The organism is Paenibacillus sp. 23TSA30-6, from assembly GCF_014858585.1.
Taxonomy (GTDB): domain Bacteria; phylum Bacillota; class Bacilli; order Paenibacillales; family Paenibacillaceae; genus Paenibacillus.
The window spans coordinates 173014-230521 of the sequence record NZ_SLTL01000004.1; the positions used below are offsets into that span (position 1 = coordinate 173014).

General features: G+C 47.4%; 61 protein-coding genes and 2 pseudogenes (2 of these 63 running past the window's edge). 7 read left to right on the top strand and 56 right to left on the bottom strand.

Features of this window, described 5'->3' with window-relative positions; genetic code table 11:
- The 13 genes and pseudogenes from E0698_RS05370 to E0698_RS05430 form a co-directional block, all read right to left on the bottom strand.
- Positions 1–573, bottom strand: partial view of a thiamine pyrophosphate-dependent enzyme gene (locus tag E0698_RS05370; protein ID WP_192510848.1) — the 5' end (the start) only. It extends 1716 nt beyond the left edge of the window; 573 of the gene's 2289 nt are visible here — the first part of the coding sequence; it begins with the start codon at positions 571–573; its stop codon lies beyond the left edge, outside the window.
- Positions 573–1586 carry a 2-oxoacid:acceptor oxidoreductase family protein gene (locus E0698_RS05375; protein ID WP_134913793.1) on the bottom strand — a complete coding sequence of 338 codons (1014 nt, stop codon included), beginning with the start codon at positions 1584–1586 and terminating at the stop codon, positions 573–575. Before E0698_RS05375 ends, E0698_RS05370 begins: the two co-directional genes overlap by 1 nt.
- 248 nt (positions 1587–1834) lie before the next feature.
- Positions 1835–2269: a peptidylprolyl isomerase gene (locus E0698_RS05380; protein ID WP_014282150.1), complete on the bottom strand. Its 435-nt coding sequence runs from the start codon at positions 2267–2269 to the stop codon at positions 1835–1837.
- Positions 2270–2430: 161 nt separating this feature from the next.
- Positions 2431–3798 carry a diaminopimelate decarboxylase gene (lysA, locus tag E0698_RS05385; protein ID WP_134913791.1) on the bottom strand — a complete coding sequence of 456 codons (1368 nt, stop codon included), beginning with the start codon at positions 3796–3798 and terminating at the stop codon, positions 2431–2433.
- A 110-nt stretch (positions 3799–3908) separates the two neighbouring features.
- Positions 3909–5594 carry a spore germination protein gene (locus E0698_RS05390; protein ID WP_192510849.1) on the bottom strand — a complete coding sequence of 562 codons (1686 nt, stop codon included), beginning with the start codon at positions 5592–5594 and terminating at the stop codon, positions 3909–3911.
- A gap of 26 nt (positions 5595–5620) precedes the next feature.
- Positions 5621–6043: a stage V sporulation protein AB gene (locus E0698_RS05395; protein WP_134914619.1), complete on the bottom strand. Its 423-nt coding sequence runs from the start codon at positions 6041–6043 to the stop codon at positions 5621–5623.
- Entirely contained in the window at positions 6043–6696 is a 654-nt protein-coding gene (locus tag E0698_RS05400; RefSeq protein WP_134913787.1) for a stage V sporulation protein AA, read from the bottom strand. The genes E0698_RS05395 and E0698_RS05400 overlap by 1 nt, the downstream gene beginning before the upstream one ends.
- 171 nt (positions 6697–6867) lie before the next feature.
- A complete protein-coding gene (sigF, locus tag E0698_RS05405; protein ID WP_014282155.1) occupies positions 6868–7623 on the bottom strand; it encodes an RNA polymerase sporulation sigma factor SigF in 756 nt (251 codons plus the stop codon).
- A gap of 11 nt (positions 7624–7634) precedes the next feature.
- A complete protein-coding gene (gene spoIIAB, locus E0698_RS05410) occupies positions 7635–8090 on the bottom strand; it encodes an anti-sigma F factor (protein WP_134913783.1) in 456 nt (151 codons plus the stop codon).
- On the bottom strand, positions 8087–8440 hold the full coding sequence (spoIIAA, locus tag E0698_RS05415; protein ID WP_192510850.1) for an anti-sigma F factor antagonist: 354 nt from the start codon (positions 8438–8440) through the stop codon (positions 8087–8089). The genes spoIIAB and spoIIAA overlap by 4 nt, the downstream gene beginning before the upstream one ends.
- Positions 8441–8536: 96 nt before the next feature.
- Complete coding sequence (locus E0698_RS05420; protein WP_192510851.1) at positions 8537–9730, bottom strand: serine hydrolase; 1194 nt, start codon at positions 9728–9730, stop codon at positions 8537–8539.
- Between the two features lie 256 nt (positions 9731–9986).
- A pseudogene (locus tag E0698_RS27600) lies at positions 9987–10259 on the bottom strand (SDR family oxidoreductase); the annotation flags it as partial.
- A gap of 294 nt (positions 10260–10553) precedes the next feature.
- Positions 10554–11939, bottom strand: coding sequence for an MFS transporter (locus E0698_RS05430; protein WP_192510853.1), 1386 nt, complete (start codon positions 11937–11939; stop codon positions 10554–10556).
- Between the two features lie 111 nt (positions 11940–12050).
- On the opposite strand from E0698_RS05430, the gene E0698_RS05435 reads away from it, so the two are divergent.
- Positions 12051–12941, top strand: a complete 891-nt coding sequence (locus E0698_RS05435; protein ID WP_192510854.1) for a LysR family transcriptional regulator — start codon at positions 12051–12053, stop codon at positions 12939–12941.
- Between the two features lie 69 nt (positions 12942–13010).
- On the opposite strand, the pseudogene E0698_RS26625 reads toward E0698_RS05435, so the two are convergent.
- Both E0698_RS26625 and E0698_RS05440 read right to left on the bottom strand, forming a co-directional pair.
- A pseudogene (locus tag E0698_RS26625) lies at positions 13011–13233 on the bottom strand (DUF1801 domain-containing protein); the annotation flags it as partial.
- A 128-nt stretch (positions 13234–13361) separates the two neighbouring features.
- Positions 13362–15023, bottom strand: coding sequence for a glycosyl hydrolase family 28-related protein (locus E0698_RS05440; RefSeq protein WP_192510855.1), 1662 nt, complete (start codon positions 15021–15023; stop codon positions 13362–13364).
- A 168-nt stretch (positions 15024–15191) separates the two neighbouring features.
- Between E0698_RS05440 and E0698_RS05445 the strand changes: the two genes are divergently transcribed.
- A complete protein-coding gene (locus E0698_RS05445) occupies positions 15192–16403 on the top strand; it encodes an O-antigen ligase family protein (RefSeq protein WP_192510856.1) in 1212 nt (403 codons plus the stop codon).
- Positions 16404–16496: 93 nt separating this feature from the next.
- On the opposite strand, the gene E0698_RS05450 is transcribed toward E0698_RS05445, so the two are convergent.
- From E0698_RS05450 to E0698_RS05480, 7 genes are all read right to left on the bottom strand, one after another.
- The gene (locus E0698_RS05450; RefSeq protein WP_192510857.1) at positions 16497–17321 is read right to left on the bottom strand and encodes a purine-nucleoside phosphorylase; all 825 of its coding nucleotides are present in this window, start codon (positions 17319–17321) and stop codon (positions 16497–16499) included.
- 109 nt (positions 17322–17430) lie between these two features.
- The gene (xerD, locus tag E0698_RS05455) at positions 17431–18366 is read right to left on the bottom strand and encodes a site-specific tyrosine recombinase XerD (protein WP_192510858.1); all 936 of its coding nucleotides are present in this window, start codon (positions 18364–18366) and stop codon (positions 17431–17433) included.
- Positions 18367–18433: 67 nt separating this feature from the next.
- A complete protein-coding gene (locus tag E0698_RS05460) occupies positions 18434–18676 on the bottom strand; it encodes a YqzK family protein (RefSeq protein WP_192510859.1) in 243 nt (80 codons plus the stop codon).
- A gap of 165 nt (positions 18677–18841) precedes the next feature.
- A complete protein-coding gene (gene fur, locus E0698_RS05465; RefSeq protein WP_134913775.1) occupies positions 18842–19342 on the bottom strand; it encodes a ferric iron uptake transcriptional regulator in 501 nt (166 codons plus the stop codon).
- Between the two features lie 102 nt (positions 19343–19444).
- Entirely contained in the window at positions 19445–20098 is a 654-nt protein-coding gene (gene spoIIM, locus E0698_RS05470) for a stage II sporulation protein M (RefSeq protein WP_134913773.1), read from the bottom strand.
- Between the two features lie 187 nt (positions 20099–20285).
- Positions 20286–21482 (bottom strand): endonuclease Q family protein, encoded by a 1197-nt coding sequence (locus E0698_RS05475; RefSeq protein ID WP_192510860.1) that lies wholly within the window; start codon positions 21480–21482, stop codon positions 20286–20288.
- 5 nt (positions 21483–21487) lie between these two features.
- Entirely contained in the window at positions 21488–22099 is a 612-nt protein-coding gene (locus E0698_RS05480) for an NUDIX domain-containing protein (RefSeq protein WP_238353866.1), read from the bottom strand.
- Positions 22100–22221: 122 nt separating this feature from the next.
- On the opposite strand from E0698_RS05480, the gene mciZ reads away from it, so the two are divergent.
- Positions 22222–22365, top strand: coding sequence for a Z-ring formation inhibitor MciZ (mciZ, locus tag E0698_RS05485; RefSeq protein WP_014282169.1), 144 nt, complete (start codon positions 22222–22224; stop codon positions 22363–22365).
- Positions 22366–22422: 57 nt separating this feature from the next.
- Here mciZ and E0698_RS05490 read toward each other — a convergent pair whose 3' ends face one another.
- Positions 22423–23556 (bottom strand): tripeptidase T, encoded by a 1134-nt coding sequence (locus E0698_RS05490; RefSeq protein ID WP_192510861.1) that lies wholly within the window; start codon positions 23554–23556, stop codon positions 22423–22425.
- 85 nt (positions 23557–23641) lie between these two features.
- Between E0698_RS05490 and prli42 the strand changes: the two genes are divergently transcribed.
- Complete coding sequence (gene prli42 / locus E0698_RS05495) at positions 23642–23746, top strand: stressosome-associated protein Prli42 (RefSeq protein WP_014282171.1); 105 nt, start codon at positions 23642–23644, stop codon at positions 23744–23746.
- 122 nt (positions 23747–23868) lie between these two features.
- Here the strand turns inward: prli42 and lipB are convergent, their stop codons facing one another.
- The 6 genes from lipB to E0698_RS05525 form a co-directional block, all read right to left on the bottom strand.
- Complete coding sequence (lipB, locus tag E0698_RS05500) at positions 23869–24567, bottom strand: lipoyl(octanoyl) transferase LipB (RefSeq protein ID WP_134913765.1); 699 nt, start codon at positions 24565–24567, stop codon at positions 23869–23871.
- A gap of 45 nt (positions 24568–24612) precedes the next feature.
- Positions 24613–26007: a dihydrolipoamide acetyltransferase family protein gene (locus tag E0698_RS05505; RefSeq protein ID WP_192510862.1), complete on the bottom strand. Its 1395-nt coding sequence runs from the start codon at positions 26005–26007 to the stop codon at positions 24613–24615.
- Positions 26008–26095: 88 nt separating this feature from the next.
- Entirely contained in the window at positions 26096–27082 is a 987-nt protein-coding gene (locus E0698_RS05510; RefSeq protein ID WP_192510863.1) for an alpha-ketoacid dehydrogenase subunit beta, read from the bottom strand.
- Between the two features lie 2 nt (positions 27083–27084).
- Entirely contained in the window at positions 27085–28113 is a 1029-nt protein-coding gene (locus E0698_RS05515) for a thiamine pyrophosphate-dependent dehydrogenase E1 component subunit alpha (protein ID WP_192510864.1), read from the bottom strand.
- A gap of 140 nt (positions 28114–28253) precedes the next feature.
- Entirely contained in the window at positions 28254–29675 is a 1422-nt protein-coding gene (gene lpdA, locus E0698_RS05520; protein ID WP_192510865.1) for a dihydrolipoyl dehydrogenase, read from the bottom strand.
- Positions 29676–29802: 127 nt separating this feature from the next.
- Complete coding sequence (locus E0698_RS05525; RefSeq protein WP_192510866.1) at positions 29803–30015, bottom strand: hypothetical protein; 213 nt, start codon at positions 30013–30015, stop codon at positions 29803–29805.
- A gap of 231 nt (positions 30016–30246) precedes the next feature.
- Here E0698_RS05525 and E0698_RS05530 point away from each other — a divergent pair, with 231 nt between their 5' ends.
- Together E0698_RS05530 and E0698_RS05535 are read left to right on the top strand one after the other, a co-directional pair.
- Complete coding sequence (locus tag E0698_RS05530) at positions 30247–30843, top strand: thymidine kinase (RefSeq protein WP_152643829.1); 597 nt, start codon at positions 30247–30249, stop codon at positions 30841–30843.
- A gap of 170 nt (positions 30844–31013) precedes the next feature.
- Positions 31014–31790, top strand: a complete 777-nt coding sequence (locus E0698_RS05535; protein WP_149093545.1) for a sporulation protein — start codon at positions 31014–31016, stop codon at positions 31788–31790.
- A 100-nt stretch (positions 31791–31890) separates the two neighbouring features.
- On the opposite strand, the gene E0698_RS05540 is transcribed toward E0698_RS05535, so the two are convergent.
- The 3 genes from E0698_RS05540 to E0698_RS26630 form a co-directional block, all read right to left on the bottom strand.
- Positions 31891–32295 (bottom strand): hypothetical protein, encoded by a 405-nt coding sequence (locus E0698_RS05540; protein ID WP_149093544.1) that lies wholly within the window; start codon positions 32293–32295, stop codon positions 31891–31893.
- Between the two features lie 75 nt (positions 32296–32370).
- Positions 32371–32853, bottom strand: a complete 483-nt coding sequence (lepB, locus tag E0698_RS05545; RefSeq protein WP_192510867.1) for a signal peptidase I — start codon at positions 32851–32853, stop codon at positions 32371–32373.
- A gap of 368 nt (positions 32854–33221) precedes the next feature.
- Positions 33222–33431: an XRE family transcriptional regulator gene (locus E0698_RS26630; RefSeq protein ID WP_149093542.1), complete on the bottom strand. Its 210-nt coding sequence runs from the start codon at positions 33429–33431 to the stop codon at positions 33222–33224.
- A 240-nt stretch (positions 33432–33671) separates the two neighbouring features.
- Between E0698_RS26630 and E0698_RS05550 the strand changes: the two genes are divergently transcribed.
- Positions 33672–35147: a helix-turn-helix domain-containing protein gene (locus E0698_RS05550; RefSeq protein ID WP_192510868.1), complete on the top strand. Its 1476-nt coding sequence runs from the start codon at positions 33672–33674 to the stop codon at positions 35145–35147.
- A 499-nt stretch (positions 35148–35646) separates the two neighbouring features.
- On the opposite strand, the gene E0698_RS05555 is transcribed toward E0698_RS05550, so the two are convergent.
- From E0698_RS05555 to spoIIIAC, 24 genes are all read right to left on the bottom strand, one after another.
- Complete coding sequence (locus E0698_RS05555) at positions 35647–37347, bottom strand: methyl-accepting chemotaxis protein (protein ID WP_192510869.1); 1701 nt, start codon at positions 37345–37347, stop codon at positions 35647–35649.
- A gap of 598 nt (positions 37348–37945) precedes the next feature.
- Entirely contained in the window at positions 37946–38749 is an 804-nt protein-coding gene (gene spo0A, locus E0698_RS05560) for a sporulation transcription factor Spo0A (RefSeq protein WP_134913747.1), read from the bottom strand.
- 216 nt (positions 38750–38965) lie between these two features.
- Positions 38966–40126 carry a SpoIVB peptidase gene (gene spoIVB, locus E0698_RS05565; protein ID WP_192510870.1) on the bottom strand — a complete coding sequence of 387 codons (1161 nt, stop codon included), beginning with the start codon at positions 40124–40126 and terminating at the stop codon, positions 38966–38968.
- A 123-nt stretch (positions 40127–40249) separates the two neighbouring features.
- Positions 40250–41968 carry a DNA repair protein RecN gene (gene recN / locus E0698_RS05570; protein WP_192510871.1) on the bottom strand — a complete coding sequence of 573 codons (1719 nt, stop codon included), beginning with the start codon at positions 41966–41968 and terminating at the stop codon, positions 40250–40252.
- Between the two features lie 59 nt (positions 41969–42027).
- On the bottom strand, positions 42028–42477 hold the full coding sequence (ahrC, locus tag E0698_RS05575) for a transcriptional regulator AhrC/ArgR (protein WP_014282217.1): 450 nt from the start codon (positions 42475–42477) through the stop codon (positions 42028–42030).
- 16 nt (positions 42478–42493) lie between these two features.
- Positions 42494–42970 (bottom strand): hypothetical protein, encoded by a 477-nt coding sequence (locus E0698_RS05580; protein ID WP_134913741.1) that lies wholly within the window; start codon positions 42968–42970, stop codon positions 42494–42496.
- Positions 42971–43124: 154 nt separating this feature from the next.
- Complete coding sequence (locus tag E0698_RS05585; protein WP_134913739.1) at positions 43125–43976, bottom strand: TlyA family RNA methyltransferase; 852 nt, start codon at positions 43974–43976, stop codon at positions 43125–43127.
- Between the two features lie 77 nt (positions 43977–44053).
- The gene (dxs, locus tag E0698_RS05590; protein ID WP_149093535.1) at positions 44054–45952 is read right to left on the bottom strand and encodes a 1-deoxy-D-xylulose-5-phosphate synthase; all 1899 of its coding nucleotides are present in this window, start codon (positions 45950–45952) and stop codon (positions 44054–44056) included.
- A 107-nt stretch (positions 45953–46059) separates the two neighbouring features.
- The gene (locus E0698_RS05595; protein ID WP_192510872.1) at positions 46060–46983 is read right to left on the bottom strand and encodes a polyprenyl synthetase family protein; all 924 of its coding nucleotides are present in this window, start codon (positions 46981–46983) and stop codon (positions 46060–46062) included.
- Complete coding sequence (xseB, locus tag E0698_RS05600) at positions 46955–47215, bottom strand: exodeoxyribonuclease VII small subunit (protein WP_007430920.1); 261 nt, start codon at positions 47213–47215, stop codon at positions 46955–46957. Before xseB ends, E0698_RS05595 begins: the two co-directional genes overlap by 29 nt.
- Positions 47205–48569, bottom strand: a complete 1365-nt coding sequence (xseA, locus tag E0698_RS05605; RefSeq protein ID WP_192510873.1) for an exodeoxyribonuclease VII large subunit — start codon at positions 48567–48569, stop codon at positions 47205–47207. The genes xseB and xseA overlap by 11 nt, the downstream gene beginning before the upstream one ends.
- Positions 48570–48581: 12 nt before the next feature.
- The gene (folD, locus tag E0698_RS05610) at positions 48582–49439 is read right to left on the bottom strand and encodes a bifunctional methylenetetrahydrofolate dehydrogenase/methenyltetrahydrofolate cyclohydrolase FolD (protein ID WP_192510874.1); all 858 of its coding nucleotides are present in this window, start codon (positions 49437–49439) and stop codon (positions 48582–48584) included.
- 38 nt (positions 49440–49477) lie between these two features.
- On the bottom strand, positions 49478–49927 hold the full coding sequence (gene nusB, locus E0698_RS05615) for a transcription antitermination factor NusB (RefSeq protein WP_025683328.1): 450 nt from the start codon (positions 49925–49927) through the stop codon (positions 49478–49480).
- Between the two features lie 135 nt (positions 49928–50062).
- Positions 50063–50296: a DUF2273 domain-containing protein gene (locus tag E0698_RS05620; RefSeq protein ID WP_192510875.1), complete on the bottom strand. Its 234-nt coding sequence runs from the start codon at positions 50294–50296 to the stop codon at positions 50063–50065.
- A gap of 15 nt (positions 50297–50311) precedes the next feature.
- Entirely contained in the window at positions 50312–50851 is a 540-nt protein-coding gene (gene amaP, locus E0698_RS05625) for an alkaline shock response membrane anchor protein AmaP (protein ID WP_134913731.1), read from the bottom strand.
- A 73-nt stretch (positions 50852–50924) separates the two neighbouring features.
- Positions 50925–51338, bottom strand: a complete 414-nt coding sequence (locus E0698_RS05630) for an Asp23/Gls24 family envelope stress response protein (RefSeq protein ID WP_134913729.1) — start codon at positions 51336–51338, stop codon at positions 50925–50927.
- A gap of 124 nt (positions 51339–51462) precedes the next feature.
- Positions 51463–52806: an acetyl-CoA carboxylase biotin carboxylase subunit gene (gene accC, locus E0698_RS05635; RefSeq protein ID WP_134913727.1), complete on the bottom strand. Its 1344-nt coding sequence runs from the start codon at positions 52804–52806 to the stop codon at positions 51463–51465.
- A 61-nt stretch (positions 52807–52867) separates the two neighbouring features.
- Positions 52868–53359, bottom strand: coding sequence for an acetyl-CoA carboxylase biotin carboxyl carrier protein (accB, locus tag E0698_RS05640; RefSeq protein WP_134913725.1), 492 nt, complete (start codon positions 53357–53359; stop codon positions 52868–52870).
- 138 nt (positions 53360–53497) lie between these two features.
- Entirely contained in the window at positions 53498–54325 is an 828-nt protein-coding gene (locus E0698_RS05645; protein WP_192510876.1) for a SpoIIIAH-like family protein, read from the bottom strand.
- A gap of 59 nt (positions 54326–54384) precedes the next feature.
- Positions 54385–55026 carry a stage III sporulation protein AG gene (gene spoIIIAG, locus E0698_RS05650; RefSeq protein WP_192510877.1) on the bottom strand — a complete coding sequence of 214 codons (642 nt, stop codon included), beginning with the start codon at positions 55024–55026 and terminating at the stop codon, positions 54385–54387.
- 16 nt (positions 55027–55042) lie between these two features.
- Positions 55043–55807: a stage III sporulation protein AF gene (gene spoIIIAF, locus E0698_RS05655; RefSeq protein ID WP_192510878.1), complete on the bottom strand. Its 765-nt coding sequence runs from the start codon at positions 55805–55807 to the stop codon at positions 55043–55045.
- A gap of 34 nt (positions 55808–55841) precedes the next feature.
- Complete coding sequence (gene spoIIIAE / locus E0698_RS05660) at positions 55842–57032, bottom strand: stage III sporulation protein AE (RefSeq protein ID WP_149093528.1); 1191 nt, start codon at positions 57030–57032, stop codon at positions 55842–55844.
- 12 nt (positions 57033–57044) lie between these two features.
- Complete coding sequence (gene spoIIIAD, locus E0698_RS05665; protein WP_025683336.1) at positions 57045–57434, bottom strand: stage III sporulation protein AD; 390 nt, start codon at positions 57432–57434, stop codon at positions 57045–57047.
- An 8-nt stretch (positions 57435–57442) separates the two neighbouring features.
- Positions 57443–57508 carry the 3' end of a stage III sporulation protein AC gene (gene spoIIIAC / locus E0698_RS05670; RefSeq protein WP_010345636.1) on the bottom strand. Its footprint extends 138 nt past the window's final position, so the window shows 66 of its 204 coding nt (coding positions 139–204); its start codon lies beyond the right edge, outside the window — the gene reads right to left on this strand; its stop codon occupies positions 57443–57445.

Consider the following 57508-nt stretch of genomic DNA (forward strand, 5'->3'; position numbering starts at 1 on the left):
TTTACGTTTTTGATGGGACGTATAAAAACCGTCATATGCAACCATTACAGGCAGCCGTACATCGCTATGCTCTGCGATTTTTAGTGCCATGATGTTCATATCATACACAGCCTGTGGTGTACTTGCCGTCAAAATGACCCAGCCTGTATTCAAACCATAGTACAGGTCCGAATGATCCCCGCGAATATCCAGGGGACCACTGACAGCTCGTGTCACCAGATTCATAACCATTGGAAAACGAGTACCTGACTGAACAGGTAACTGCTCCAGCATGTACAGGAAACCTTGCGAACTAGTGGCGTTCACAACCCTCGCTCCCGCTGCGGCAGCTCCATAACAAATCCCTGCCGATCCGTGTTCTCCGTCTGCTGCAACCAGCTTAATATTATGCTGACCTCTCGTTCTCATCTGATCCAGATACTGCGCTACCTCGGTAGATGGAGTAATCGGGAAATATCCCATCATATGATAATTGATCTGCGCAGCCGCCGTAGCTGCCATTTCATTACCGGATTCGAACGTTGTCACTTGCGCGGCGCCTGTCTGTTTGAGTTCTTCCTCCAGTTTTGCCATTACGCACGCCCTCCTTCATATACCGGAAATTGGTGGGCAACTCGATTCTGTTCCGCCCATCCCCATTGCTCGCGACGCGAGCTTAATGCCCCCGATGGGCAAATATCTACACATTTCAGACATCCTTTGCAATACTGGTAATCAATCCCTTGCAAAAATGGAATCATTCTTCCGCGTTTGTCTGCTTGCTCTTCCCATACAAAACAGTAATCCGGGCAAATCGAATCACACTTGGCACAATGGGTACATTTATCAGCTTCATATTCAGGCACATACCCCTGACGTGAACCACTAACATCTCTCGTCATGCTGTTCCCCTGAGTCGCAATAACGCCCCCCAATGGCTGCGTTTCGTACCCCAGTAAAGGCTGCGGACGTTCAAAAACCCGATCCTGCGCGTCATCTGTAACCGGATATACGTGCAGTTCCATTTCTTCAAAACCACGGTTAAACGTACGCAAATTAGGCTCCACCAACTGTGGATTTTTCTTTTCAAAAGTACTGCGAATAACCGATCTCATCGCCTCCGGATCTAAAAAATCACAGACGCGGAACAGCGCACCCAGCATGGACGTATTCAGCTTGGTCCGCTCCTCCAGGGCGATGCCCATCGCATCCACCACCGCTAATGTACCGGATACCAGTCCCAAATCAGCCCGTATTTCTTCTGCTGGACGTGTAGAATTAACCACTACAATCCCATCCGCTGGCAGTCCGCTGATGACATTTACCGTTTTGTATAACGTTTCATGGAAAATGCCTACCACATGCGGTTGCTCAATCGGACTGTGATCGCGGATATCCACCCCGGGATCACAAAAACGGACAAAGCTTTTGACCGGGGTTCCCTTCTTTTCCGAACCATATGATGAAAAATTTGAAGCATTCAGCCCCAGACCAAGCACCCCGGTTTCAGCCAGCATTTTACCAGCCAGATTAGCGCCGAGTCCACCAATGGACTCCAGCCGGATTTCAAAAAATCCGAGTCGATTTGTGCTCGTTAAAATAGACAATGTGATAAACCCCCTTCTTTTGCAACCCTTACTAAGCTTGAATACTCATATAAAAAAATGGAAAATGCATTCTTATGAAAAGGCTATCACAACACTTACTTTTCGAATGTGATCTTCTTCACTTTAAGACCTGCGTGAATGCGAAAATCAGCAAACTGTCAAACAAAAGACAACAAAAAGCCGCCCTGTCCAAAGACAGAACGGCTTAGGTGTAACGTTAAGAAAAAGATCATGCATTTAACGGTATATTACGCGTCAAATACTTTAACCTCTTTCATTTTGTCGCCTTGTTTTACAGCATCAATGAATTCCATACCTTTGGTCACTTGACCAAATACAGTATGTACTCCATCCAAATGCGGCTGTGGAGCGTAGCAGATGAAGAATTGGCTTCCGCCTGTGTTACGGCCTGCATGCGCCATGGACAGAACGCCTTTGGCATGCTTCGTTGTGTTCGTAGCTGTTTCGCAGTCGATCGTGTAGCCAGGGCCGCCTGTGCCTGTTCCATTAGGACAACCACCTTGGGCAACAAAGCCTGGAATAACGCGGTGGAAGCTCAAGCCGTTGTAGTAACCGCTGTTTGCCAGCTTTTCAAAGTTAGCAACCGTGTTTGGCGCTTCTTCTGGAAAAAAATCAATTTCGACGATACCGCCGTTTTCAAGATCTATTCTACCTTTTTTCATTGTTTGTAGCTCCTTTTCAACCTGTTTTGAAAGCTAAATAGCATCAAGTTCCAGTTTACTATGAATTGCCGCGCTTAGCAAAGCCTTGTCCAAAAAAAGAGACCATTGTCCCCGGTATATCACTCCGGATGAATGGCCTGTTTCGTCACACGTATTCAAAATCAGGAAGAAACCGTAATCTTGGCGTTGGGATGAACCGATGAACTGGCTTGGTCACGAACCAAACGCTGTGGCACGACATCATTCCGAACGATATCTTCATAGCTTTCCCGGCGTACCACCAGTTCGGCCTCACCATTGTTTACAAATACAACCGCTGGTCGACGTATCCGGTTATAATTACTCGCCATGGAATAATTGTAGGCTCCGGTTGAAGCAACAGCGAGCAAATCCCCGCTGGTCGGACGCGGCAGCTCCACATCCCAAATGAGCATATCGCCGCTTTCACAGCATTTGCCCGCAATGGATACCGTCTCCTCGTTCGCATCGTGCGCCCGGTTAGCCAGCATGGCTTCATACTTCGCCTGATATAGCGCTGGACGCGGATTATCCGTCATTCCGCCGTCAACCGAGACATACTTGCGCACCTGTGGGATATCCTTGAGGCTGCCCACGGTATACAAGGTGGTGCCGGAGTCGCCTACAATGCTCCGTCCCGGTTCAATCCAGATTTCAGGAAGCTCGTCATACAGCCCGGAAAAATGAGTTTTTACCGCTTCGCCGATAGCCTGTACATAGGTGGAAATTTTCAGTGGTGTGTCCTCTTCTGTGTAACGAATGCCAAATCCCCCACCCAGATTAATAACCTTGAAAGAAAACTGAAGCTGTTCCTTGATTTCTCTGGAAAAAGCGGCAACCCGTTCGGCAGCCATTTGGAAGCCGTTCACTTCAAAAATTTGCGATCCGATATGGGAATGTACCCCCAGCAGGTTCAGATGATCTAGCCTGATAGCCTGCTCCACCGCATGGCTTGCTGTACCGTTCGCAATGTCAAAACCGAACTTTGAATCCTCTTGGCCTGTGGCCATATATTCGTGCGTATGTGCTTCAACCCCCGGTGTAACCCGCAATAAAATATTTACCTGCTGTTTCCGCTCGGAGGCAAGGGCCTGAAGCAAATGCAGCTCCATCTCGCTGTCGACCACGAAGCAACCAATTTGCGCATCTAACGCCATTTCAATTTCTTCCGGTGTTTTGTTGTTGCCGTGAAAATGGATTCGCTCTGCCGGAAATCCAGCTTGCAGTGCGGTGAACAGCTCTCCACTGGAAACGACGTCGAGCGACATCCCTTCTTCTGCAGCCAAAGCACACATCGCCATTACGCAAAATGCTTTGCTTGCATAAGCGACTTGAAACTTCAACCCGGTTTCATGAAAAGCTTCTATAAACTCCCGGCAACGCTGGCGTACTAACTGTTCATCTACAATATATAGCGGTGTTCCAAAACGCTCCTTCAGAAGGGTCGTGTCGCATCCGCCAATCTCCAAATGTCCAGTGCTGTTAATTTTACTGCTTCCATGCAAATACATGTTCTGGCGCCTCTCTTTCTGGAACAAGCAAGTCATATTCCATCGAATGTTAACACCAGTATAGCAAAAAAAGCATTAAGAAGAATGGATTTTTATACAGATCATTTATATTAATGTTCCTGCCCGTTGCCAGAGTTCGAATCCGTGTTTGCATCCGTACCCGGCATGCGTGTATTGTCCCGCGTTTTGTTAGATGACGGACGGTTAGTCGAACTCAGTACAGGCATACGGAACAAGATGGAAGCCATCGCCTTGGCATTAAAAGGAATGAACGGCCACAGGTAGGAAGAATTGTATGACCGGTGCAGCGTCAGCATCAAAATGATCAGTGTCGTGCCTACGATAAAACCCGGAACGTGGAAGATAGCCACAGCGATCAGCAAAACCAGCCGGATTAGCCGATTCGCCAATCCCAATTCATAGCTCGGCGTTGCGAACATCCCGATAGCAGCCACAGCCATATACAGCACAACTTCGTTGACGAACAGTCCCGTTTTGACCGCAATATCCCCGACCAAAATGGCGGCGATCAAGCCCATCGCGGAAGCCAGCGGTGTCGGTGTATGGACAGCCGCCATGCGCATGAGATCGACCCCTAGCTCCACAATGATAAACTGGGCGATCAGCGGCAGATGGGCTTCCTTTTGAGGACCGATAAAATCGAGAAACGCCGGTTTTAGTTCGGGATTGATGACCATAAGCAGCCACATCGGAAGCAGGAACATCGAGGCGAAAATACCCAAAAATCGTACCCAACGCAGGTAGCTCCCCATAAAAGCCGTTTGCCGATTCTCTTCCGCATGCTGACACAGGTCAAAAAAGGTGGTGGGTAAGATCATCACGCTGGGTGAGGTATCGACGAAAATAACGAGTCGCCCTTCCATAATATGCGAAGCCACAACATCTGGTCGCTCCGAATACCGCACTAATGGATATGGATTCCAGCCTTTATTAATAATCGTCTCCTCTAATTGCTTATCCGCCAGCGGGATGCCGTCCAGATTAACGTTTTTAATTTTATCGCGTACGGTGTCCACCATGACTTTATCCACGATATCATCAATATAGCCCAAGCATACGTCGGTTCGGGTGCGACGACCGACCTGCATCGCCTCAAATTTAAGCCCGGGGTCCCGCAAGCGGCGGCGAACCAGACCCACATTTGTCAGCATCGTCTCTGTAAAGCCGTCACGGGCACCACGTACGACGCGCTCCAGTGACGGTTCCTCGGGATTGCGTACCGGATAATTACGGGTGTCCAAAATGACCGAAAAGCGCTCACCTTCCATAAAGAAGGCGCTATAGCCTGTCAGCACTTTGTTGATAACAACTGACATTTTATCCGACTTTTCCACCTGAATATGCGGAATATAATTCTCAAAATATGCTTGCAATCCGTCCGTAGATAGCTCATCCGGTGTTAGATAGGTGAGCCGCTTCAGCACTTCAAGCATAATCTGGTCTTTGGCGAAGGTATTCAGAAACAAATATCCGGTATGGCGCCCGCCTAACGTCATTTCCCTGAATACGACATCAAAGGTCTCCCCCAGACCAATCACTGTTTTGAGCGTATCCCGATTATCCTTCATTCTCGGCGAAATATCATCCTCACCCTGCCAATAGCGGACGGATTCCTCTACGTTATCAGAACGCTCACTCTCTTTTTTGTGCTTAAAACGTTCTGACTCCTGTGCCTGCCTTTTTTTCCACGGACTCATTTCTTCCTCCCCAGCAGTGTAACCTTCCCTTCCGATGGCTCCTTCATCCTGATGCTCTTGATCCGGTCTATGCTCCATATCTCTTGCCCCCTTCACTTTCCTTGTTATCGGTTGTATACGAACCAGTCAAAAAACGAACCAGTCATCTTACCCAGCACCATCGCCATCAGCAGGCCAAACATATACACGGTCATATGGAGCCGCTTGGCGAGTATAGGCAAGAGATTCAGCACCTCCGTCAGTGCTGCGGCGAGTAAACCGATAAACACTCCGCAAAACAACCCCGGTATCCACGTAAGTACGCCCGGCAACGGCAAGCATATATTCCAAAAATCGGATACCGTTCCCACCACTGAACCTAAAATCATAGATTTTTCGTATGCTCGTGATTTGTTATAGGTACGGGTAAGCTGTGCAAGCCGAGGAATCATATCCAGCACAATAAAAAGTGCGATCACGCCACCACCCACCGCAACGCCTCCGGCGATGCCTAAAATGATCTGAAGTGCACCCTGTACATACATCATCATCGGCGCTTATCCTTCGTATGCATGCGGGCCATCTTTTCATATTCCTCCGCCACTACGTACTGATCCACATTTTCCTGATACAGATACATTTCCACTTCCAGCGGCGTCGGCTCCTCGTTCCATTTTTTTTTGAATAAATGATTAAAGAACACAATCATGCCGAAGCCAATACCGATCGAATACGCAATCTGGAACAGATATGGATGCTCATCCTTGTGTCCGGTAATCATCTCAACAATCCGAACCTGCACCTCCATCATGCTGACGTCAGCGTGAAAATTCATAATCGTGAGCGCAGAGCCAAAGAACAGAAGCACCCACACCAGAACAAACAATATTCTGGATGGCTTACGCGGTTTCTCCACGATTTCCACAAGCACATGCGGCTTGCCGAGAGATTCCACGACAACACCCGGAATGCGTTCTCTAATTTTCGATATGATTTGCAGCATGTCCACCAGTATCAGATTGCCGTCCTGTTGCTGAGGCCGCTTGAGAACAAGCTCCAGCAGCTCGTTTTCCCATTCGGGATCTGCCAGCAGATGGGCTACATCCCCCAAATGCAAGTCATGCCCCTTTAACATGCGTACACGACTGCGGAGACGTAAATAGACTATGGGAGCCACTGTAGGAGCCGGATTATGAGTCATCCGATCCCCTCCTTATCCTCGTAATTACTGGTTAGTATGAGGCGAAGCCAAGAAACATATTCTGTGCACTTTCTTTTTCTCCACGCAAAAAAGGGTACCCCTGACCATGAACATGGCTTGGGAATACCCTTTTGAATTACGTAGCATAAGGATTTAGCAATCCTCACCGTATTATTGAGCAATCTGATCACGAATCGACTGCAAAATCTTTTTTTCCAGCCGCGATACCTGCACCTGGGAAATACCAAGTCGGCTTGCGACCTCCGATTGAGTCTGATCGCGATAATAACGCAGATATACAATGAGCCTTTCCCGCTCAGTCAGCCCCCCGATAGCCTCATTCAACGCCAGCTTGTCGAACCACCGCTCCTGCGATTCATCTGCAATCTGATCCATAAGCGTAATCGGATCGCCGTCATTTTCGAACACCGTTTCGTGAATCGAGGTTGGCGGCTTGTTAGCCTCTTGGGCAAAAACAACATCTTCTGGTGTAACTCCCAGTTCATCTGCGACTTCCTTGATCGTAGGTAAACGGTTCAGCCGTTTGGACAGCTCGTCCTTCATTTTGCGGACCTTATTGGCCGTCTCCTTGAGGGAGCGGCTAACCTTAAGCGTGCCGTCATCGCGCAGAAAACGTTGAATTTCCCCAATAATCATCGGGACCGCATACGTTGAAAATTTGACTTCATAGCTTAGATCGAATTTGTCCACCGATTTTAACAAACCGATGCAGCCGATCTGAAAAAGATCGTCAGGTTCATATCCCCGGTTCATAAAGCGCTGCACGACAGACCATACGAGCCGGATATTACTATTGACCAGCGTCTCACGGGCATCATTATCACCGGATTGACTCAGTGCAATGAGCCGTTTGACTTCCGCATCCTCCAAATAGCTGTTCGAAGTTTTTTTTCCTCCTGCTTCCATAGGATCAACCCCTAATTATATAAAGCTTTCTTGGATTCAATCCTTTTCTTCATCCGGACCGACGTGCCTCCGCCCGGCTCACTGACTGCTTCAAACTCATCCATGAAATTTTCCATAATGGTAAAACCCATGCCCGAGCGTTCCAGTTCAGGCTTGGAGGTATACAGAGGCTGCTTCGCCAGCTCCAGATCCTCGATCCCTCTTCCTGCATCTTCAATCACCAGTGTAACCACGTCCATTTCAATCCCTACCTTGATCGTCACGACTCCGGACGGATCGCTGTCATAGCCGTGAATAATGCTGTTCGTTACCGCCTCGGACACCACGGTTTTCAGATCACTCAGCTCGTCCATGGTCGGATCAAGCCGGGAAATAAAGGCAGCGACAGCGACGCGGGCAAACGCTTCATTCTCGGATTTGGCGGCAAATTGCAAGCTCATGAAATTGTTTCCCGTACTTTCTCTCATGACACCACCTCCAGTTCCGTGAGCGCATTTCCCTCGTTTTCATATACAGGTATGATTTTAAACAAGCCTGACATATCCAGCAGTCGGTGTACCGGCGGATTGACATCGCAGACAGCCATCTTGCCGCCCTTTTGTTTAATCAGCTTGTAACGTCCCAAGATAACGCCAAGGCCGGAGCTGTCCATAAACTGGAGATTTTTCAGGCTGAGCACGATATGCTCGCATTGGCGACGCTGAATCGCTTCATCCATTTGCATACGGACCATATCCGACGTATGGTGATCAAGCTCACCGGACAGTCTTACAATCAACACCCCCCGGTGATGCTCCATTTCAATTTGCAGGTTCATGCTTACTCACTCTCCTCCCGGTCTTGGACAAGGATTTCTACGCACCCGCAGACGATTCCTGCCCTCCGACAAAACTAGAAGAAAACCCCTTAAAATCTACAAAGAAAACAGGTTCGACATGGTACGTTTAAACAATTTCCACCATCCAGCCTTCTCCACCGCCACGGGTGAGGTTATGTTAAACTCCTTGAGCCGTTTACCATCCTGATAGACAACCAGCTTGCCAACTGGATCACCTGCACGGACAGGAGCTTTCAGACTTGGAGCGAGTTGCAGCTCATGACGTAGCGTATCTTTCGTTCCACCCTTTTTCACCAGCACACTGTAGGAACGATCTGCCTGAATTTTCAGCTCCGGCAGTACTCCCTTCTCGACTTTTACGCTTCCCAGCAGGTCACCCGGCTTGTACACTGATTTCATCGTGTATTGGGAAAATGCATAATCGAACATGGAGGATACTTCATTGTTACGTGTTTTGGTATTCGGTTCGCCAAGTACGACAGCGACTACACGCATACCATCACGCTTGGCCGTAGCGGAAAGGCAAAATTTCGCTTCCCCTGTGTAGCCAGTTTTCAGCCCGTCCGCTCCTGTATAAAAGCGAACCAGCTTATTCGTATTCACCAACCAAAACGGCTTGGCCGAGGATTTGCGTAAATAGTCCTGATACGCTCCTGTATATTTCGTAATTTGGGAATATTTCAACAGTTCACGGCTCATGACCGCAATATCATGCGCAGAAGAATAGTGATTTTTTACTGGCAAACCGTTGCAATTGGCAAAATGGGTATCCTTTAAACCAAGCTGCTGCGCCTTGGCATTCATCAATTCGACAAAAGCCTGCTCAGAGCCCGCAATTTTCTCAGCCATCGCCACGGAAGCATCATTACCGGAAGCCATTGCGACTCCTTTAAGCATCTCATCGACCGTCATTTCTTCTCCCGGCTCCAGAAAAATTTGCGATCCGCCCATCGAAGCCGCATATTCGCTGGCCCGTACTTTGTCGGTCAGCTTGAGTTTGCCATCTTGAATAGCCTCCATCGTCAGCAGCATGGTCATAATTTTAGTAATACTCGCCGGAGGAAGCTTTTCACGGCTATTTTTTTCATAGATGACTGTACCCGTATCCGCATCCATCAGGATCGCCGAGAGAGCCTCGGGAGCAAGCTCAGCCGCAGAACCCTCCTTGGGCTTGCTTTCAGGTTTGCTTTCCTCGGCCCAACCGCCGACGGGGACAGCAGTCAAGGCCACCAGACAAGCCAGGATGAACGCTACCACTTTTTTCTTCACAATCGGTTCCCTCCTCAACATATTGGCGTAAAGCACCGGAGCCCGTTATGTAGTCCTCCAGCCTATTCGCGTGCTGCTAACCATTGTCGTCAGAATGGAAGAAAAATATTCCATACGCCTGAAAACATCAAATAGCACCAAGCTGAGTCAGCATGGTGCGGATTTTCCAAAATTAAACTGTACCCTTTTATTTCAAAAAGATTTTTTATCCGTTTATACAAATTCTCATCTCTAAGCAGACAATATTCTTTTTAGATTACCGCTCTTGACTTGTAGGGCAAATGATCATTTCATTAATAGCTACATCCGAGGGTTGTTCAATCGCAAATGCAATGGAACGAGCAATATTTTCTGCATCAATTGCGCCTTCCTACATTTTTTCAACGACAGGTTTGAAATTCACATCTGTGATTGATTCTGTTAATTCAGTCGTAACCATTCCTGGCGATATAATTGTTGTACGAATATTGTTGGCATACTCCTCTTTACGCAGACCCTCAGAAATCGCACGCACAGCAAACTTGGTACCAACCCGCTCAAGTAAACGCAGTGCTGTATCGCGCACTTCCCGTTCATTTAATATCCCTAGTTCTCTGGGTGCAAACATGATATTTTTTAGTCCGACTTTACACTGTATTAATGCGTATCTTAAATTTCGTTTAAAAAAAGTGGCTGTTTGTATTAAACAGGCATCATAAGTGAAAAGTGACTGCCTTCCACACCTAAGGGTTGGACGAAATATCCGATGTTTTAAATAGCTCAAAACAAAAAAACCGCCATTGCGGCGGTTCTAATTCGACGTTGAATCCTGATTATGTCCGAACTATAACGCTTGCGTGCCCGAGGATCGCTGGGGACGTAAGTTCATGATGATCAAAGATGTGGCAAATACCGTAAGGATGACCCCTAGCAACTGGATTCCCATTACACTGAACGTATCTCCCATGATGATTCCGATTAACAATGACGACAAAATGGTACCGAGGTATCGCGAAGTATTAAAAATACCCGAGGAGACACCAATCATTTCTTTTGGTGTGCTCTTGAACAGGGCAGCCTGCATGCCGACGCTATTCAATCCGTTACTTATACCAAATACAGCCAAGGCGAGGATTACACTGAACATCGGCGAAGCTTCATTCAAGGTGATGATTAATACGGACCCGAATGTCATTAACACTGCAGAAAGGATTAAAGCCAGCCGCGTTCCAGATTTGTCGATCCAGCGTCCTGCGAGAGGAGAACTGATAAGTGAACATAAACCGAGGGTTAGCATAATTATTCCTGTATGAATTTCGTTGAGATGACGTACCTGCTGCAAATAAGACGGTATTCCAAAAAACAGAGCGTAAAAAAGAGTGTTAACCAGCATAAATTGTACATTCACCCAGGTCATTTCGGGATATATAGCAAATGCCCGCAGAGGAATAAAGGGGGATGGTGTTTTCAATTCATGTCGTATAAAAGTTGCTAATGCAATCAAACCGATCCCCCCTACCATAAGGTGCCATGTTGAAAGATGTCCGGTTGATTTGACTGAAAGCAAGCTAATTAGCAGAGTCACCAAAGCGACTGTGAACAAGAGTATGCCCGGCGCATCAATCAGCAGGAGCCATTTCCTGATGGACATGTCACCAGAGGTGGATTTGAATGACTCCTCTTTGGGAATGGTTTTCCAGGCGAAGATAAAGCTTGCGATTACAAATGGAATATTAACAAGGAATATGCTGGGCCAGTCCCACCAATGAATCAATACACCACCAATAAAAGGGCCTACCGCTGCTGCTCCGGATAGGAACATCGCAAGGACAGACAAGGCGACTGCCTGTTTCTCAGTAACATGGATTCTTACAATCGCCATTCCGACGGCTACCATCATGCTTGTGCCGACAGATTGAACGATCCGGAATACGATGAGCCAAGAAAAGCCGGGAGATAACGGAGCTAACATGGAGGAAACGAAGACAACAACCAGACCGATAAGGAATATCTTTCTGCGGCCGAACAGATCACTGCACTTGCCCATGACCGGTTGAGCTACAGCACTCGCAATGTAAAAGGAAAAAATAATCCACGAAACGGTCGTAACATCAAGTTGATACACATGTTGCAGTCTTGCAATGGCTATAGATATCATGGAGGAATTTAACGGATTCAGCATGATTCCCAGGCCGACAGATATCATTAACCATATATTTCGAGCGTTCATTTTGTATATACCCCCTTCTTCTGTGATCATCTTAATGGAATCCTGTTATTTATTCCAACGCATTTTATGTTATGATTTGATGAACTAAAAGGAATAAGAGAGTGGTGCGAAATGGAGCTTCTTCAGCTACGCTATTTTCTGACGTTAGCCCGGTGTGAACATGTTACGGAAGCTGCGGGTAAGTTGTATGTCACTCAATCCTCACTGAGCAAAACGATACAGCGATTGGAGGATGACTTGGGCTCACCGTTATTTGATCGATTGGGCAGAAAGCTGCGGCTAAACGAATTCGGAAGAACATTCCTTCGCCGGACCGAAAAAGCCCTATTCGAATTGGAACAGGGAAAGCAGGAAATTGCTGACCTCTCCAACCCGGATCACGGTACACTCCAATTGGCAGTCACCACAGCAAGCACATTGCCAGGTATCTTGCGGGAATTCCGGAAAAATAAGCCGAACACCCAGTTTCATGTACAAATGGTGAATTTGGAAGACATGTCTACACTTCTCCATCGAGGGGAGATCGATTTTTGCCTGTCCTCTCCTCCGATCCAAGGTGATGATATCGACTGTCAGATCCTATTCGAGGACCCCATCGTAGTAGCGGTGCCTCTTGGTCATCGATATGCGGATCGAAGCAGCATCACATTAGCAGAGCTTAAGGATGAGTGGTTTGTGGGTGTGAAAAAAGGATACGGCATTCGTGATCTGGTGGACTCCAAATGCCAATCAGTCGGGTTTGTACCGAAGTATGTATATGAAGGAGATGAGCCTGCAAGATTAATCGCACTAGTGGAAGCGGAGATTGGGCTTGCCTTTATACCAAGTACAGCAAGAAACCCACAGCAACGCATTGCATATCTTCCGATAGAAGATCAGAGACTTGTGCGGGAGATTGCTTTATTGTCGCAAAAAAACAGATATATCTCGAAAGCAGCTATCGCGTTTCGCAGCGTTGTTATAGACTATTTCGGTGCAATGTCCAAACCAATTGATGAATGACCATCCCGAAGACCCCGCTCTCCATTGTATGTGAGAGCGGGGTCTTTTCTTTTAGGGTATCCGCTATGCCTATTTCCGCCAAAAAGTTGAACAGTTTGCCTTCTCCGTACTATTGAATTCAATCATTCTCTCAGTAATGAGAAATCAACCGGGCCATCCCACCGGATACGCACCAACTCCTTGGTGTGATCATAGCCAGCCTTCACAATTTCATCGAAAAATGCTTAATTCCTGCCTTTTCAGGCGCCACAGCCAAATGATGTTTGGCTACGCTAAATTCAATAATAAATGTCCTATCTACGATCATTATGCAAAGCAGATGAAATCCTTGTAACATGAGCGCATTAAACATCTAAAGGAAGTTTCACAGCAATTACTACCCAAAAATGAAAGAACGTCTATCGTCTACTTGAAAGCGACTTACATTCGGCTGATCGTGAGGTACGTAAGACCTCCACCCGGTAAAATATCCGTTTTATTTTGGCTTAACACCCGTATATCAATAAAAGAATCGGCTTCAAGCTTCAGTTCAATCGATCCACTCAAAGCACTGTAATTGAGCCCGCCAATCACCCGATCATCAAGATAAGCATACGCCGACCCTCCAGTAACCTGTTCATCATTCACATGGAGCGCCAGCCGTGTACGGTTGCCATCCACTTGAGAATCGGTCGAAATATAGGCTTGTATTCTGTACTTCCCTGCTTGTTTGGCCCGCCAACGGTTGCCCGTCGCCTCAAACTCGGTCAGTTCATCATAGCTGATCTGGTTAAAATTCACCTTCTGCCAACTGCCTGCGGGAATATTTTGTCTTGCTCCCAGATAGGCCTTGACAAAGGTTTCATCCAAGTGCTCGATTCCGTTGTTTGAATATTTCTCCACTAGTAGCAAAGCCTGCCCTGTCCCGTTCTTTTTATAATAACGGTTATCCATGTAATTGAAATCCAAATGCGAACGAAGCGTCACCTGCTGCGTGGATGAGTTGCCGGAGAAGGAAACCAGATGCCTCAAATTGCGTGGATATCCACCCACCTCATCTACTAAAATTTTTTTACCAATGACCACATCTACAAAATAATCACATACTGACCAGTAGTTGTCGTCGTTTTTGTCCCTGAATTTGTCCGCGATGGCTAAAATGGAGTCGCGAAGAGCAACATTTTTCGTCTCCTTCGTGGCACCAATTTGAATAAAAGACGGAACCGTCACCCTATGTTCTAAGCTTAGCCCCTCAAACCAGCAGCCTATAAATTCGGCATTCATAAAATCATCAATTCGAATGGGAATATCACTTGAGCTTCCGTCCTTTATGTGCTGGCTGGCAAAAAATCTGGCCCCGTTGGAGCTATTCAGATCGAGCGCTGTATCATTGCCCATGGTTAATAGCCCAAGGGTCGTAAACTGTGAGCTTCGGTTTTCCAGATGAATTCCTCTTTTATTATAGTTAATTTCCGCGTTCTCCAAAAAATCCACATCACTTTCATAACCCCAAAAACCAGTCTCGAAATGCTCGATCAAGACATTATCCAGTACAACTCCCCCGCCCTTCCAGTCCTGAATCCCCAAAGTACCTTTGCCATAATAGCCACGCTTCGCCGCCTGTGAAAACGGATTATTTAATGCGGTTCTTACGGCACCCTCGTACCGGATCGACAAATCGTGGAATTGTACATTTTGAAAGCCACTGAATGTAGGGAGGCTCTCATCCCCAATTTGAAAACATGGACCCGTACCATAGTATTCAATGGAAGTAACCCCCTTACCCTGTCGATATCTGCCCTTATGCGTACCAAAAAAGCGGATACCCTGTTTGCGGATATGCAAGGTAGACGTTATTTTATAGCGACCACTGGGAATGCGAAGCATGCAGTAGTCAGGCGTGCTATCGATCATTTGCTGCAAAGCGGCCGTGTCGTCCTGAACACCGTCACCTGCGGCTCCAAACCAACTGGCATTCACACTACGTTGATTGAATTCTTTATCAACCTTTTTAAAATTTTCTTCCAGTTGCCGTTGGGTCAAGCTTACACCACCCAAACTACTCAAATTCAATTTCAAATGATCTGTATACTGATCCGCCACCCCAACACCTCCACTTTTTGAAAACAACGAAAATTTCTTCTTTCAGACAGGGCTGAAGGATTCTATTCTCTGAATATGGATTGAGTATATGCGAATATATTTTTATTATTGTACAAAATGATACGTTTTGTATAAAATAGATACATATCGTATCTAGGTGGTGAATGTGTGAAGACTGTCCTTACAGTGACCGGTTTACTGGCTTTTTCGATTCCTTATGCCTGTCAGGGCTTGTCTCCCAGAGTGATCGCAATTTCTCTGCTCATCCTGCTGTTTAGCTATCTGATGCTGCTGCCCTCGCTAAAGCCGCTAATTGCAACCTTGGCTGATAATCCGTTGCTGACCTTGCTCATTATGTACATAACTGCCTCCTGTTTATGGGCTGAACAGGAACAGACCTCATCCATGCTGATGGTGCTTAAATTCGTTGCTTTTTCCACCTTTGGACTTTATCTGGTTGCCCATTATACGACGCAAGGCTGCATCCGCCTGTTGGTCATTACGTTAAGTATATTGAGCATACTCAATCTACTGGCGGTATTGCTCATTCCCTCCTTTGCCATTCATGGGGGCGTCGAACATACAGGGCTGTGGAAAGGTATTTCCGGTCATAAAAACACACTGGGAACGCTCTCTCTGCTATGTTTTGTTTCACATGTCATTTATTTTTTCAGGGGAACACGCAAAGCTTTGCATGTTGGCTTTATTTTGCTGAATGCCTTACTGCTCATCAAATGCCAATCCACTACTTCGTTGCTGCTGACTTCTTCCCTGTTCATGTTCATCCTTTTTATATTGCTATTCAAAAGAATCCGAAGTGTTGCGCTGCGTGGTTTCTTCATTAGCAGTTCCTGCCTGCTTGTGCTTTTGGGTCTTGTGTTCGCTTTTAGTTACGGGGATGCGATTGCATCGGAATTCGGCAAGACAACAACCTTGACTGGAAGAACAGAAATCTGGCAGGGAATTGCAGGCGCCATTGAAAGTCACTACTGGTTTGGTCATGGCTACGGTTCCTTCTGGGCAAACCGGCCTAGCATCTATGCCAATGGAATTCGATTTGATCTGACAAGCAGCCACAGCGGATTTCGGGATCTGTGGATCGATATTGGCCTTACGGGACTGTTGGCAACCATTACACTCGTCATAACCACTTTATTTAAATTCAGAATCGGTAAAACCGATATGTATACATGGCTGACAGCAGCCGTATTCTTCTTATTCATCGTGTTAAACAACATTACGGACAGCCGCTTCCTAAATTCTCTGGCCATCTACTGGATCATATTCATCGTTATTGTGATTAAGGTACAGGAACGGCATAGACTATTAATAGCAGAAAAGGCGAACACGACAGTATGCGGCACACCCCCGCCACATTAGGGGCTACCAAATGAATTAGTACGCAAAAAAAGAACCCCGTTTTCCTACGGCCTTAGATGGCGTTCGGAAACGGGGTTCTTGGGATATAACAATCTACATTTGTGGAATGATCGCCAAAACGAGATTTAAAAATTTCTCACGTACCTTCTCTGCTGTATCCATTACTTCATCATGGGACAGGGGCTGATCCAAGATGCCTGCCGCCATATTCGTGATGCAGGAGAAGCCCAGCACCTCAATGCCTGCATGGCGGGCTACGATAACCTCGGACACTGTAGACATTCCCACCGCGTCTGCGCCCAGTGTGCGCAGCATAACGATTTCAGCAGGCGTTTCATAGTTTGGACCCAGCAATCCGGCATATACGCCTTCCTGCAAGCTGAAGCCCTGCTGAGCAGCGGTTTGCTTGGCAATCTCGCGCAAGCGACGGCTGTATGCCTCCGACATGTCAGGGAAGCGAACGCCCAGAGCTGCATCGTTCGGTCCAATCAGCGGATTTTGTCCGGTCAGATTGAGATGATCCGAGATTACCATCAGATCGCCTGCCTCATAAGACGTATTGACACCGCCTGCCGCATTTGTCACCAGCAGACTTTGAATACCCAATTGCTTCATGACCCGAACCGGGAAAGCCGTAAGCTGCGGGCCATAGCCCTCATACATATGGAAGCGGCCCTTCATCATAACTACAGCGCGACCTTCAATGGTACCTAGCAGCAATTCTCCTTCATGACCTTCTACCGTCGATACGGGAAAATGGGGAATATCCTGATAAGGAATACTAATTCCATCCTGAATCAAATCGGCCAGAATGCCGAGACCCGAGCCCAAAATAAGGCCGATTTCCGGACGGACTCCGCTCTTGGCACGGATATAATCTGCTGCTTCCTGAATGGTTGCTTGGTTGGCTGTTGACATCAACATCTCTCCTGTCTTGTACAATCGTTAGTTATAGTTGCTGTGATCGTTATCACTGTGATCATTACTATAATAATGACTATAATCATCACCATTAGTAAATGTCTCGTCACATGTGATCCTTGCCGCTGGACGGACGATTGCCGCCGTGCGGATGATGCTTTTCGTAGACTTCCTTCATACTTCGCTTGGCTGTCTGCGCATAAACCTGCGTCGTGGACAGATCGGCATGGCCCAGCATCTCCTGTACGGAGCGCAAATCCGCTCCGCCCTCCAGCATATGTACCGCAAAAGAATGCCGCAGGGTATGCGGTGTAATATCCTCACTTATGCCTGCTTCCTGACCGTACTTCTTGATCATTTTCCAGAAACCCTGTCTGCTGAGACGCTGACCGGATACATTGAGGAACAAGGCTTCCTGTTTTACCCGAGATTCCCCATCCGATCGCAGCAACAACGCACGCTGCTCGTCCATATACGCTTGTGCCCACTGCGATGCCTCACGGCTGATCGGCACAACACGTTCCTTGCCCGCCTCGCCTCCACAGTGGACGAAACGCAGATCGGTGCGTACATCACGTATGTTCAGGGCGATCAGCTCGGATACTCGAATTCCTGTCGCATACAGCAGTTCCAGCATCGCCTTGTCCCGTCCCCCTTGCGGGGTGGAAACATTCGGCGCTGCCAGCAGACGCTCTATCTCATCCTGCGTGAGCACTGAAGGCTTCTTTTTGTTGGCCTTAGGCAGCTCCAGCAAGACAGACGGGTCATGACCCGTTATCCCCTCCCGAATGAGAAAATGGAAAAAGGAGCGGATAGAGGCTACGCTGCGCGAAATTGTCGCCGCGGCTTTTCCCTGTTCCTTCAAGCGTCCCAAATAAAGCACCAGATGAGAGCGTTGAACATGGTCCGGCTGCTCGATGTCGTAGCTTTCAGCAAACTCGACAAACTTCTGTACGTCCCGATGATACGCTTCCAATGTGCTGAGCGACAAGCCCTTTTCCTCTTCCATATATCGAACAAAAGGTTGAATATACATTTTCATGAGTTCCAAAAGTCTCCTTGTCCTGCATACAACGGTTCAGTCGGATCAGTCTCAGCGTCTACATGGGCTATTCTCCATACCAGTAAAAGAAACGCAGACGCTCCGACACTGCCGTCTTATGCTCGGGTACGTCGGATAATTCCTGCCCGCCGAATACCTTGACTGCATGTCCTTCCGGTATCCGGTAATGATCCACAGGTGTAATCCAATCCCTAAACAACCCGAGGCTATAGTAGAACATACATGCCGAAACCCCGAACAGTATGAACAGACGCAGCCATTTTAGTCCTCTCCGCAACGATAGTACCATGTGAATCAGCCGCCTTTTTTCCAGATTATAGGCCTTGTTAAGGCTCTCTATGGAAGGGTATGACAAGCTGTTCCTTTTTATACCGTTTAATGTCGTATAGCAGATCCCGAACCAAAAAAGCTCCCCCCGAACGCGTCTTCGCCGGTGAGAGCTTGGGTTGTCAGCTTATTGATCCTGAGATTTGTTTTTCTTGGTTTTACCCAAAAATTTCTGGGCGGTCGTATCGTTCTTCGTCTTGCAACGATAACAAATGCCGTGAAAGTCCAAACGGTGGTCCACTACGGTAAAGTTATATTCCCGTTCCAGACGCTCTTCCAGCGGTCCAAGCCAATCCTCCAGTATTTCATCCACACTGCCGCACTGCACACATATCAAATGGTGGTGGTGATGCTTGGTCGTATCGCCGCGCAGGTCATAACGCGCAACGCCATCACCAAAATTGATTTTCTCCACGACGTGCAGTTCACTTAGCAGTTCTAGGGTACGGTATACGGTTGCCAGACCGATTTCGGGAGCTTTCTCTTTAACGAGCATAAATACATCTTCCGCACTCAGATGATCATCTTCGTTCTCAAGTAAAACTCTGACGGTGGCTTCCCGCTGAGGCGTTAGTTTGTAGCCCTGGGATTGCAGCTGCTGCTTAATTTTTTCGATCCGTGCTTCCATGTGTCTCCCTCCCCCTGCAAAAGCTACTGCCCACTGCACTTTTTTTCACTCCTATTATTATAGGGGGTCTATACAAATAAAGTCAAACATTTTGAAACGGGGTCAGGGAGACACGGAGGCAGTCAGCATGGGAGTAACCCACTGCATCATGACTGGAGTGACCCAAGTTTCAAAGGACGCGCTACCAACGAGGAGCAACATCATTGCAGCGGTCAGCCCTGCGTAGGACAGCAACGGACGAAGCATGCCTACAGATGGCCGTGTAGCGAGTATTTTAGTTTTGATCATATGAATGGAAAAGGTCATCGCAGCCACACTGCACACGAGCAGCACCGGAATGACGATTAAATTGTGAGGAGCCACGGAGACGAGGGAAAATAACAGCCCTTTCCACGAATATTGCCCTACCAGATAGCCTACGGAAAATCCGATCAACACACCTTTGAGGAAATTCAGTACGAGAATGCCAGGAAGACCGATGACCGAAAGACCGCATACCCAGATTAAACCGACCCATTTTAGATGTAGAGACACACTATCCCAAAAGGTTGAGGTTGCTTGCAAACCAGCAAAACCCTGCTCATTTTGATTGACCGTCACAAAAAAATCCTTCAGGTAACGCGACAAATCCTGTAGCTGCTCCAGCGAGAGCGCGTTCACCATCAGTGCACCAAAAACGACTCCCACCAGAAACAGCACGGCCAAAAAAACATAATAAGGCGTCTGATCCTTTAACGTATGACGAAACCATTGCATCGACGTCCTGCCCCTTTCATCTGCTTGTTTGTCCAAAAAACAACCGTAATCCGACGGCTGATGGCTAGGGTTCGGGGCAGCTTGCGCTGCAAAAGAAGATTCACGAGTGAGTGCCAAGCCAACGGCATAGATATTTAATGGTTATGAACAAGCAGACCCCGATATGACTCTAATAGGACATGACTTACTATGGCCTAGCTATTTTGCCATATGTTCCGCCACCACCAGATACGAGAGAAAGTCGTCCCTCCCGGGAAAGGACAATTTGCTCTGCCAACGCGTCTCCGACAACCACCGCCAGTTCTTCCTGTGCGACTTCATGTAAAATATTCATTTCTGTTCCGAACGCATTCAGCAGATGGTTCAGCTTGGCTTTGCCCAGACCGGGGATAAATTCCAGCGGAATCTGGTAAATGTATGGCGGCCGATGTGATGGAATCACGGGCTGCTCACGATCGGCAATACTCCATATCCGATCCAGTACGCCCCGCACCAGCTTGGTTTGACCACAGGCAGGACAGCGTTCATCCGCCATCTGCTGCTCGTCCATAATCGTACCGCAGCTTTGACAGTAGGAACGATGGTACTTGCCCAGCTTTGGATTTAATCCGTAGTTGGCAGACACCCGTCGTCCTTCCTGACGCTCCAAAGCCATTCGGAATTCATCAAAGCACGGCCTTGCCATGGTTAATTTGTTGTACTCCCGTCCAATTTTGCCGAGCGAATGGGCATCGGAATTGGTCAGGAAGCTGAAACGATCCAGCTCCGAGATCAATCCGGCCATAGACGAATCCGCACTTAACCCCAGCTCCACTCCGCTAATGAGCTGCATATCCAGCAGTTCCTCCATACGGGCCGCAGAACTTCCGTATATGCCCTTATGAGGGGTGAACACATGCGCTGGCACCATAATGCCTCCACGGCCGTAAATTTGCTGCTGTAGCTCGCGTGGCGGGGCATAGATACGCTGCGAGCTGAGATTGACATTTTTCATGTGCCGAGCTATCCATTGCGTAAAATCCTCCATCGCCGCCAAATGGGGAAAATAGGCGAGAATGTGCGCCTCGGGACGACCTTCCGCCCGAATTTCCAGCTCCGTTCCCAGCAGCACAACCGTATCCCGGTACGCGATACCACCACCGCTGATTTCCGTCATTTCACCCGTATGCAAATAAGCGTGGATATCCTCTTGCACGTTCGGTGCGTGGCAGTCAATGATCCCGATCAGTCCAATGCCCTTGCGACCGGATGATTCCTTGGCAATGTTGGCAAAGGTCAGATCGCGACTGCCACTGATTTTGACCGGAGCTCCCTTTTCCGTTCTGCCGATATGAATATGGAGATCAGCATAGTAATCTGTAAGTTCAACCGTATTTTCGTTCATACCGCTTAAAAGCTCCCTGTATGTTGGTAAAGCTGCCACGCATAGACAGCCAGAATCGTTTTGGCGTCACTAATCCGACCTTCACGAATGAGCGCCTGTGCTTCCTCCAGCGTCACCTCGAACAGCTCCAGAAATTCATCCTCATCCGGTTCCATTTCTCCCAACTCCAGCTCTTCAGCCACATACAGATGAATGATTTCATCCGCAAATCCGGGGGAAGTATAAAAGGAGTGAAGCAGCTTCAGTGACTTGGCAGTATAGCCTGTCTCTTCTCTCAGCTCGCGTCCCGCTGCTTCCATCGGGTCCTCGCCCCGCTCAAGCTTGCCTGCCGGGATTTCCACCTCACAGCGGCCCATTGCCTGTCTGTACTGATCCACAACCAGCATTTTCCCCTCATTCAGCGCCAACACGGCCACCGCCCCCGGATGCTTCACGATTTCACGCTTACCCGTGGAGCCGTCTGGAAGCTCTACCGTGTCCACCTGCAACGTAATCACTTTTCCTTCAAAAATGGGCTGCGTGGATACCGTTTTTTCCTCCAACGCAGGATTGGAATAAGGCTTGCGGTCTGGGCTGTTCACTTGATCGTTCACTGGATTATTCTTTTGGTTGTTCATCAGTATGTTTCCTCCTTCGTCATCTATCTTTTCATTAACTATCGCCAACTTTAGTCTAACTTGTCCATTTCGGACATATGGTGGTATTATAACAAATTTCCCTGTTCAAAGGAGATTCGCCAATGAAAAGCTACCGTACCGAAACCACTCTCCATATTGTCGGCAAAGCCTGGCAGATTCAAGCCCTCCTGAGGCAATGGCAAAAAGAACACGGCTCCGCTGCCACTATCGCCTCGCTCATGGTTCCAAAAAAGGTTCAGGTCTAAAGACAAGGGAACGCTGTTCCTGTCTTTAGCCTGAACCTTATGTGTATCATCCGAGTCTTACTTCGTCGCCTGTTGAATAAGAGCTACGACCACCTCGGCAACCTTCACCAGATCATCTGCCTTGATTTTTTCCTGTGTCGTATGAATGTTCTGGTAGCCAACAGCCAGATTCACCGTGGGAACCCCCAGCCCGTTGAATACATTGGCATCCGAGCCACCACCCGAATGGAAGGTCGGCGTTGCCAGCCCCAGCCCTTGTATAGCACGCTGCGCCACCTGTACAATTTCATCATGCTCCGTAAAGCTGAATGCCGGATAAATGACTTCGCTGCGGAACTCGCCCTGTGCACCAAATTCGCGCGCCGTAGTTTCCAGAGCTTCACGCATATGCTGAATTTGCTGATCCACCTTCTCCTGCACAATACTGCGTGCTTCCGCCCGAATCAGCACAAAATCGCATACCACATTCGTTGCTCCGCCACCCTCGAAGCTACCGATGTTAGCGGTTGTTTCCTTATCAATCCGTCCCAGCTTCATCTTGGAAATGGCCTTGGAGGCTACTTGAATTGCACTGATGCCATCTTCGGGATTTACACCTGCATGAGCGGACTTTCCTGTAATTTTCATTTCAATACGAGCCTGCGTTGGCGCAGCCACACAAATGGAGCCTACTTCACCATTGGAATCCAATGCATACCCAAAGTCTGCATCCAGCAATTCCGGTTTCATTGCCCGCGCGCCGAACAGACCGGACTCCTCACCTGCCGTAATCACAAACTGAATTTGTCCATGGGGAATTTTCTGCTCACGCACGACACGAATCGCCTCGAACAAAGCGGCAATCCCTGCCTTATCGTCTGCCCCCAAAATTGTTGAACCGTCACTGCGAATCCATCCATCCTCACCTAGCTGCGGCTTAATGCCTTTGCCTGGTGTAACGGTATCCATGTGGCAGGTAAAAAACAATTTAGGTGCTTGCTCCGCGCCTTCCGCTTTCCAGGTTACGATCAGATTACCCGAACCATGTCCGGTTCTTTCGCGGGAATCATCTTCTGTTACCTCCAGCCCGAGTGCATTGAATTTTTCTTTCAGAACACGCGATATTTCCTGCTCGTGTTTGGTTTCGCTATCCACCTGTACGAGTTCCATAAATTCTTGTACGATTCGTTCTTTCACTACTTTTGCTGTCATTGAACTTCCCTCTCTTTCCCGTTTACGCTACAATACGGATAGATAGTCTTATATCTGACTTAAACCTATCCTAAAGGAGTTACACATGCCGAACAAAAAATGGGTTCGTTTTTTCGTCTACATTATGCTCGCCGCGATGATTGGCTCTACGCTGTTCATGGTGATTGAGCCGTTGATTATGCCTCTATAATGGATTACGCCGCTCAAGATATTCTGCCGTCCCCATGCTCTATGGAGGCTGTAGGCGGACAAGCTGTAGCGCAAGAAAACAGGCGGGCTTCCGTGTACATCACAGAATAGCCCGCCTTTGCTTTATTGGAGCGAATGACTTTGCCATTCCGCCGCAAATGAAAATTGCTCCTCAAAGTAAGGCACAATCTCCTTCGCAATCTGCTCCATTGAAAAAGTCTGCTGTGTGCAGTCCTCCAATGAAGTCACTCCGTATTCCTGAATTCCGCATGGAACGATACCTTGAAAGCCCTCATGCTGTATCCCTGATTTGATATTGAAGGCAAAACCATGACTGGTCACAAAGCCCCGGCGGTGCTTACATTTGTTAAATTTGACGCCTATGGCCGCGATTTTAAGATTCCCGACCCATACCCCTGTGTATTCAGGCTTACGACTTCCTTCAATACCATGGGACGCCAGCAACCGAATGATCACCTCTTCCAGACTCCGGAGGTATCCGTGCAGGTCAAGCGCCTCCCGGTTGCCGAGCATAATCAGGGGATATCCGACCAGTTGCCCCGGTCCATGATATGTAATATCTCCCCCACGGTCAATCTGAAAGACGCTGATTCCCTGAGCTTTCAATTGCTCCGGTGTGAGAAGCAGATGCTCAGGATGCCGCTGAGAGCCAATCGTGTAGGTCGGCGGGTGCTGGAGAAGCATAAGCGTTTCCCTCGCCTCCCCGGCATCCAGCTTCCCCACAATATCCTTCTGGACATCCCATGCATGGGCGTACTCCATCCTATTCGTATAGGTTACCTCAAGCGGTCGTCTGTTCACGGCCTGTCACTTCCTCTCCGTCCATTTACCCAACTGTTCGGATGATTAGTACAGCTTCGTATCCAAGGTGTAGCCTTCCAGGTTTTCTTTGATCCGTTGCAGGAATCGTCCGCAGATTACACCATCCAAAATGCGATGATCTAGCGACAGACACAGGTTAGCCATCGAGCGAACCGCGATCATATCATCAATGACAACCGGTCTTTTGACGATGGATTCAAAGGTAAGAATCGCAGCCTGCGGATAGTTAATCACCGGATAAGACAGAATTGAACCAAAGGAGCCTGTGTTGTTCACGGTAAACGTCCCGCCCTGCATATCGTCCAGCTTGAGCGTACCTTCCCGTGTTTTACGTGCCAAATCGTCAATTTCACGCGCCAGTCCGGCAATGTTTTTCTGATCCGCTTTTTTAATAACTGGCGTAAGAACTGCATCCTCTGTACCCACGGCCAGCGAGATGTTGATATCTCTTTTGACGATAATTTTGTCCACAGCCCACACCGAATTCATGATCGGATATTCCTTGATGGCATTCACGACCGCTTTCATGAGGAAAGCCAGATACGTAATGTTGATGCCTTCTTTTTGCTTGAACTCGTTTTTGATCTTGTTGCGGAGCATCACCAGGTTGGTCACATCCACCTCAATCGTCGTCCAGGCATGTGGAATTTCCGAGACACTTTGCCTCATATTGCGGGCAATCGCACTGCGAATCGGTGTAACATCAATAAAATACTCGGATCTGTTGTTGCCACCCTCAACTTCGATCGCAGGAGCTTTCGGAGCTTCCGTCAAATGAATGCCGCTGTTGCGCACCGGAATTGCAGGGTCCATATTTTGAATCGGTGTACTATTCTGAACAGCAGACTGCTGTCTTCCGGCAAAAGGAGAGCCTTGCCCTGGTGTCGTTGCAGTTGGCTGTTCGGATACCCCTGCCTGAGCGGAACCACCCTGTTGTACATAATTCAGCACATCTTTGCGAGTAATTCGTCCACCCATGCCAGTGCCTGTCACCTGATTCAGGTCTATGCTGTGCTGAGTAGCCAGCGTTTGCACCGCCGGAGAAAAACGTCCCCGCATGGATTGGTCTGAGGCAGCACCCTGTTGGGATTGTACTTGTGTTTGTGCGTTGCCTTGAGGTGCTGGCGCAATGGAAGTCGCTCCAGTTGATGCAACAGGTGCGGCTGACTTCGTCTGAATACGGCAAATCAATTCTCCAACGGCTACCGTCTGACCTTCCTCTGCTAACAGATCACCCATAATACCATCCAATGTCGATGGAATTTCCGCGTTCACTTTATCTGTAATGACCTCGCAAATCGGCTCGAATTGCTCCACCGTTTCGCCAGGTTGTTTCAGCCATTTTGCAATTGTCGCCGATACAAGCGACTCTGCCAATTGGGGCATGGTCACGTCGGTCCATTGTGTTTGGTCTGACATTTTTTCAACTCCTTAACATCATAGGAGGGCGGGTTTTACCGCTACCCCCGCTACACTTTTGGAATGCTTTCGTCCAATCCACTCTATATTAATACATTGCAAGACGGCGCATCGCTTCCTTAACCTTATCCTTGTTTAACATATAAAACTTTTCCATCGGCGGGCTGATCGGCATTGCAGGCACGTCTGGAGCGCACAGACGCTCAATCGGCGCATCCAGTTCGAACAGACATTCCTCATTAATAATTGCGGAAACCTCGGCACCGATGCCACCCGTTTTGTTGTCTTCATGCACGATGAGTACCTTGCCTGTATGTCTTGCAGCTTCAATGATGGCCTGACGGTCCAGCGGCTGGAGTGTGCGCAAATCCACAACATGTGCGGTAATGCCCTCTTCCTTCTCCAACTCCTCAGCAGCCTGCATGACAAAATGCAGCGGCTGGCTGTATCCGATGACTGTAATATCGTCACCTTCACGCAACAAATTGGCTTTGCCAATTGGAACAATGTAATCGTCCTCAGGTACTTCACCCTTGATCAGCTTGTAGCACTTTTTGTTCTCAAAATACAGCACCGGATCAGGGTCGCGGATCGCTGCTTTCAGCAGTCCCTTGGCATCATACGCGGTAAAAGGAGCTACAATTTTCAGACCCGGTGTACCAAAAAAGATAGATTCCGGACACTGTGAATGATACAAGCCGCCAAAAATACCGCCACCGATAGGCGCACGTATCACAACAGGACAGCTCCAGTCGTTATTAGAGCGATAGCGAATTTTAGCTGCTTCACTAATAATCTGATTGGTTGCCGGGAGCATGAAGTCAGAATATTGCATTTCGGCAATCGGCTTCATTCCGTACATGGCTGCACCAATGGCAACACCAGCTATAGCCGATTCTGCCAACGGCGTATCCATGACACGCTGCTCACCGAATTGATCCATAAGACCCTTGGTGGTCGTAAAGACACCACCTTTCACACCAACATCCTCACCTAACACAAAAACCGTTTCATCCTGCTCCATTTCTTCCTTCATGGCAAGACGAATCGCATCAATATATTCCATAACCGCCATAATTACCGGCCCTCCCCATCGCTGTCAGCATAGACATGCAGTAGCGTATCTTCGGGCTTCGGAAAAGGCGCATTATCCGCATATTCAATCGCTTCCTTGACCTCGAGCAGCAGCTCAGCCGACAAATCCGCGTCCTTGGCCTCATCCCAAATGCCGCATTCCAGCAAATAATTTTTCATACGGGCTACGCCGTCTTTGGCCCAGTTCTCATCCACTTCTTCTTTAGTCCGGTAAGCCAGATCGTTATCCGAGGTGGAGTGAGGAGACAGGCGGTACATCATCGCTTCAATAAGCGTTGGCCCCTCGCCACGAATAGCACGTTCACGCGCTTCCTTGACGGCTGCATACACTGCCAGCGCATCGTTACCATCGACCCGAATCCCAGGGAATCCGTATCCCAAAGCACGGTCGCTCACCTTGCCTGCCATTTGCTTATGAACCGGAACTGATATCGCATATTGATTGTTTTCACACATAATGATAACTGGCAGCTTCTGCACACCTGCAAAGTTACAGCCTTCGTGAAAATCCCCCTGGTTGCTGGAGCCTTCACCAAATGTAACGAACGATACAAAATCCTTCTTCTGCATCTTGGCAGCCAGCGCTACACCCACTGCGTGTGGAACCTGCGTCGTCACCGGGCTGGAGCCTGTCACAATACGCAGCCGTTTACTGCCGAAATGACCGGGCATCTGTCGGCCACCACTGTTGGGATCATCCGCCTTGGCAAATTGCGACAGCATCAGTTCGCGTGCCGTCATACCAACCGCAAGTACGAATCCGTAATCCCGGTAATAGGGAAGAAAATAGTCCTTCTCCCGGTCCAGTGCAAAAGCCGCACCAACTTGTGCCGCCTCCTGCCCAATGCCGGAAACGTGAAAATTAATTTTCCCTGCCCGTTGCAGGAGCATGTTGCGCTCGTCAAATCTTCTTGCGAGCAGCATATATCTGTACATGTCAATAACTTGTCCGTGAGTAAGTCCCAGCTGCTCATGTCTGAAGCCAGCGTCTACAGCGCCTTTTGAACTCATTGAGGCACCTCCTTAAGTATCAAACATCCTACTACCAGCACCTAGTACCATCTTGTCTTAAAACCTGGTACTAAACTCTGGCTAACACCATTATAATCCTTTTCTCCCCAAAAAGAAAAGCACCGATTTATTAAGATAAATTATATCCCTATCGCCTGTCCATCAACCGCCAGCATCGCTTCTCCCAAAATCTCCGACAATGTTGGATGCGGATGAGCCAGCTGTCCGACTTCCCACGGCGTAGCATCCAACAGCTGCGCAAGAGCCGCCTCGCTGATGAGATCCGTTACATGCGTACCGATCATATGTACACCGAGAATATCATTCGTTTCCTCGTCGGCAACCACTTTGACGAAGCCATCCCGACTGCCATACACCAGCGATTTTCCGATAGCCTGAAAAGGGAACTTCCCTGTCTTCACCTGATGTCCACGCTCACGGGCTTCTTGCTCAGTTAAGCCCACACTAGCTGCCTCAGGACGCGTATAAATACAACGAGGAATAAGATGATTCGGTACACTGTGAACCACTTCGCCCGCCAGATGATGTACCGCATGCAGCCCTTCATGGCTCGCTGCATGCGCCAGTTGTAATCCTCCGATGCAATCACCGATCGCATAAATATGTGATTCATTCGTCTGCAAATGCTCATTAACCGAGATAAAGCCACGCTCTACGCGGATATCCGTATTTTCCAATCCGATATTCTCCACATTCGCCTGACGACCTACTGAAATGAGCAGCTTGGAAGCGCTGAGTGTTTCGGTTTCGTCCCCTTTTTGCACGTCAATCTGTACGCCTTCCTCATCCTTGCCGTACGTTTCAGCCAGCACTTGCGAGCCTGTCAGCACCTTGACACCGCGCTTGGTTAGCAGGCGCTGCATTTCACGCGAAACATCCTCGTCCTCGGTTGGAATAAGCCGATTCGCCGCCTCGACCACCGTAACCTCCACGCCAAAATCGTTCAGCATGGAAGCCCATTCCACGCCAATAACGCCACCACCTACGATAATCAGGGAGGCCGGTAATTCTTCCATCGTCAACGCTTCGTCACTACTCAAAATAAATTCGCCATCCGGCTCCAATCCGGGTAGCACACGCGGTCGTGATCCCGTTGCAATAATGAGATGGGCAGGAACAATCGTCTCCATCTCGCCATTTTCCAGCTCCACGGCAACTGCGCCGCTTTTTGGAGAAAAAATCGATGGCCCAATCACGCGCCCTTTGCCGCTCAGCACCGTGATTTTATTTTTACGCATCAAAAATTGCACGCCCTGATGTAACTGCTCTACAACGGCTTCCTTGCGCTCTTGTACCTTGGGAAAAACAAGCTGCGCTCCCGAGGTCTCAATGCCGTATTGCGTACTTTCCTTGATCGTCGCATACACTTCCGCACTGCGCAGCAAAGCCTTGCTTGGGATACATCCACGGTGCAGACAGGTTCCACCTAGCTTGTCCTTTTCGATAATAACGACTTCTTTGCCGAGCTGGGCAGCGCGAATCGCTGCAACATACCCTCCGGTTCCTCCGCCCAAAATAGCGACATCACAATGTATAGTCATGCTTCTCCTCCATTTAACATTGATTATATATAGCTTATTGTACTCTCTTTATTTCTCTGTACAAAATATAGTGTTTATGCAAAGACTATAGGCCGTCTAACAACCCGTTCCCGGCATCTACTGTAAATTACTCATACAAGGCGTCCCGTAACTTGGTAGACATTCTTGGAGTTTGAGCTGTTTTGGCCCGTAGCGCTTTGCGAAAGGATTCATTTTGCTTGCGTAGAAGATCCAGCTCTGTCTCCAACTCCGTGATCAACTCCTGTGCCTGTGGGCTTACCAGCCCTTGCTCCAGTAATGCTTCTATTTTGGCACTATAATCCGTATCATTTTGGTTCATGCCTGTCCCCTCTTCCCTCTATTCCACTATACTTCACCATATCATGCTCACGGCAACAGGGCAATGACGTCCACACTTACGTTCAAAGAATAGATATACAATAACATGTCGAAAAACAATATATTTTCTCTGGTCTGTTTGCTGCACATTATGGTAATCTATAATGGCCTTTTCTTTCGGGAATAATAGATTCACAGCGTTATGCGCATGTTACAGAGAGGGGAATTCGCGTTGCACAGAGGACGAATTACGATCATTACAGGCCCCATGTTTAGCGAAAAATCCGGCGAACTGATTCGCCGCTGTCAAAAATTAATTCAATACGGGCACCGTAAGGTGGTCGCTTACAAACCGGCTGAAGATAACCGCTACGCCAAGGATGAAATTGTAAGCCGCATCGGATATCGGCTGCCCGCCATCTCCATTCCGAAAAAGCTCACAGATGAGCTCGTTCAGCGGATTTTGGAAGAAACGAAGGATGCCGATGTGGTCGCCTTTGACGAAGTACAGTTTTTCAGCCGTCATATTATGATGTTGGTGGAGGAGTTAGCCTACTGTGGCAAGCACGTGATTGCAGATGGACTCAATTTGGACTACCGGGGTAAGGAATTCGGATATGTTGGCGGTTTACTCGCCATGGCAGATGACATCGAAAAGCTAGCTTCCTTTTGCGCCGTATGTGGAAGTTCGGAAGCTGTATATACCCAGCGTATGGTGAACGGAAAGCCTTCTACTGTAGGACCCATCGTAATGATCGGCGACTCTGAGGCATATGAACCGCGTTGCCGTAATTGCTTCATACCACCCCATAAAGTGAACTGCGATTAGCACGGAGAATTTGCCGTCAGACTGCGATAAAGGCATGATAACCAGCGGATTTTTTTCTTGTATTTTTTTGGAACGATTCGAGCAATTGCCCCGTATATCCTGTTAAGCTGTACAAGTTTTTTAGTTTTCATATGAACACCATGACCATGATATTATCGGGGGGCTTACTTATGAGTTTTTTTAACAAAATCTTGGCAAGCGCAGGAATCGGTTCAGCTAAAGTCGATACATTGGTGGACCAGGCCGTGTATGTCCCTGGCGAAGAGCTTAGTGGCATCATGCGTATCAAAGGCGGTAAAATTGATCAGGAAATCGGCAAAATTGACATCGAACTCAAAACAGAATATATCGAAGAGCACGATGACAAGAAAACCACTTCCACCTGCTGCATCGCTCGGGTCAAGGTATCCGACGGCTTTCATTTAAAGCAAGGACAGGAGCTTGAAATCCCTTTTTCTTTTCGGTTGCCATTGGAAACACCTGTCACTCATGCCAAACAGCCCGTATGGCTGGATACAGCATTAGACATCGGTATGGCCTTGGACCCGACCGACCGTGACTCGCTCAAAATCGAGCCGCATCCCTATATGAGTACGGTGTTTGAGGCCGTTCACCTGTTGGGCTTCCGATTCCGTTCCTCCACCTGCGAACGTCATCCCAAGCTGGGACGCGGTGTTCCGTACGTGCAGGAATTTGAATTTACGCCCGGATCGGAATATGCACGCGATATTGAGGAGTTGGAACTGATTATGCAGTTGGAGCCTGAAGGCGTACATGTGCTTGTCGAAGTAGATCGCAGAGGCAGAGGGTTATCCGGCTGGCTGGAGACTGCCTTTGATATGGACGAGCGTCATGCCTGGTTGAGCTTAAGCAGACAAGAGCTGTCTTATGGACCAGATCATATCGCAGATGCGCTGGAGGAACTGATCGACAGACAGCTTCGGTAAATATGTAGATATAACAAAAAAATCCCTGCCGTTTAACTCACGGTTGGGGATTTTTAATGATCTTCAGAATACTCTACCGATTCCGTATCGTCTGCATAGGTTAAAGTGGCAGCATATCCTGCCGTTCCGCCTTGTGCTTGCAATCCTTGCATACCCCATACAAAGAACCATTGTCATCTGCGTAAAAGGTTAATTTGTCTTCTTTTTTACAAAAGGAGCATTTTTGCTTGCCCGTGCCCTGGATAGAGTCAGACAGTCCAAACCCAGATTGGACTTGAATCCCTGTTGCATCTGTATTCTCGCGGGAACCGGAAGATACCTTAGACTTGGATACGTTTCCGATGCGGGATTGTCGAACAGGCTTACGAGGACGAAATTCAACGACATTACTGCCCGGCTGCTCATTCACTTGTTTGTTGTTACTACGACCACGCCATGCCATAACAATCCAACCCAATGCTACGACCAACACTCCGACGATCACCCAAGTTAGACTATTCCACATGCCTTCATCCCCACCTTTGCTTTAAAATCGTTTGGTTTGCTTCCACTTCCTCGTACAGTACAGGCTTTATTCTGTTTAGTCTAACGGAATCCCGTTCAATGCAATAACCTTGCCTATGACCTTATTCATTGAAATATATCCGAGAAAACGACTGTCTGTGCTGTTCATCCGATGGTCTCCCAACACAAAAATCATACCTTCCGGTACAACATTCGACTCACCTCTTAACGGGAAATTAAGCATGTTAGGTAAGTCGCCTTTTTCCAGATATGTTTCCTTGATCGCTTTTCCATTAATATAGACCTGGTCCCCCTCCAGCTTGACCTTTTCCCGAGGAAGTCCAATGACCCTTTTTACAAATTGTACATCATCCTTCTGAAAAATGATAATATCCCCTCTACGGAAATCGTTCTCCTTATAATAATGCTTATCCACTGCCATATGATCTCCTGCCATCATAGTAGGCTGCATCGAAGGCCCATTCACTGAGTATGACTTTACATCATCACTTACATTGATAATACCTAGTGCTATTACAGCAGCTAACATCCAATTCATCATTCTGTCTCCCAATCCTTGTTTAAGTTTTGCAAAATACAAACAAAAACAGTCACCCCCGAGAGGATGACCTATTCATAAAGCATTCATCATTTACCATAATTATCAATATATTAACACATCTGCGGTTATTGGGCTATTTTTTTCAATCCTTCTCAATTTTCTTTGGAGTTTCCACTACAGGAGGTTTTTTAGTGACTTTCAGATAACATTGGGCACAAATCACAATACCTCTATACAGAACGATCGACTCTTTACTGTTACAGAATATGCAATGGTGGGAATGGGGACGTACTTTAAGCTTATGTAATTTCCCTGTCATTCAGCATTCCTCCTTTTCATATATAATATGAATCATCTTTAAACGCCTATTTCGTAAATGTATCATCAATACCAAGCAATTCAGCTACTAATCGCCTATATCGCTTAGCTTTGCGAGTTCCATGGATTAGATTCGATAAGCGGGACGTCGGAATTTGATAAGTCTCGCAAAAAGTTTGTTGATCCATATGCCTTTCGACCAACTTCTGCTTAATCGCCCATCCAAAATCAGTTACAGGATGTTTATTGTTATTCAAAAGGCTCACCTTTTTCTGTTTATGTATTGTTGTTACTTATACTTATAATGCTTAATATAGCTTTACACTATCATGCTTAGACTGGAATTTGGAATGATAGGATATTGGTTAACACTCTTCAATTTTTGGACATAATTGACATTCGTTCAATTCGGCATATATAATCACTTTGCACATGTGAAAATCAGGAGGATATTGCTTCAGTTGCATTTTGAAGTTGGAAGAAGGGAGTCTCTATCTATGGAAGGAGCTATCGCGATTCGCTCGGAAATACGCACCTGCCTGCAACAAAAAGGATATACACTGAGAAGCTTTGCAGATCTGTCTGGAGTAACGGTAAGTTATCTCAGTACGTTACTCAATGTCGAGAAAATCAAACCTATATCGGTAAGATATATAGATGTCATGGCAAGCACATTAGGACAGCCAGAAGGCTGGCTATATGAGTTGTATGTGGAAGAATGCTTTGTTACGGGAAGCCCACATCGCAGTCGAATTAAACCCTTTTTATTGCGTTGCGTAGAGATCGGCCGTAAGGACTGCATAGCCGTCGTTCTATCCCGTATGCTGGAAGATTTAAACCAGCTTGAGTTGGTATTTGAAATCGCGGAGGAAATACATAATGCAGATAAACCGAAGGAAGCTATTCCCTTCTATGAATGCATAGTGGAAAATGAAAAATATCAGCATTCAGAGCGTTTAGCCATAAGCCACTATAGGCTTTTTCGTGCTGCGCTTGGACAGAACTTGGAGCAGAACCGTGAAGCAGCGATACGGTTTGCACCTTTTCGCAACCGTTTACCAGTAAACTATCAATTAGATGGTTATTATAAACTGACAGGTACATCGTTTAATCAGCATAAATGGGATGAAGTCGAGGTATACGCTGATGAATTCCAAATCGTTGTAAAAGCTGCATACAATGATAAAATACGTAGATTAGAAAGCAAGAAGAAGGCTGAACCACTAGTAACGGATCAACCTTTTGTTTTTTATTACGGATATAGTTATCTCTCGAAGTCTACAGCCCTTCAAAAGAAGGGAGAATATGAGGAAGCAAAAAAATACATTTCAGCCTACGCTGATCTGAGTTGGGTGCAAGGTTTAAATGCAGATGATCGAAAACAAATAGAACAATTTAAATTATGGGCGGTAGGTAACAGATACACACTCGACTTACTTTCAGGCAACATGGCGGTAATCCCCGGTTACATAAAATATTTAAAAGAGCATCCTGATGAAATACTAGCGGGGCTACTTACTATTTTAGAATCAGCGAATAAATATGGATTTCTTGTGGACGAAACATTAGAAGAATTCCGAGAACACACTTTAGGATTTGACCAGCGTAACGATATGACACACAGAACTTATTATTCCTCTTTTCTCCAAGAGCTTGCGATCTATAATTTCAAAATTCAGAGGATGCATGAGGGCCTCAATTGCGCCTTGCATTCCCTAATATTATCCATTATTATGAATAACGACAGTGATTTCAAGCAAAGTGTTACAATGTTTGAATTTTACAAAGAGTCTGCTTCCCCGAGCAAAAAAAAGAGTACGAAAAAATTGTTAAGGAGGAATGGAACCGTGAAAAAGTCTCTAATTATTCATCTCATTCTGGCTTTTGGACTACTTAGTTTAATTCAACCGATATGGCAAACCTCAACTAATGCCAAAGATAGTATCACAATAAATAATCATGGAATGAGTTAAAATACTGCACTTCGCTTATAGCAGAATACATCTATTTCTAAAATGAAACCTCGTTATAAAGACACTTCATTGGACTACATTCACTACCAAAAAAGCTAAGCTCATCCCACTTTCAAAATTCGGGATGAGCTTTTAGCATTCAATTTCATTAATTCTAATGTATGACTTGGATAATAAGCATTAATTCCTAGCTAAACTTTTTTCAAAGTTAGATTCATTCTCTAATTTATAAACTTTGCACTGCTGGCACTTCTCCATCTTCGAATCGCTTAAAAAACGGCAGCGCATACGCATCGATGTCTTCAACAATCTCTTGGATTACCCGTTTCCTTTCTGTTTCCGTAGACACATGGTAATCCCTGTTTTCCGTATATTTCTTGGTCAGAGCAATCAACTCAATGTGTCCCTTGTACCACCCCTCACAAAATAAAAAGAGACAGCGGGCTATTACACCCACACTGTCTCTGCTGAATCCCAGCTTGATCTACTTTGATACGTATTATACTTTGAATTTGCCGATTTGCCCTTGCAGGTCCTCTGCCATGGTAGACAGGTTTCTTGCAGCTGAAGCAATTTCCTCCATGGATGCCAGTTGCTCTTGTGTTGCAGCAGACACGTGCTGTGTTCCGGCTGCGGCTTCCTCGGCAATCGCTGAAATTTGTCTGACAAAGCCAACGACTTCATCCGTACTTGCGGACATTTGCTCCGATCCAGCAGATACCTCTTCAATCTCACTCGCTACTTTATTAACGGTTTCCTGAATCAGTTCAAAGGATGCACCTGCATTCTGCACGACTTCCCGACCTGTCATGACATCTTTTCCATTGGACGCTACAGCCTCGATCGCATGGGCAGTGTCCTTTTGAATCAACCCAACAAGCTCCGTAATTTGTTGAGCAGAATGAGCCGATTGTTCTGCCAACTTGCGCACTTCACCCGCAACTACAGCAAATCCGCGACCGTGTTCTCCCGCTCGAGCCGCTTCAATTGCAGCATTCAGGGCAAGTAGATTTGTCTGACTTGAAATATTGGTGATCACATCAATAATCTTGCCAATTTCGTCGGAACGCTCTCCCAATCCAGCCATAAGATCAGCCAGACCATTCATCGAATGATTTACGGCGTTCATCTGTGTAACAGCCTGCTGAATCAGTTGGTTACCTTCAGCTGATTTGTGGGCCGCATCCTGAGCAGATGCAAATACATTTTGCGCACGAATGGCAATTTGTTCAACACCGATGGACATTTCTTCAATAGCCTGGGACGACTTTGTCACCATATCCACCTGTTCGCCCGTTCCTGTTGCTACTTCTTGTACCGTTTCGGTTATTTGTGCGGAAGCTTGGCTATTTTGTTCTGCGCTGGCTGTCAATTCCTCTGAGGAAGTAGTTACCAACTCTGACGTTTTACTAACCGATTGAATCAGTTGGCGCAGGTTCTGGACCATTGCATTAAAAGAATGCGACAAGGCATGGATCTCGTCCTTGCTCTTCACTGTTATTTCCTCGCCCGTCAGGTCACCTACTGCTATTCTTTCAGCAGCGCGACTGATTCGCAAGATTGGTTTGGATATGGATTGCGCTATGAGGATAGAAATCACCAGCGCCAAGACGACTGCTGCAACGCTTAAAACGATGACCATTTGTCTACCTGAAATATAGTTGTCAACTGCTTCTTCCGTAGTCAGTTTTGATCCATCTGCATTCATTTTAATGAGCTTAATAATCATATCGTTTGCGTTATTCCATAGCGCATAAGACTCTTTGTGAAGAATGCTTGATTGAGCATAATCGTTAGCTTTGCCCGCTGCAATCACTTCTGGCAATTTATCCAGGTACTCTGAATATTTTTTGGAGAAATCATCATACATTTCACGTTCTTGAGGAGTAGCAATTAATTTCTCGTATGTTTTTCGGCCGTTCTCGATCTTTTTCAAAACCTGATTGTATTCAGTTTCAACCTTTTTCACTTCCTCAGGGTCACGTTCTACAATTATATTCAATGAGAGCCGCTCTACATCGGAAACATCACCGTTTAGAGTTCCCAGGATAGTCACACTGGGCATCCAGTGGCTATCAATTTCCATCGAAGTGTCACCCAAGTTTTTCATTTTTGAGATGGATACCAAACTAATGATGATCAATAAAGCAATTACCGCAAGAAAACCCAATAACAATTTTGCTCGGATGTTAAATTTCATACATTCGCCCCTCAATCTCTTTATAGTACATATTATATCGACATGAATCGACACATTGTTTATATCAAATTAAAGAGATTTTTCAGAACTGTTTCCAAAAGGAAAATTTTACTTTGTGATGATTAGTGAAGCTGATTCAGGTTTGTTTTATAAACAGCGTGGAACGTGTTATGTTGATCTCGAGCAATAGTTCCGCCATATAGCGAGGGGAATGCTTAAAAACCTCCTTTACTCATTCTATGATCATCCCTAAAATAGCGTAGGCGTAGTAACTTGGTATGGTTGCAAGAAAATCTTCTTCTGGTCGCGGACTAGCCGTTGCCGAAATTACACTTAGTGTGATTCCTTTAGTTGTTCTAATCATTTTCGGCATATTAACTGCGTTAGCCTCATATAGCATTTATTCTCTTTTAACCTTTATACAGTTGAGCCTTTTACCCAGTCTTTTTTTGATGAAACATTAGCCTTCACCAGTATCAAAAATACCGTTATTTATTGGATTTTTCACAATCCCAATAAATAACGGTATCAATTGATATGCTACATATAAGTTTATCAGTTCAACATAGCTAATCTCGGATCAATCATTCTAACCCTTTCAGGACACCTTATTCTCAATCCGCAGCTTATCAGCTACCATCGCAATAAATTCGCTATTCGTTGGCTTGGATTTAGAAATATTAATCGTATATCCAAATAAGTGAGAGATACTGTCGATATTGCCACGTGTCCATGCTACCTCAATGGCATGACGAATGGCGCGTTCCACGCGGGATGCCGTCGTTTTAAATTTTTCGGCGATTGCCGGATACAATGTTTTGGTGATGGCACCCAAAATTTCGATATTATTGTACACCATGGTAATGGCTTCGCGTAAATATTGGTAGCCCTTAATGTGAGCTGGCACACCGATTTCATGGATAATGGCCGTAATACTGGCATCCAGATTTTTCGTTTTACCCATTGGCACCACATTAGACCGCATGGAAGAAATGGTCACCGGACTGCTGCTGACTAACTGTGGTCCCACCAATTGGCGAACGCGGTTCGCAAGCACTTCCATATCAAACGGCTTCAAAATATAATAAGATGCCCCGAGCTGTACGGCCCTTTGCGTAATATTTTCTTGACCAAATGCAGTCAGCATAATGATTTTTGGCTGTGGAGACAGGTTCATTTCTCTCAAGCGCTCCAATACGCCGAGACCATCCAGATGAGGCATGATAATATCTAAAATAAGTACATCAGGTACGTTGCGGGATTCTGCGATGTGTTGGAGCACTTCTTCACCATTATAGGCGATTCCTGTAACTTCCATATCCTCCTGATCGGAAATATATTCGGCAAGCAGATTCGTAAATTCCCGGTTGTCATCAGCCAACAATACCTCAATTTTTTGCAATGTACTTCCTCCTTATTGAGTGTTATTCAGTTGGGATATCAGTTTACAGCAAATAAATATTTCTTGTCGGAGTATATGATTTCGACATCGAATTATGAATTCCTTCTGTCGAAAATTATTTTTATTTATTTTTTTTATGGTTTCCATTATAATTAATTCTTTAACTTGCTATTACGAGCTATTTCTTGGCCTTTCGACAAAAAAATCTTAAGGCCACTAGCTCGCCTTAAGATTAGAGGATGAATTCAAGCTTACGTTATTCTGCATGATTCCTGCATCGCGCAGCATCCATTCAATAAAGCAGCCGTAGCCTGATTTCGGATCGTTAACAAATACATGCGTCACAGCCCCGATGAGCTTGCCGTTTTGAATAATTGGGCTTCCGCTCATCCCTTGTACAATTCCCCCGGTCTTGTCCAGCAGCTTTGGATCTACGATACGGATAACAAGTCCTTTGGTTGCCGGTTTATCCTGTTGAGAAATGTGTACGACCTCTGCCTGAAACTGCTGAATCTGCTGACCTTCCAGTACAGTCAAAATTTCTGCGGGTCCTTCCTTGACTTCATTCGCAAGTGCTACAGGAATCGGCTTGGAATACAAACCATATTGCGGCTCATCTGACATTTTCCCAAAAATCCCGAAGTTCGTGTTTCGTTCAATATTACCTAATACCCGATGATCCTTGAGAAAATGTGCGCGTTTTTCCCCAGGTTCACCACTTTGACTTTTCGCAATTGACGTCACATTGGATTGTACTATTTCCCCGCTCCCCACAACAATGGGGGTCTGGGTATTCATGTCGGTGATTACGTGCCCCAAGGCCCCGTATACTCCCTGATCCGGTGCATAAAAGGTCAAGGTGCCTACACCCGCTGCCGAGTCCCTGATATACAGCCCAAGCCGCCATGCTTTGTCATCACGATCATAAGCTGGTGTCAGCTTGGTTGAAATCGTCTGCTCCCCTCGGCAAAGCGTGATGTCGAGCGGCTTTTTGTTCTTGCCTGCTTCCTCTACAGCCTCCGCTACCCTTGTCAGGCTATCCAGCGGTTTGCCATTCATATGGGTGATCCGGTCACCGAGACGAATCCCGGCTGTCTCTCCAGGTGACACCTTGCGGTCCATACTTTCCTGAATGACATGATGACCAACAACAAGCACCCCTGAAGATTTTACTTTGACCCCAATCGTCTGACCCCCTGGATACACCTTCAAGTCGGGAATTACGCTATCTTGAGTCGTTTTCGCTGCATGGGAACCGAATAATTCCAGAGAAGCTTGTTGAGGCAGCGCTGCATGCACAGGCTTGACGTTACCGATACAACAAATAAGAAAAACAAGCAAAAGACCGAGCAATTTGATCCTGGAGTAAAAATTCAATGGCTGTCACGCTCCCTTTGCTTCTTTCGCTTGACGAGTAAAGGTGGTCGCCAATTGCGTACCTATAAGGTAACCTTGCCCCCAGGCTTTTATAACTGTTAATCATTACGCCAGCCGCTCTTTTCAGGCTTTCTTTCCTTCCGCCAGATTCAGCATTTCCTGTGCGTGATGCAAAGTTTTTTCGGTAATTTCCACGCCGCCCAGCATACGCGCCAATTCCTTCACACGTCCGTCCTCGTTTAACGCCTCAATTTGCGTCATTGTACGTTCGTCATGAACATTTTTTTCAATGAGATACTGATGATCCGCCATACATGCCACCTGCGGCAAATGAGTAATGGAGAAGACCTGACAGACGGAAGACAAACGATACAGTTTTTCCGCAATGGATTGAGCCGCACGGCCACTGACCCCAGTATCCACCTCGTCAAAAATGAGTACCGGAATTTGATCATGACGGGCAAAAATACTTTTCATCGCCAACATGATACGGGACAGCTCACCACCAGAGGCAATCTTGCCCAGTGGACGAAGTGGCTCCCCCGGATTCGGCGAAATCAGAAATTCCGCATTATCAATGCCCTGCTTGGTTGGCCGTACCCGCCGACCTTTATATTCGTATCCGCGCGGATCTTGAATCGGATCAATACGTACCTTGAGTGACGTTCTTTCCATTTGCAGATCCTTTAGCTCCTGCTCTACCTGCTCGGCCAGCTCTTCTGCACAAATTTCACGCGCTTCAGTGAGCTCTTCTGCAATCTGGAGCAAATCCGAAAGCAATTCATCCCGCTTGGCAATTAACTGCTCCAGCCGTTCATCCTTATTCTCCAGCATATCGGTTTCCTGCTCAATACGGCTATAGTATTCCAAAATCTGCTCAATACTATCACCATATTTTCGCTGTAATCCGGTAATTTGGTTTAGCCGTTGCTCCACTTCATACAGCTTGCCTGGATTAAATTCAATATCCTCACGGTATGAGCGTAATTGGAACGCAGCATCCTCTAACTGGTAAAAAGCAGATTGAATCTGCTCCGCAATGGGCTGGAGGCTTTTGCTGTCGTAACCTTGGACATCATTCAAGCTGGACAACACGTTATTAATCATGTCCAGTCCGCCTCTGCCGCTTAGCAGCTCATAGGCTCCTGATATCCCATCCATCATTTTCTCACTATGGGATAGCTTGACCCGTTCTTCTGCCAATAATTCATCCTCTCCCAATTTAAGCTCGGCAGCAGCAATTTCCTCCAATTGAAACCGGTACATGTCCAATAGCTGGTAGGCTTTTTGACTGGAGCTTTGCAGCTCCCGCACTTCCTTTTCCGCTTTGACAAAAGAATTATACCGCTCTCTGTAGAGCGTTTTGACCGGACCGATGACCGAATCACCGAACGTATCCAGCAACGTCAGGTGGCGGTCTGCGCGTAGCAAACTTTGATGCTCATGCTGACCGTGAATATTGACAAGCTGCTCTCCTACCTCGCGCAGCATCGTTAAATTAACCATTTGACCGTTAATCCGCGAAGAACTTTTTCCTTGTACGGTCAATTCCCGCCGAATCAATAGATGTTCTTCCGCATTCGCCTTGATTCCTTGTTCTTCTAACGTTGCCCAGACCGGATGCTTCGCAGGAAGCTCAAACAGCGCCTCCATTTCTGCCTTTTCGCATCCATAACGGACCAGATCGGCGGAACCTCTGCCTCCAGCAATCAGACCGAGAGCATCAATAATGATCGATTTACCCGCGCCTGTTTCCCCGGTCAATACGTGGAACCCTTTATAAAAATGAACATCGACAGCCTCTACGACTGCCAAATTTCGTATAGATAAAGTGACCAGCATCGTTCTTTCACCTCTATGATGTACGAATTCAAACGTCTAATAAGCCTGAGAAATGTTGTTCAGGAAATGTAGCCCATAAGACGATTCACAATAGCCTCGCTGTTCTCTTCCGAACGGCAAATAATCAAAATGGTGTCATCGCCACTAATGGTGCCCATAATTTCAGGCCATTCAATGTTGTCCAGTAATGCTGCAATCGAATTTGCCGTCCCCGGCAAGCACTTCATCACGATCAAATTGGTCGTATAGTCAATATGCAAAAAGTTATCCACCAATGTACGTTTCAGCTTCTGCGCCGGGTTATATCGCTGATCTGAGGGCATCGAATACTTATATCTGCCATCATCCATCGGAACTTTAATAAGCAGCAGTTCCTTTATATCCCGAGATACGGTAGCTTGAGTGACCTGAAAACCAGCCTTGCGTAAAGCTTCCACCAGATCGTCCTGCGTTTCAATTTCCCGTTGTGAAATAATTTCCCTGATTTTAATATGTCGTTGACCCTTCATAAAATCCTCCTATGGATTAATCTTCATATTCCTCTTCTTCGATGTCTTCCACCAATGTAATAAGGCGGATACTCCGATCGTCCGTATCAACGTACAATACGCCCGCACAGCCCGGATAAAGCAGTAGATAAGGCATAAGCCTGTCCCGCAAATCAGGACCATTCCACTCCATCGGTCTCTTGCGACGTGACGTTTTGACCATATATGTCGAACCTTTTCGCACAGCCACATAGTCTATAAACAAACGGCTATACACGGTATGTCCATTCACTTTAAAAGCAAGCGGTATTTTCATCTTTCCGCCCACCAGTTCATAACCCGCGTCTTCCAGCAAGTCCACAGCAGGCCCTTCGTCCATTTCCTCGTTAATCGGTATAGTCTTTAACACAAGCGGTCCCGGCTCCTTTAACCAGGTACGCAGGCCGTAAAATGCCCATACCGCTAATATTACACCGATCACAACAATGATAACCGTATCATATCGCGTATCCATGAATCGATCACCTCATGGACATATTCTAGGACAGAAGGTAAAATCCCTTTTCTCCTGTATATCTCATTATAGGCGAACGTGAGTTCGTTAATCAATCCCTCACACCAAAAAGAGGTTCCCTTAAGTTCACAGAACTCTTGAGAACCCCTGAATGTTACTTACGCGACGGACCATTATTGAAGGTCTGACCTGCTTCCTGAACAGTAAGGTCAATTAACGGACGGAAATCAACATTTTCATTTTGCGGGTCTACACTAGCCGACTTATCCAAACGCCAATGCGCCAAAAATTCTATATTGCCTTCCCCACCCGTAATAGGGGAATAAGCCAATCCTTGCAGCGAAAGTCCTAGCTCATGCGAGAACGTCAGGATGGTTTGCAACACTTCTTTATGCGTTGCGGAATCGCGGACGACGCCGGATTTCCCCACCTTTTCACGTCCGGCTTCAAATTGCGGCTTGATCAGAGCCACAATGTCAGCAGGCTGATGCAGCAACGCAAGCAATGGCGGCAAAATAATGCGCAGCGAAATAAATGAAACATCAATACTTGCGAAATTCGGTACAGGACCGTTCAAATCCGCAGGTGTCATATACCTGAAATTCGTTTTCTCCATTACGCATACCCGTTCGTCATTACGAAGCGACCAGTCCAGCTGATTATATCCCACGTCAATGGCATATACATACTCCGCTCCATGCTGGAGGGCACAATCCGTAAAACCTCCGGTGGATGAGCCGATATCCAGCATCGTCCTGCCCTTCATGTCCAGCTCGAATTGACGGATAGCCTTTTCCAGCTTCAAACCTCCACGGCTTACATACGGATGCACTGCACCCTTTACTTTAAGCTCGCTATCGCGAGGCACCTTCATACCCGCCTTTTCGATCCTTTCACTGTCGGCCAGTACTAGACCTGCCATAATGGCAGCTTTGGCTTTTTCGCGGCTTTCAAAAAAGCCTTGTTCTACAAGTAATACATCAATGCGTTCCTTCGGAACAGACATGTTAATCTCCCTTTAAGGCAGCTACGCTGCTTTCGTCATACTTTTTCAAAAATAACATCTTTTTCGCTTCCATTCCCCTATACCGATTGTCCCATGCCATACGCTGGCTCGGAAGCCCATTTGCGAAGCTTCAGGCATACGGCTTCAACGGTAAGACCCACTTCGGCGCGTTGCTCCTTGATCGAACCATGCTCCACGAACATATCGGGAATCCCCATCAAGCGCACCTGTGCATCCTGTATTTCTTCTTTGGCGTAAAATTCCAGCACGGCGCTACCCAAGCTTCCCGCTTCGGAAGCTTCTTCCAATACGATCAGCTTTGTATGCTGACGAGCCAGCTCACGCAGCATATCTTCATCCAACGGCTTGAGGAAACGGGCATTCACAACTCCCACCTGCAAACCTTCTCGTTTCATCGCGTCCGCAGCCTCTGTTGCCACCTGGAGCATTGGCCCCGAAGCGATTACAGCGAAGCCCTCACCCTTGCGTAAAGGCTCCCAACTGCCAATAGGTATAGCTTCCAATTCTTTGTCCATCGGCACACCAACCACATTTACACGCGGATAGCGGTAAGCAATCGGGCCATCGTCATAATCGAGCGCTGTCTTCATCATATGTCGCAGCTCGTTTTCATCCTTGGGCATCATAAGCACGAGATTCGGGATATGACGCAAGAACGCTACATCAAACACGCCATGGTGGGTTTCCCCATCCGCCCCGACAAAACCGGCACGGTCTATCGCAAACATCACGTTCGCATTGTGACGGCAGATGTCATGTACAATTTGGTCATAAGCACGCTGCATAAAAGTGGAGTATACCGCAAATACCGGCTTCATTCCTTCCATTGCCAAAGCGGCACACATGGTAGCTGCGTGCTGCTCGGCAATGCCGACGTCAATCATGCGTGCAGGAAATTCCTTACTGAACGGCACCAGCCCTGATCCACCAGGCATAGCAGGTGTAACCGCAATGATACGCTCATCCTGCTCAGCCAGCTCAATCAGCGTTTGCCCGAAAATTTCCGTATACATCGGATTGCCCACGGCTTTGAGTACCTGACCGGATTCAATTTTGTATGGGCTGATTCCGTGCCATTTATGTGAATCTACCTCCGCAGGCTTATAACCTTTACCCTTGGTAGTTACAACATGCACCAACACGGGGCCAGTGACGTTATCCGCCTGCTGGAAGGTTTCAATCAACTTGGGCAGATCATGTCCGTCTACCGGACCAAGATACGTCAGCCCCAGTTCCTCAAATAGCACGCCCGGAACCATCATATATTTAAGACTGTCCTTGACACGGCCAGCCGATTTGGCAAGTTTACCACCGATAGCAGGAATCTTTTTCAGCAAAACTTCCAGCTCATCCTTCGCCCGCAAATAATGACGGTCCGAGCGGATTTTGCTCAAATAATTATGCATTGCCCCTACGTTCGGTGCTATGGACATTTCATTGTCATTCAGAATGACCATCAAATTTTTACGTTCATGTCCGATATGGTTTAGCGCTTCGAAGGCCATGCCTCCAGTCAGCGCTCCATCTCCAATCATAGCAATGACTTTATTGTCCTCGCCCTTCAAATCACGAGCCAATGCCATCCCCATCGCGGCCGATAGAGAAGTGCTACTATGTCCAGCTTCCCAAACATCATGCTCGCTCTCGCTTCTTTTTACAAAACCGCAAAGTCCATCACGCTGGCGGAGGGTATCAAAACGATCCATCCGCCCTGTCAATATTTTGTGCACGTAGGCCTGATGCCCAACGTCATAAATCATTTTGTCCTTCGGACTGTTATAGCAGTAATGCAGGGCGATTGTGAGCTCAACCACTCCCAGATTCGATGCCAGGTGCCCCCCAGTCACGGACAGCTTCTCAATCAAAAAGCTCCTGATTTCCTCGGCTAGAGAATCCAACTCCTCAACCGACAGTGATTTCAGATCGCCTGGTTGCTTTATGTGTGGAAGCAGCACGCATATCTCCCCGCTTTCCTTCAAGTTTGTGTGTAAAGTTAACAAATATTATATCACACTTTTTCGTCATGCTTAAACGCAGACAAGTCAAAACAGACCTATCCATGCTAATGATCTCGCTTCATCAGGTAATCGGCAATCTCCAGCAAACGCGAAGAATCAGGTATACCGCCTTCAATTAACGCATTTTTAGCCGAAGCTGTGAGTTCCTCTACCTGCTGCAAAGAAGCCTCCATACCGATAAAATACGGATACGTAACCTTCTCCTGTTCAACATCGCTTTGCGTTTTTTTACCCAGCTTGCTCTCATCGCCCACCAGATCCAGGATATCATCCTGAATTTGAAATGCCAGTCCCAGATCGCGTCCAAAACGGCGAAGCGCCTCTAATTGACCCTTATCCGCTCCCCCGATTCGTCCACCAGCCAGCAATGAGAAAATAATCAAATCAGCGGTTTTGTGGAGATGTATATACTCCAGTTCCTCAATTCCCGTCATCCCTTGTTGGCCGGACATATCCGCGACCTGACCGCCCACCATGCCCCGCGCTCCGCTCATTTCAGATAATTCCTCCACGATGGACAGCAGCGCATCGGATGAAATTCCGTGACGACGACCCGCCTGTACGACACTGTAAAAAGCGTGGGTCAGCAATGCATCCCCTGCAAGTACAGCAACCGCCTCACCGTATACCTTATGATTCGTCAGTTTGCCCCGGCGATAATCATCATCATCCATGGCTGGTAAGTCGTCGTGAATCAGGGAGTACGTATGTACCATTTCTACCGCACATGCTATTGGTAACGCTGCCTCCCGGCTTCCGCCGAATGCTTCGGCAGCTGCGATCACAAGCAGAGGCCGCAGGCGTTTTCCACCTGCGGTGAGTGAATAATTCATGGATTCACGAAGAACGGCGGGAATGCTCCAATGAGCTGGGAATTGCTTGGTCAATTCAGACGAAACCTCATCCACCGTCCCGGTCAAATATTCCTTAAACGACGGTTTATTCAACGCCTTCACCACCGTTTTCATCCAATCCGCCGCCGAAAGGCTTCTTGCGCAAATCTCCGTCCTCTTCCACAATCATTTCAATTTTACGTTCAACTTGCTCCAGCTTCTGACTGCAAAGCTGAGACAGCTTCATACCACGCTGGAACAAATCAATGGCTTGCTCCAGAGGAACGTCTCCATGCTCCAGTTGTCCGACAATTTCTTCAAGAGCAGCCATAGCCGCTTCAAAATTCAATTCCGTTTCATTCGCCACCGTGCTTCGCGTCCTCCTTCATTCCCCATACTTGGCAGTCCAACTGCCCGTCACTCACTTTAATCTTGATGGAATCCCCCGGCTGTACGTCTTTTAGCGACTTGATTAGCCGTTTCTCCTGCTCATCATACACAAGGCTGTAGCCTCGCGACATGACCTTGAGCGGGCTAAGCGCATCCAACTGACGAATACCCGCGTGCAGTTGCTGCCGTCCCGTCTTGGTAATAGCACGCATTGCAGACTCCAACTGACGCTGTGCCGCATCTGTCTGCTTGCGGGCCGACCGGATTTGTTCGCGCGGGTTAAACCGCTCCAGCACCTGACGCATACGCGCATTCTTCTCCGCGTTCAGGCGCGAACGGTTGCTTGCTGCCCGAATGAGCCGCTGATGCAACATATCCATCCGCTCCGCATGCTGTAGCATATAGCGGCGCGGGTGCAGCAGCACCGGTGAGCGCCGGAGCCGGGTCAACCGTTCACGGCTGGTTTCCAGCCGCTGTCGGAGGGCGTTGCGCAACCGTTGCTCCCGCTGGAGAAGCTGATCCCTTAGCTCTCCCTGATGAGGCACAGCCAGCTCAGCCGCTGCGGTCGGCGTTGCCGCACGCAGGTCGGCCACAAAATCGGCAATGGTAAAATCCGTTTCATGCCCGACGGCCGAAATAACCGGAATCGCCGATGCATAGATGGCACGCGCAACCGCTTCCTCATTAAACGCCCATAGCTCCTCCAGCGAGCCGCCTCCCCGCCCGACGATCATCACCTGAACCTCCTGCATACGGTTCATGGCTTCAATCGCCTTAACGATAGAGGGCGCAGCACCTTTCCCCTGCACAAGCACAGGATAGAGCACAATTCCAGCTTGCGGATATCTGCGTTGAAGTGTCGTGATAATATCACGCACGGCAGCTCCGGTTGGCGAAGTAATGACACCGATTGTCGCCGGATGTGCAGGCAGAATGCGCTTGCGGGCGCTGTCAAATAACCCCTCAATATCCAGCTTTTGCTTGAGCTGCTCATATGCAAGGTAGAGACTCCCGACACCATCAGGCTGCATCTGGGTCGCATAAAATTGATATTGTCCATCCCGTTCGTACACGGATACGTTTCCCCGGGCAATAACACGCGTACCTTCCTTCGGTACGAAGGGGAGCCGCTGATTATGGGTCGCAAACATAATCGAACGAATGCGGCTGCCCTCATCCTTGAGCGTAAAGTACATGTGACCGCTCGAATGATGCGTAAAGTTAGAAATTTCTCCGCGTATCCATACGTCGGACAGTACCTGATCCGATTCCAGTTTCATCCGGATATAGCGATTCAGGTCCTTAATAGAGTAAATACGCTGTTCAGCCACAGGCAACCGCCCTTATGCCAAACCGTGCGACCGCTTGGCCGCTACGAGCGTATTTTGCATGAGCATAGTAATCGTCATCGGACCTACACCGCCGGGAACAGGCGTAATCGGACCGGAAACTTGCTTCACGCTCTCAAAATCAACGTCACCCGCCAGTTTTCCGCTCTCCAGACGATTCATGCCTACATCAATAACCACTGCTCCGGGTTTCACGAACGAAGCATCAATAAAGTTGGCTTTGCCGATGGCAACAACTAAAATATCCGCTTGCCGACTCAGCTCGGCTATATTCGCTGTACGAGAGTGACACATGGTCACCGTAGCATTTTCGCGCTGCAATAACAGCGATACCGGCTTGCCCACGATATTACTGCGACCAATGACTACCGCATGCTTGCCCGCAATTTCTACCCCCGCACGCTTGATCAGCTCAATGACTCCAGCAGGAGTACAAGGCAGAAGGCTATCATCACCGATAACCAGATTCCCCACGTTTACCGGATGGAATCCATCTACATCCTTCTCGACTGCAATAGCGTCAATGACTGCTTTTTCATGAATGTGCTTTGGCAACGGAAGCTGTACCAGAATCCCGTGAATATTACTTTGGTGATTCAACTTGTCCACCAGCTCCAGCAACGCTTCCTGCGAAGTATCTGCTGCCAACCGATGTACCTCGGAATAATAACCGAGATCATGACATGCCTTTTCCTTGTTTCTAACATATACCTGAGAAGCAGGATCTTCACCTACCAGTACGACAGCCAGTCCAGGCTGAAAGTTGTGCTCCTTCAGACGAACGACCTCCTGCTGAATGCCTGCGCGAATATCCTTAGAGATTTGTTTGCCATCAATGATCGGTGCTGACATGTTCAACCACTCCCCAACCTGAGTAAAATAATCTCAACTTAAAACCGTGCTTTCAGCTGCTCCAGCTCTTGTATAATCCGTCCCAGAACACCGTTGACAAATTTACCTGACTCCTCGGTGCCAAAATGCTTGGACAATTCAATCGCTTCATTGACTGCAACTTTAGCCGGCACATCCTCACGGAAAATCATTTCATATGCCGCCAGTCTCAAAATTTGGCGATCCACGCGTGAAAGTCTGCTGATCTGCCAGCCTTTAAGATAATCCACCAAAAGTTTGTCAATCGCTTCCTTGTGTTCCCAGGTACCCCGCACATGCTCCAATACGTAAGCCCTTAACACTGCTGCATTTTTGATGACTACTTCCGCTTCGTTATCCTCTGCCGCTTCCTGGAGCAACATATCTACTGCCGCTGCTGCATCCACTTCATTCATTTCCATATGGTACATGCTTTGTACCGCTATTTCCCTCGCCAGACGTCTTTTCATGCCCTGCCTCCTACGCTTGCCTGTATCTATTTTTTCATTTTAACCAATTCCACAAAAAAACCTGTGAACGCATCCTCCAAAACGTTGGGCGCAAAGAAGCTACAGCTCTATTTTGGAGAAAGCGTATCACAGGGTTCATTTAAAAGGACGCCAACGTTGCGACAGCCAGTCGCTCCAATCCTTCCAAGGGAGGAGGGAACCTAGCGCTGAGTCACTACGTCTTCCTAGCGTATATCCGATGAACACCATCAATGCAAAGAACAACATATTCCAAAAGCCTGCCCACAAATAAATAAACCCGAAAAAAATACCGGCCGTAATCCCCGTGACCCGGCCCTTGTAACTTCCCCATATTTCTTTCCAGGGCATCTGGGAAAATCACCTCTATTCCACACGACTCTTAAAGCTTGGTGACTGAGAAACATTGGCGATGTACACAGACACATTGGACACAGGAATTCCCGTAATTTCTTCCACATGGTCGTGTACCCCCTTTTGTACCTCGGAGGTTAAGACCGGAATGGAGCCTTCCCCATCCACAACCGCCCGAATCGTAATATCAAGTCCCGATTCCAGCACGCGAATACGTGCTTTCAAGTCCTGTACTCCACGAAATCTGGAGGCTGCTTTGAGACACAGATTTTCGATGGTATCCACTGAAATCTGAATGTCACCGTACTCTGTTCGTTGATCAATAGAGTGCTGTACCGTTTGATTCCGGCGAATGGAGATATAGAAAACCCGGAGACTCAACAACAACAGTACTCCTGCAATAATCAAGCTGGTAAACCACACTACCCGCTCATCCTGAATGCTTAATGCATACGGAATGGCCCCGCTCAGGAGGAGGATGGCGAGAATGGAAATAATTCCGATACTTAAGCTGTACAAGAACAGCAGAAGTCTGTCCATAACTTTAGCCACGAAACGCACAGCCTCCTTAAATTAGAGTAAACCCTCGACCCTTAAGGGTCGGGGGTTTGTACAAAGTATCGCTCTATTTAACCCGTCCGGCGCCCAGAACTTCTGGCTCTTCTACTTTTTCGGCATTTTTGAATTGAACATCGTGAATTTGCACGTTCACTTCAACAACGTTAAGGCCTGTCATGGTTTCAATGGAGCGCTTAACATTGTGCTGAATAGCAGCAGCCACCTCAGGCAGACGGTTACCGTACTCAATAATGACAGAGACGTCTACAGCAGCTTCACGCTGTCCGACTTCCACTTTTACACCTTTGGATAAATTTTTGCGGCCCAGCAGTTCGGCAAATCCGCCTGCAAATCCACCACTCATTCCCGCTACGCCTGGCACCTCAACGGTTGCTAGTCCGGCAATGACTTCAATAACCTCCGGGGCAATCTGAATCTCCCCAATTTCTGTACGCTCGAATTCGGTTGGCACTGTGCTCATACCTTCAACACCTTTCGGTAAAATAAGTTTCACTTCAGCTTTGGATTTCAAAGCAGACATGCTCACTTATTATCCATACTATATCATTTGGCGTTCATTATGACAAACTGAGGAAATATACCGATTAAACTTCGTTTTCCTCCAAAAATTTAATATCAAAATCGCCTTTGATGAAGGTCGGATGCTCCAACAATCGTTGATGAAAAGAAATCGTTGTTGGTATGCCTTCAATGGCAAACTCGGACAGAGCCCGCTTCATTTTGGCAATCGCTTCCTGACGTGTAGGCGCCCACACAATCAATTTGGCAATCATAGAGTCATAATAAGGAGGAATGCTGTAACCCGGATAGGCTGCGCTGTCTACGCGTACCCCAGGGCCGCCTGGAGGCAGATAAAATCCGATTTTACCCGGTGCAGGCATAAAATTGCGATCAGGGTCCTCGGCGTTAATACGGCACTCTATCGCCCATCCATTGATGGTGACTTCTTCCTGAGTAAAGGAAAGCGGATGCCCTTCAGCGACCAAAATCATTTCTTTAATCAAATCCACACCGGTAATCATCTCCGTTACGGGATGTTCGACCTGAATACGTGTGTTCATTTCCATAAAATAAAATTGATTATCCGGTCCGAGCAAAAATTCCAGTGTTCCCGCACCGGAGTATTGTACAGCCAAAGCCGCACGAACGGCTGCCTGACCCATTTCTTCACGCACATCCTGCGAAAGTACAGGACACGGAGCTTCCTCCAGCAGCTTCTGACGACGGCGCTGCACAGAGCAGTCCCTTTCGCCCAGATGCGCAACATTGCCGTGCTTGTCCGCTATGATCTGAATCTCCACGTGCTTCATACCGGTCAAATATTTTTCCAGATATACACCCGCGTTGCCAAACGCTTTTTGCGCTTCCTGCTGGGCGGTAGTGATTTGTTGAATAAGATTATCTTCATCCTCGGCGATACGGATACCTTTACCGCCGCCACCTGCTGTGGCCTTGATGATCACGGGATAGCCAATATCGCGAGCAATGGTAATGGCATCCTGCAGATCCTCCACCAGCCCGTCCGAACCCGGAATGACCGGAACCCCGGCATCCTTCATCGTCTGCTTGGCGACAGCCTTGTCTCCCATTTTGTTAATCGCTTCAGGAGAAGGACCAATAAACGTAATATTGCAAGATTCGCAAATTTCAGCGAAGTCGGCGTTTTCAGCCAAAAATCCGTAACCTGGATGAATCGCATCACATTCAGTCAATGTCGCAACGCTCATCAGGTTCGTAAAATTCAGGTAGCTGTCCTTGGACAGCTTCGGTCCGATACAGTAAGCCTCATCTGCGAGACGCACATGTAACGAATCCTTGTCGGCTTCCGAATATACGGCAACCGTCGAAATATTCATTTCGCGGCAAGCGCGAATGATACGAACCGCAATTTCTCCACGATTCGCAATCAATACTTTTTGAAATGTCATGACTTTATCCTCCCTGGGAGCAGTCTGGCTGAACCCTCAAAAAAGGGTACAAGCAAGCGTCTTACTCCGGTTTCACAAGGAACAATGGCTGGCCATACTCGACCAACTGTCCGTTTTCGGCCAAAATTTCCACAATTTCGCCCTTCACTTCAGCTTCCAGCTCGTTCATCAGCTTCATCGCTTCAATAATACACACCGTTGTTTTCTCGCCTACTTTACTGCCGATACTCACATACGAAGCCGTATCCGGGGATGAAGAACTATAGAAAGTCCCTACCATCGGAGATACGATTTTATGTAGATTGCTTGCATATTCCTTGTTTTCCCCAACAGATGCATGTCCTGCATCGGATTGTGCTTGTGGATTCGGAATAGCAGTTTGTGGTGCCGCTGTATAAACAGGTGCTGCCACAGGGGCCTGTACAGTAACGATCTCGCTTTTGCCCGGTTTACGGATCAACAGCCGAGTTCCTTCATTTTCAATTTCAAGCTCATGTACAGACGTTTCATCCACCAGCTTGATCAATTCCTTAATCTCGCTTAATTTGAACATCTCTATTAATCACTCCTTCAGCATTTTGCCGGTTGCTGATAACATTGTTGAAACAGCTTTATGTATTATATCACAATCATTAAAAATAGAAAGAGCCCGGAAATGTACAGAAATCCGGGCTTTTTCTCGATTTTTGTCTTATTGTGTAACATACTGGACACTGATCTTATCCTGTGTTACGTTCAATTCTTTCATGACTTTATCGACGATCGTTACCGCTTGTTTAGCATCCAGTTTTTCACTCAGAACTACTACCTTGTATTTATCAGCATCTTCTTCGCGGACAACCGCATTGGCGAACTGCTGCTGAAGCTCTTCCTCAATTCCGGTAATTTTCGCCTGTTTGTCTTCCAGTACATGTAGTTCTTTTTGTGCTTCAGCGGCTTTTTTGGCAGTGCTATCGTTCATTGCAGTCGTCAGCTCGTCATTTTTCTTTTGATTTGCCACATCCCGCTCCAGCAAGTAGTTGTCGATAACAGCAGCGGCCGTAGGCTTCGCGGCTTGTTCCGTTGCCACCTGATCGAGCACCTGCTGGTCCGTTTTCGCGGTGGATGCTGTTTTATCGTCACTTTTTGACGTCGTATCCGGCGCGGCAGCAGTAGTATTTTGATCCGATTTAGCAGACTCGGTAGCCGGGGCAGCGGCCGTATCTTTATTTTCGCCTGTAGTAGATTCGGTAGCAGGATCCGTTGCGGCAGCCGTGTCCGTCTTTGCGGAAGAGGCAGTCCCTTCTCCGGTAACTTCACCATTGGTCACCACTTCATTCACTTTCAGCTCGTTCAGTTGCTCTTCTGCCTTGCCTGTCGCTTCCTGGGCGGTATCCTGCTTAACCTTGCTCACTTGCTCACTGTCCGCCACAGGCGGGTTAGCCGGGCTGGAGTCCTCCGTAAACAGATAGTACGCAGACAGTACGACCATTAAACTCAGCATGGACACCAGCCAAACGGTTTGTCTTTTGTTATTCATGTTCCGTCCTCCAATATGATTAAATTAGGATTTTCATTTATCCCTGCTTATGATTTAATCTATCCCTGCTTACGCGGGACAACTGAAATTTTATAGGAAGGGACATTAAGCCCTTTCTGTACGGCATCCACAATCAACTGCTTCACGGTAGGGTTTTCTGCTCCCATCGCCACAACCAGAACTCCCCTCACCTGTGGTTTTACTTTTTTGGTAACAATCGGGGTGTGCTGGCCTCCTGACGATTCATAGGTGACAATCTCTCCATCACGTGTGTATTGAGTGGTATGTCGCTGACCGCCATTGGCATCCGTCTCATTATTTTCTTCCTGCATATCCTTCACATTGCGCTGAACGATGACTTCCTCAGTGGAGTCAACCGTAACCATGACATCGACCGTCCCTACACCAACAATCTGCTCTAGCATCTGCTTCATATTATCTTCGAACACCTTCTCAATTCCGGCAAAGGAACTTTCCTCATCCCCCGTTGTCTGAAGTGAAGGTTCATTTTTCATCACGCCAGGCGGCTCCCGCCCCACATTTTCAGGATCCACCTTTTTCACATTCACGAACGAATTAAAAAGCATGATCGCGACCCCGATAAGACCGAGAATAAGCAGCCAGCGAAATGAATTAAACCTTTTGGGCCCGTCTGCCCCCCCGCCCATCCATTGCTCCAGCTTTTTCATCCATTTGCCCATTTCTGCTCACCTCCTGTCACCATTCATGTGTACCGTTCTGCGAAGATAGCACCTGAACATTTTTGCTGTCGATTCCCCATCTTTCGTGCAGCAGCCCCGTAATTAGACCAAAAGTTTGCGTGTCCGCTATCTTTTTACCATCAAAGGTTTCCGCGCTACTATTGGCCCTCTCCGGCGCTCCCTTCTTTTGATCCGATGTTTTTTCAGGGATTGGCTCTACGTGGATATTTTTTTCAGCTACAGGCTCTACCATAATCGGCTTGGAGTCCGCACCTGGCGGAAGATTCGTACTTTTCTCCTCACGTCCAGCCTGCTGCTCCGCCAGCTTAACCACTACAGATTGTATTCCCGTTCCAGCCTCCAGATTCGACGATTCCTGCTTCATCTGAGCAAGCGTAACTTGAACCGATTGAATCGCTAACCCGGTATTCTGCTCCAACTGTCCCTTGATTTCCTTGGCGACCTCTTGACCAGCCCACTGCATGGAACTTTGCTCCTGCTGCTGCTTCAACTTGCTGCCTTTTGCCAAAATTTCCTCCAATGTCGGTTCGCTCTTACCTGTCTCTGCTTGGCGCTGAAGATCAAATGCACGTCCCAGAAGCTCGGAAGGACTGGTACTCAGCAAACGCACGACCGGAGAGAGTAGCGTCAGTAGAATAAGCAGGCTGAGTACGAGCTTCACATACCTTTCCATGGAACGGCTTGGCAAGGTCATATCGATAAAAGAAGCCAGCAGCACAATCAGCACCAGTTCCTTAAGCCAGCCTCCCAGCCAGGTCACGTTACTCCCCTCCCCCCGTTTGATTGTCGATCATTCACCTCATCATGACCGTCATATTGCCTGCCGCGAGCATGATCGTAATCGCAAGGAAGGACATTAACCCCACTGCCGCCAGCGCTGCGAAGACATAAATCATGCTTTTACCGATTGCATCCAGGCATTCCACAATAGGCGTATCTCCCAAAGGCTGCATAATCGCTGCTGTGACTTTATAGATCAGGGCTAGCGTCAGAATCTTGAGAGCAGGAAAGGCACATAGGAACAGGATAATGATGACTCCCACCAGACCAATAGCATTTTTCACGAGTAACGAAGCCGAAATGACCGTATCTGTCGCATCTGCCAGCGCCTTACCCACCACCGGAACAAAGCTGCCTGTAACATACTTGGCCGTTCGAATGGTTAACCCGTCAGTAACAGACGACGTCAAGCCCTGTACCGAAATGACACCCAGAAAAATGGTCAGCAGCACCCCCAGCACCCCCACTCCGGCGTTGCGAAGCAGATCGGCTAATTGGGTCAGCTTGTATTTGCCTGTCAATGAGTTGACCAGATACAACACCGCCGAGAAGAACAGCAACGGGAACACCAGCGTATGAATGACCGTCCCGACCGTGTTGATCATAAATACAATTAGCGGGTGGGTGACCGAAACCGTTACGACGTTGCCCATCGAGGCCAACATGGTAAACAGCAGAGGCAGCATCGCCATCATAAAGTGAATCATGCTGTCAATGGCTTCTTTTGCATAACCAATCGCTACACTAAAGCTGTTAATCGCCAAAATGATAATGACCATATATACAATCGCGTAGGCGACCTTGCTGACCTGATTACTTTCAAAAGCACTTTGTAGAGTTTCCAGCACCATACTCATAATGCTGAGCATAACAATGGTGACGAGCAGCTTGGCGTTGACCCGAATTTCGTGGATGAAAAAGTCAGCTATGGCGCTCAATACACCCTTAATACTGAATCCTTCACCGCCCGGAAGCAGCATGTCCATGAAGGAAGGCGTTTTCTGATCAGGGAAAAATCCGCCATATTGCTGCATCAGCCCGTCCCAATAATGCTCTACCTCATCTTTGGGCATCTGCTCCGCCTGTTGTCTGATCCATTCATTCGTAGGTGTATCTGCAAAGATAACCGCAGCCGAGGCACACCAGAGGCATAGTAGCAAAATGACCACCACTTTGAGATTCGGCATGCCCTCCAGCCTTTTCATGGCATCACCCCCTCAGGCGGGCATCAGCTTCAGAATCGTGTCAATAATTATGCTGATAATCGGGATTGCCAGCACCATGATGAGCACCTTTCCTGTAAGCTCAATTTTGGAGGCAATCCCGTCTTGTCCCGCATCCCGAACCACCTGCGCTCCAAATTCGGCAATATAAGCGATACCGATAATTTTCAGAACGGTTTTAAAATAAATCATATCCATGCCCGATGACCTTGCCAGACGCTCCAGCACAGCAACCACAGACCCAATCTTGCCAATCAACAGTAAAAAAATGACGATTCCCGCGGCTGTCGCAATCAGAAAAGCAAACATCGGCTTCTGTTCCTTAATGACCAAAATAAGAACCGTGGCAATCAGGGCGAAGCCGACCACCTGAATGATTTCCATGTGTCCACCTACTGAAAAAGAAAGATAGATTTGATCTCTTGCAGAAGGTTATCCAGCATTCGTACCACCATGAA

What these genes read in the sequence shown, in the direction of transcription:
- xerD (WP_192510858.1), bottom strand. Translation starts at nt 18,366, where the DNA reads ATGAAAATGTATATTCAACCTTTTGTTCGATATATGGAAGAGGAAAAG.
- E0698_RS05515 (WP_192510864.1), bottom strand. Translation starts at nt 28,113, where the DNA reads ATGAGTTCAAAAGGCGCTGTAGACGCTGGCTTCAGACATGAGCAGCTG.
- E0698_RS05475 (WP_192510860.1), bottom strand. Translation starts at nt 21,482, where the DNA reads ATGAACGAAAATACGGTTGAACTTACAGATTACTATGCTGATCTCCAT.
- E0698_RS05630 (WP_134913729.1), bottom strand. Translation starts at nt 51,338, where the DNA reads ATGAGCACAGTGCCAACCGAATTCGAGCGTACAGAAATTGGGGAGATT.
- E0698_RS05450 (WP_192510857.1), bottom strand. Translation starts at nt 17,321, where the DNA reads ATGTCAACAGCCAACCAAGCAACCATTCAGGAAGCAGCAGATTATATC.
- spoIIIAD (WP_025683336.1), bottom strand. Translation starts at nt 57,434, where the DNA reads ATGGAAATCATTCAGGTGGTCGGCTTCGCCCTGATTGCCACGGTTCTT.
- E0698_RS05390 (WP_192510849.1), bottom strand. Translation starts at nt 5,594, where the DNA reads ATGGAGCATAGACCGGATCAAGAGCATCAGGATGAAGGAGCCATCGGA.
- E0698_RS05490 (WP_192510861.1), bottom strand. Translation starts at nt 23,556, where the DNA reads ATGACAGCAAAAGTAGTGAAAGAACGAATCGTACAAGAATTTATGGAA.
- mciZ (WP_014282169.1), top strand. Translation starts at nt 22,222, where the DNA reads ATGAAAAGCTACCGTACCGAAACCACTCTCCATATTGTCGGCAAAGCC.
- E0698_RS05435 (WP_192510854.1), top strand. Translation starts at nt 12,051, where the DNA reads ATGGAGCTTCTTCAGCTACGCTATTTTCTGACGTTAGCCCGGTGTGAA.
- spoIIIAE (WP_149093528.1), bottom strand. Translation starts at nt 57,032, where the DNA reads ATGAAAAGGCTGGAGGGCATGCCGAATCTCAAAGTGGTGGTCATTTTG.
- ahrC (WP_014282217.1), bottom strand. Translation starts at nt 42,477, where the DNA reads ATGAAGGGTCAACGACATATTAAAATCAGGGAAATTATTTCACAACGG.
- E0698_RS05400 (WP_134913787.1), bottom strand. Translation starts at nt 6,696, where the DNA reads ATGACTCATAATCCGGCTCCTACAGTGGCTCCCATAGTCTATTTACGT.
- lepB (WP_192510867.1), bottom strand. Translation starts at nt 32,853, where the DNA reads ATGAATTGGATGTTAGCTGCTGTAATAGCACTAGGTATTATCAATGTA.
- E0698_RS05430 (WP_192510853.1), bottom strand. Translation starts at nt 11,939, where the DNA reads ATGAACGCTCGAAATATATGGTTAATGATATCTGTCGGCCTGGGAATC.
- E0698_RS05645 (WP_192510876.1), bottom strand. Translation starts at nt 54,325, where the DNA reads ATGAATAACAAAAGACAAACCGTTTGGCTGGTGTCCATGCTGAGTTTA.
- spoIIIAG (WP_192510877.1), bottom strand. Translation starts at nt 55,026, where the DNA reads ATGGGCAAATGGATGAAAAAGCTGGAGCAATGGATGGGCGGGGGGGCA.
- E0698_RS05580 (WP_134913741.1), bottom strand. Translation starts at nt 42,970, where the DNA reads ATGGATACGCGATATGATACGGTTATCATTGTTGTGATCGGTGTAATA.
- folD (WP_192510874.1), bottom strand. Translation starts at nt 49,439, where the DNA reads ATGTCAGCACCGATCATTGATGGCAAACAAATCTCTAAGGATATTCGC.
- E0698_RS05460 (WP_192510859.1), bottom strand. Translation starts at nt 18,676, where the DNA reads ATGGTACTATCGTTGCGGAGAGGACTAAAATGGCTGCGTCTGTTCATA.
- E0698_RS05620 (WP_192510875.1), bottom strand. Translation starts at nt 50,296, where the DNA reads ATGCCCTGGAAAGAAATATGGGGAAGTTACAAGGGCCGGGTCACGGGG.
- lysA (WP_134913791.1), bottom strand. Translation starts at nt 3,798, where the DNA reads ATGTATTTGCATGGAAGCAGTAAAATTAACAGCACTGGACATTTGGAG.
- E0698_RS05595 (WP_192510872.1), bottom strand. Translation starts at nt 46,983, where the DNA reads ATGAAAACGGTGGTGAAGGCGTTGAATAAACCGTCGTTTAAGGAATAT.
- sigF (WP_014282155.1), bottom strand. Translation starts at nt 7,623, where the DNA reads ATGGAAGCAGGAGGAAAAAAAACTTCGAACAGCTATTTGGAGGATGCG.
- E0698_RS05505 (WP_192510862.1), bottom strand. Translation starts at nt 26,007, where the DNA reads ATGTCAGACCAAACACAATGGACCGACGTGACCATGCCCCAATTGGCA.
- E0698_RS05535 (WP_149093545.1), top strand. Translation starts at nt 31,014, where the DNA reads ATGAGTTTTTTTAACAAAATCTTGGCAAGCGCAGGAATCGGTTCAGCT.
- spoIIAB (WP_134913783.1), bottom strand. Translation starts at nt 8,090, where the DNA reads ATGAGAGAAAGTACGGGAAACAATTTCATGAGCTTGCAATTTGCCGCC.
- E0698_RS05510 (WP_192510863.1), bottom strand. Translation starts at nt 27,082, where the DNA reads ATGGCGGTTATGGAATATATTGATGCGATTCGTCTTGCCATGAAGGAA.
- E0698_RS05585 (WP_134913739.1), bottom strand. Translation starts at nt 43,976, where the DNA reads ATGTCTGTTCCGAAGGAACGCATTGATGTATTACTTGTAGAACAAGGC.
- accC (WP_134913727.1), bottom strand. Translation starts at nt 52,806, where the DNA reads ATGACATTTCAAAAAGTATTGATTGCGAATCGTGGAGAAATTGCGGTT.
- prli42 (WP_014282171.1), top strand. Translation starts at nt 23,642, where the DNA reads ATGCCGAACAAAAAATGGGTTCGTTTTTTCGTCTACATTATGCTCGCC.
- recN (WP_192510871.1), bottom strand. Translation starts at nt 41,968, where the DNA reads ATGCTGGTCACTTTATCTATACGAAATTTGGCAGTCGTAGAGGCTGTC.
- E0698_RS05480 (WP_238353866.1), bottom strand. Translation starts at nt 22,099, where the DNA reads ATGAACAACCAAAAGAATAATCCAGTGAACGATCAAGTGAACAGCCCA.
- nusB (WP_025683328.1), bottom strand. Translation starts at nt 49,927, where the DNA reads ATGAAAAGACGTCTGGCGAGGGAAATAGCGGTACAAAGCATGTACCAT.
- spoIIM (WP_134913773.1), bottom strand. Translation starts at nt 20,098, where the DNA reads ATGCAATGGTTTCGTCATACGTTAAAGGATCAGACGCCTTATTATGTT.
- accB (WP_134913725.1), bottom strand. Translation starts at nt 53,359, where the DNA reads ATGTTCAAATTAAGCGAGATTAAGGAATTGATCAAGCTGGTGGATGAA.
- E0698_RS05540 (WP_149093544.1), bottom strand. Translation starts at nt 32,295, where the DNA reads ATGTGGAATAGTCTAACTTGGGTGATCGTCGGAGTGTTGGTCGTAGCA.
- E0698_RS05550 (WP_192510868.1), top strand. Translation starts at nt 33,672, where the DNA reads ATGGAAGGAGCTATCGCGATTCGCTCGGAAATACGCACCTGCCTGCAA.
- lpdA (WP_192510865.1), bottom strand. Translation starts at nt 29,675, where the DNA reads ATGACTATACATTGTGATGTCGCTATTTTGGGCGGAGGAACCGGAGGG.
- fur (WP_134913775.1), bottom strand. Translation starts at nt 19,342, where the DNA reads ATGGAAGCACGGATCGAAAAAATTAAGCAGCAGCTGCAATCCCAGGGC.
- E0698_RS05555 (WP_192510869.1), bottom strand. Translation starts at nt 37,347, where the DNA reads ATGAAATTTAACATCCGAGCAAAATTGTTATTGGGTTTTCTTGCGGTA.
- spoIIAA (WP_192510850.1), bottom strand. Translation starts at nt 8,440, where the DNA reads ATGAACCTGCAAATTGAAATGGAGCATCACCGGGGGGTGTTGATTGTA.
- E0698_RS05380 (WP_014282150.1), bottom strand. Translation starts at nt 2,269, where the DNA reads ATGAAAAAAGGTAGAATAGATCTTGAAAACGGCGGTATCGTCGAAATT.
- E0698_RS05525 (WP_192510866.1), bottom strand. Translation starts at nt 30,015, where the DNA reads ATGAACCAAAATGATACGGATTATAGTGCCAAAATAGAAGCATTACTG.
- E0698_RS05395 (WP_134914619.1), bottom strand. Translation starts at nt 6,043, where the DNA reads ATGATGTATGTACAGGGTGCACTTCAGATCATTTTAGGCATCGCCGGA.